The following is a 57671-nucleotide window of genomic DNA, read 5'->3' as shown; positions in this document are numbered from 1 at the left end:
TTACGATCCCTTTGCAAAGCAGGAGGGGCTGCCGGAGTACATCCAACTGGTAGAGGACCGGGATGAAATTTTCCGTCGCGGCGATTATATCTCCCTTCATGTCCCCGCTACCCAGGAGACGATTCACAGTGTCAGCAACCGGGAATTTGACTTGATGAAAGAGACGGCCTATCTCATCAACACAGCTCGTGGATCGATTGTGGACGAACCTGCCTTGGTCCGTGCGCTTCAGGAGAAAAAGATTGCCGGTGCTGGGTTAGATGTACTGGAAAAGGAGCCGCTGGATCCGTCCAACCCCCTTATCGCCATGGACAATGTGCTCACGGCTCCCCACATCGGCGGAGCCACTAAGGAGGCGTCCAGCCGCTCATCTCTGGCCTGCGCCCAGGCAATTGATGACTTTTTCTGCGGCCGCACACCTAAATTTGTGGTGCCGGAGCTGCGGGATCTGGTAGGAAAACAGCATTTGTGATAGAAAGGAGATAACATATGAGTGTGTGAAAGAGAATTTACTTAAAACGTGAAATGCCGGATCCTGAGATCATGGCCCAGTTCAAGAACATCCCCGCTTCCAACACTGCCGACGTGATGGGGCGCAGCTGTGCCATGAATCCCCGGATCCATCTGGTGAGCAAGCCAAAAGATCAGATGATGGTGGGACCTGCCTACACGGTGAAATGCCGGGCCGGCGACAACCTGACCCTCCATGCCGCTCTGAACTTCTGCCAGGAGGGAGATGTGCTGGTGGTGTCCAATGAGGAGGATGACACCCGCGCCCTGATGGGTGAGATCATGATGGCCTATCTGCGCTACACCAAGAAGGTAGCAGGTATTGTGTTGGACGGTCCCATCCGCGATATTGACGAGATCGGCAACTGGGATTTCCCTGTCTACTGCACCGGTACCACTCCCGGCGGCCCTTACAAGGAAGGCCCCGGCGAGGTAAATGTGCCCATTGCCTGCGGCGGTATCAGTGTCAATCCCGGAGACATTATTCTGGCCGATCCTGATGGTGTGATCTGCATTCCCCGCAAGGACGCTGCAGTGATTCTGGAGGACGCTAAGAAGTTTCAGGCCGCCGATGAGAAGAAGTTGGCTGCCGCCAAGGATGGTACTGCCAACCGGGCCTGGGTGGAGAAGACCCTGGCGGAAAAGGGATATGAGATCATTGATGATGTGTATCAGCCCTGACAGTTTGCTCTTTCGATAAAATATTGTGAAGGAGAATCTACTATGAGCCAAATGACAATTGCTCTTATCATTCTCGTTGCCACAGTGGTGCTTTTTATTTGGGAACCCTGGCCTATTATTGTTACCGCGATTGGGGCCTCTATTGTATTTGCCTACACCGGAATTATTACTGTAAATGATATTTTTACCGGTTATAACAGTACAACAATCGTGTTGTTAGCTGGCATGATGGTGATTGGATCTTCGTTGTTCCATGCCGGTATCACCGATTTGATTGGTGAAAAAATGGTAAAAATTACAGGCAAGAGCGAACGCAACATTATCCTGGCTACGCTGGTCGTATCTTGCGCACTTAGCTCTGTATGCAGTAACATTGGCGTAATGACCGCGATGGCACCTCTGGTAACTGCCATGTGTATCGCGGCGGGGATTGGGCCTTCCAAAGCGTTGCTCTCTCTGTTGTTTGGTGCACAATTTGGCGGGTTTGTCACCTTGGTAGGTGTAGGCTCCAATGCCACTGCCAACAGTGTAATGGAGGAGCTAGGGATCACGCCCTTTGGCTTTTTCAGCATCACCCCCTTTGGTGTAGGTGTGTGTATTTTGGGAACTTTGTATTTTACTTTGATTGGACGCAAACTGATTCCGGATACCAAGTATATCCCCGAGTTTGCCAAGACGGAAAAAAAGCCTCTGGACCGGAAAAAGGCGGCCATCTCTGTGGTCACTTTGCTGTGTGTCCTTGTGGTCATTGCAGTCAGCCCGGATAATGTTCCTATGCACATTGCTGCCACAGTGGGCGCACTGGTGATTGTAGGGACTAAGTGCATGTCTGTTCAGGAGGCAATCCGAGCCATTGACTGGAACTGTATGCTCCTGGTAGGTTCTCTGACAGCAATTTCTACCGGCGTGACAAACAGCGGCCTAGGCGATGCAGTGGCACAGCAGATTTTGAATATTCTGGATGATAATCCCAGCCCCTTCATGATTACTACGATTATTTTCTTTGCGGCTGCGTTGCTCACTCAGGTCATGTCCAATATTCCCACGATTATGCTTTTCCTGCCCATTGGTATTTCGATTGCTCAGACCATTGGGGTCAGCCCCTATCCGGTTGCCATGACCATTACTCTGGCAGGTGCGGCCTCTTATGCAACCCCCTTTGCTGCGCCTCAGAATATGATGACTGTGGGTTGGACTCAGTATAAATTTGTGGACTTTATGAAGATTGGTTTGCCCATGCTTCTGGTCACTTATGTAGTGGTAGTTGCGCTCCAGCCCATTTTCCTGCCTTACTAATTAAATCGGGAGGCTAAGCAATGAAAGAACTGCTGCGAGGGGTGTATGATCTGCATGTTCATACCGCTCCGGATGTGAGTCCGCGTAAATGTGACGACTTGGAACTGGCTCGCCGTCTGGAGAAAACAGGTATGGCAGGATGTGCAATCAAAAGCCACTTTGCCGATACTGCCGGCCGAGCGGCTGTATTGAGATCCTTATTTCCCAAACTGGATATTGTGGGAGGCATTACGCTGAATCGTTCGGTGGGAGGAATCAATCCTCAGGCGGCGGAGCGCACCGCGCAGATGGGAGGAAAAATGCTCTGGTTTCCCACTTTGGAGGCCAGATCATACCAGCAGTACCGCCATAGCAATGATGGCATGGACGTGTCTCAATTTTTAAGTGTCTTTTCAGATGACGGGAATCTATTACCCGAGGTATATCAGGTATTAGAAATTGCTGCAGAGTATAACATGGTAGTGGGAACCGGTCACCTTAGTTCCCGGGAGGGACTGGCTGTAGTTCGTGCTGCTCGGGAGTGCGGTGTGGAGCATGTGGTGTTGACCCATGCGGATAATCCGGCGAATGAATACTCTTTGGAGGAGCAGTATCAGGCGGTACAGGAAGGGGCTATGGTGGAACACTGTTATTTCACCAGCTATTATCAGAGAACGCCTATAGAAGTAATTGCCCAGCAGATCCAACATGTGGGCTGTAAGTCTGTGGTGCTGAGTACTGATTTTGGGCAGGTTAATTCCCCGTATAGTGATGAAGGAATGCTGGAGTATATGCAGTGTTTGTTGCAGTGCGGCATCTCCGAAGAAGACCTGTTTCAAATGGTCTGCGCGAACCCACGTAGTCTGCTTCAATCGTAAAATTTAGCCTAATGAAAAGTCAGGACCCCCGGCTAAGCCGGGGGTCCTAACTGTGTCTTGGAGCATTTTACCTGTACGCTGCATAGTCATGCAGGTTAAGAATCTTTAAGATTCCCTACCGCAAATCGTTAAGCAGCGCCTGCTATGATAATTTCAACAGCAGAAAAAGCTGCTTAATCCAAAACGGCAGGTGATTCCCATTCGAAACGTGCTTCAATACCTGGAGCGGGCCGCGTCTTTGTCGCCGGAGCGGACTGCCTGTGTGGATGAGATACACAGCCTCAGCTACCAGGAACTGTGCCATATCAGCCGGGCGGTGGGCGCCGCCCTGTCCCAGCGCATCCGGCCCCGGCAGCCGGTAGCCATCTACATGGAAAAAGGCTGCGCCGCCCTGAGCGCCTTTTTTGGCGTGGTATACGCCGGCGGCTTCTACTCCTATTTTAACCCGGAACTGCCCGCGGCGCGGCTGCAGCAGATCCAATCCGTGCTGGGTGCATCCTGCGTGATCACCGATCAGGCCCACCGCAGTGTGATGGAAGAGATCTTCCCTGCCTCCTCCATTCTGCTGGTGGAGGAACTGATGATCAGCCAGGAGGATCAGTCCCAGCTGGCCGCCATCCGGGCATCCATGATCGACACCGATCCCCTCTATGTCAACTTTACCTCCGGCTCTACGGGGCTGCCCAAGGGAGTGCTGGTGAGCCACCGCTCGGTGCTGGATTTCATTGATGTCTTTGTTGATACCTTCTCTTTTACCTCAAACGACCGCATCGGAAATCAGGCGCCCTTTGATTTTGATGTCTCGGTCAAGGATATCTACGGAGCTTTGAAGGCTCAGGCCACCCTGGTTATGATTCCCCGGCGGCTCTTTTCCCGGCCTAAGGAGCTGCTGGACTTTTTGTGTGAGCACAAGGTCACCACCCTCGTCTGGGCGGTATCCGCCCTGTGCCTCATCAGCACCTTCCACGGTCTGGACTACCGCACCCCGGATACGGTGAGCAAGGTGCTCTTCAGCGGCGAGGTGATGCCGCTCAAGCACCTGAAAACCTGGATGGAGCACCTTCCCCAGGCTCAGTTTGTCAATCTCTATGGCCCCACTGAGATCACCTGCAACTGTACTTACTACATCCTGGACCGGGACCGGGACTACCAGGGCGGTATCCCCATCGGCCGCCCCTTCCCCAACGAGGAGGTCTTCCTTCTGGACGGAGAGGACCGGGAGATCCATGCGCCCGGTCAGGTGGGAGAGCTGTGCGTACGGGGTACAGCGCTGGCCCTTGGCTACTACCGCTCGCCCCAGCAGACGGCGGCCGCCTTTGTGCCAGACCCACGCAACCCCGCCTACCCCGAGCTCATCTACCGCACCGGCGACCTGGGCCGATATACCGAGGACGGGGAATTTATGTACAGCGGCCGCAAGGACTTTCAGATCAAGCACCTGGGCCACCGGGTGGAGCTGGAGGAGATTGAACGGGCCGTGTCCGCCCTGCCGGAGGTGGACCGCTGCTGCTGTGTCTACGAGGAGGAGCGGCAGAAGATCCACGCCTTCTACGTGGGCGAGGTAGAGGCGGCCCAGCTGCGCCGCCAGATCAAGGAACAGCTCCCCTACTTCATGGTGCCCAGCACCCTGACGGCGGTGGAGAAGTTCCCGCTGACCAAAAATGGAAAGATCAACCGCAAAGAACTGCTGAAAGGAGGCGGAAAGCGTGGATAAAACAGAACTTTTGGAGCTGACCCGGCGCTTTCCCACTCCCTTCTATCTCTTTGATGGGGAGGCGCTGGAGCGCCGGGTGGCCCACCTGCGGGAGGTCCTGCCCCGGGATACCGCCCTGTGCTATGCGGTGAAGGCCAACCCCTTCCTGGCCCGGGAGGTGAGCGCTCTGGTAGAGCGGCTGGAGATCTGCTCCCCCGGGGAGTACGCCATCTGCCGCCAGCTTGGCCTGGAGCCCAGCCAGTATGTGATCTCCGGCGTATATAAGGATCCCCAGTGGATGGAGGAGCTGGCCAGCCGGGAAGATGTGGAGAAGATGATCTGCACCGTGGAGTCCATGGCCCAGTACCACCTGCTGTGCCAGGTGGCCCGGAAGCACGGCCGGCAGCTGAAGCTGCTGCTGCGTCTGACCAGCGGCAGCCAGTTTGGACTGGAGCGGCAGGAGATCTACCAGATCCTGGCCCAGCCTGACCCCCAGATTGAGGTGCGGGGCATCCAGTATTTTTCCGGTACCCAAAAGACCTCGGTCAAGCGCCTGGGGCGGGAGCTGCGCATGCTGGAGGAGTTTCTCTCCTCTCTCCAGGACCAGTACGGTCCCATTCCGGAACTGGAGCTGGGGCCGGGCTTCCCGGTATCCTACTTTGCCGACGACGCGGAGCAGGATGAGGAGGTCCTCTTTCAGGCGGCCCAGCAGCTGGCCCAGCTGTCTTTTCCCGGAAAACTCACCCTGGAGCTGGGACGGAGCATCGCCGCTAGCTGCGGTACCTATGTGACACGGGTGGTGGATCGAAAGACCAACCAGAGCCAGAATTACGCCATTGTGGACGGCGGCATCCACCAGCTGGTCTACTTCGGCCAGAGCATGGCCATGCGCCGTCCCCAGGTGGAGCTTCTGCCATACCGGGATGGAGACGGGGTGGAAAACTGGAACATCTGCGGTTCCCTGTGCACCGTCAATGACATCCTGGTCAAACAGCTTCCCCTCTCCCGGCTGGAGGTGGGGGATGTGTTGGCCTTTGGCAATGCGGGAGCCTACTGCATGACAGAGGGGATCAGCCTCTTTCTCAGCCGGGACTTGCCCGGCGTACTGCTGCGCCGGCCGGACGGGCAGGTGCTCTGCCTGCGCAGCCCCGTTCAGACCTGCACCTGGAATACCCCAAATTATGAAGATAGAAAGTGAGACGATACCATGGAACAGCTGCTTGAAATTTTGAACGAGATCCAGCCCGATGTGGACTATCTCCACTGTGAGGAGCTCATCGACGGACACTATCTGGATTCCCTGGACATCCTCTCCCTGGTAGCGGAGATGGAGGATGCCTTTGACATCACCGTACCCACCGTGGAGATCATCCCGGAAAACTTCAACTCTGCCCAGCGCCTTTGGGAGATGATCCAGCGTCTGCGCGAGGAAGGATAAGATGCTCTCTTTCTCCTCCTACTTTTCCCCCGGATATCTGGCCCTCTACCTGCCGGCCGCCGTTTTGCTCTACGCCTTGGCGGGGCAGCGGGGCCGGCGGGCGGTTTTGCTGCTGTTTAGTTATGTGTGCTTCTGGGCGGTCAGCGGAAAACTGATCGCCTATTTGCTCCTGTCCACCCTCTCTATGTACCATACCGGGCTGTGGCTGGCCCACGACCAGGCCCGGACCAAAGAGCTTCTGGAGGAGACACCGAAGGAGGAACGCCGGGCCCTTCGTGCCAGAGCGCAGACCAAGCAGCGCAGGATCCTGGCCCTGGGACTTCTCTTCCAGTTGGGCATGCTGGTGGTGCTGAAGTATACCCCCTTCTTCCTCTCCAACTATAACGCCCTGCTGCAGGCCCTGTCCCTGCCTGTTACCCTGCGTATCCCTCACTTTCTGCTGCCTATCGGTATCTCCTTTTACACCATGCAGGCGGCCTCCTACCTCTTTGATGTCTACCGTCAAAAAGTGCCCGCCGACCGCAATCTCTTCCGTCTGGCCCTCTACCTCAGCTTTTTCCCCCTGCTGATGGAGGGACCTATCTGCCGCTATCAGCAGACTGCCCAGCAGCTGTGGGAGGCCCCTCCCCTGCGCTACCAGAATTTTATGCTGGGATTGCAGCGGATGAGCTATGGCCTTCTGAAGAAGATCCTGGTGGCCGACCGGCTCAACCTGTTTATCAAAACGGTCTTTGATCACTATGAGGATTATGACGGCCTGGTCATTGCCGTGGCCGCCGTGTGCTATACCATCCAGCTCTACATGGATTTCTCCGGAACCATGGACCTGGCAGTGGGAGCGGGACGGATCTTCGGCTTTCAGATCCCGGAAAACTTCCAGCGCCCCTTCTTCTCCCGGTCCATTCCGGAGTTCTGGCAGCGCTGGCATATCTCCCTGGGTACCTGGTTCAAGGACTACATCTTCTACCCCATGTCCATGTCCAAGCCTTTGAAAAAGCTCACCACAAAGGCCCGCAAGCGTCTGGGCAGCCACTATGGCCCCCTGGTTGCCGGATCCATTGCCCTGTTTTGCGTATGGCTGTGCAACGGCCTGTGGCACGGAGCGGCGTGGAACTATGTCTTCTTTGGAATGTACCACTTTGCCCTGATTCTGCTGGGCAATCTGACCGAGCCCCTGACCGTCCGGTGGACGGGGGCTCTGGGAATCTCCCGCACCAGCGTCCCCTATCGCGGCTTCCAGATGGTGCGCACCGGGATCCTGGTGTGCATCGGCGAGCTGTTTTTCCGGGCCAATGGACTGTACAACGGGCTGGCTATGTTCCATAAGATGGTCACCCAGTTTTCTCTGGCGTGTATCCGCAGCGGGAGCCTGTTCCAGATAGGCATGAGGAAGAAGGATTTCCTGCTCGTGGCGGTTTTCCTGGTTGTGCTTGTGCTGGTGGGGATCGCCCAGGAGCGGGGCGTCCACCTCGGAACGCGTCTGCGGCAGTCGCCGGTTGCGCTGCGTGTGGCGGTTTACTACGCCGTCCTTCTGGCTTTGATCATCTTCGGCGCCTACGGTGCGGGCTATGTGCCGGTGGACCCCATCTATGCGGGATTTTAATTTCCTAGGAGGCGTTGCATGGGTTATTTCAAACGAGTGATCGCCTGGCTGCTCTTTTTTGCTGGGCTGATTGCCTTACTTTATATTGCATCTGGTATTTTTATGCCGAAAGATAACACTGCGGAGGCGGGAATGGAGTATGCCCGGGTCAATGGTATCCTGGGGGAACCCCCGGACTCCATCGATATTCTGGTGATGGGGGACAGCGAGTCCTATAACGGCTACTCCCCGCTGCTGATGTGGAAGGAGACGGGGTACACCAGCTATACCTGCGGTACCGACGCCCAGAAGCTCACCTATACCAGGACCATGCTGGAGCGGGCACTGGAGAAGCAACACCCCAAGGTGGTCATCCTGGAGACGCTGGCCATCTACCGGCCCATCAAGCTGGATAATGTGGTGCTGGAGGAGCTGTCCAGAGCCCTGCCGGTCTTTCGCTATCACGACCGCTGGAAGGATCTGAGCATGGATGACGTCACAGAGAAAGTCACCGCCACCCAGACCCATCCTTACAAAGGCCATGCCCACATCACCAAGGTAGTGCCCTGTGACAACAAGGAATACATGCATCCCACCGACAAGGTAGCTTCCATTGCTCTGGTGAATCAGTATTACGTCAGAGCCATCAAGGAGCTGTGCGACCGCCACGGCGCGCAGCTGCTGCTGGTGAGTACTCCGAGCCCTGTCAACTGGAGCTATGAGCGTCACAACGGCATCCAGAAGTTTGCCGATGAGCTGGGCTGTACCTATGTGGATATGAATCTGGAGTCTGTGGGCATCGACTGGACAAAGGATACCTTTGACAAGGGAGATCACCTGAACCACTTCGGCGCGGTGAAGGCAACCAAGTTCTTGGCCGACTACCTGCAAAAGCAGGGCGGGCTCACGGATCACCGCGCAGACCCCGCATACAGCGACTGGAATCAGAAGTGGAAGGAACATGAGGAGCAGATTTCCAGGGGATGAGGACTGCGTGCCAATATTGCTAATTCATAAAGCACCCCAATTTTTCCTTGCGTGTGGAAAAAATGGGGTGTTTTTGCCTCTCGCTCTGGAGAAAAGACTGAAGTATGTTTTAAACTGTTCCATGTTAAAACGGCGCTGGTCCCTGGACAATACACCGCCTTTGGTGGTATCATACGGTTGAGAATGTTCCAAGTGGAGCGCAGACCCGTTTTGCCAATAACGAGAATCAGCTTATCTCAATTTACAGGAGGATATATTATGCTGTTAGGTGTTGACTATTACCCGGAACAGTGGGACAGCGCCATTATGGAGGCGGATATGGACCGCATCCTGGAGCTGGGGTGCAACGTGATCCGGATCGGCGAATTTGCCTGGCACCAAATGGAGCCAGAGGAGGGAAAGTTTGACTTCTCCTACTTTGACGGGGTCATTGACATGGCCAAAAAGAAGGGGCTCCAGATCATCTTCGGTACTCCCACCGCCACACCACCCGCTTGGCTGATCCACAAGCACCCGGATATCCTCTCCCAGTTCCCTGACGGATCCTCCCGGGCCTTCGGCGGCCGCCACACCTCGTGTTACAGCAGCCTGCCCTACTGGGAGCACTGCACCAGGATCGTCACAGAGCTGGCCCGGCACTACAAGGATGAAAAGGCAATCGTGGCATGGCAGATCGACAACGAGCTGGGCCACGAGGGCAGCGACCAGTGCTGGTGTCCCCGGTGCCGCGCTAAGTTCCAGAACTTTCTGAGGGAGAAATTTGGGGGCGATATTCACGCCCTCAATGAGACCTATGGCACCACCTTCTGGAGCCAGGAGTACAACTCTTTTGCTGAAATTCCCCTGCCCACCCCCACGATTGCCACCCATAACCCTGCCCTGCGTCTGGACTGGGAGCGCTTTTGCAGCTGGAACATCCGCTCCTTTGCCGCTTTCCAGGCCAAGCTGCTCCATGAGATCATTCCCGGAGCTGTGGTAATGCACGACTTCCCCGGCGGCGGGCTGGGCAAGCGCGTGGACTACTCCGGTGTGGCTCAGGAGCTGGATCGGGTGGCCTATAACAACTACCCGGTCTGGGGCGGTCAGAAGGAGCCTCTGTCTCCCAGCGAGATCGCCTTCGGTTTGGACTACATCCGAGGGCTGAGAGGGGAGAACTTCTGGATTACCGAGGCTATCATGGGAGCCCAGGGCCATGATATCACCGGATTTCTGCCCCGGCCCAATCAGGCCAAGCTGTGGAGTTGGCAGGGAATGGCCCACGGCTGTGAGGGGCTGATGTATTTCCGCTACCGGGGCGCCACCAAGGGGGCTGAGCAGTTCTGCTACGGAATTCTGGATGCGGACAATATCCCCCGCCGCCGCTTCTTTGAGGTGCAGAGCTTCTTCCGGGAAGTTCGTCCCTATGAGCAGGTCCTCACCACCCCTGTACACAGCGATGTGGCCATTCTCTACGACTTTGACGCCTTGGCCTCCTTCCGAATCCAGCAGCAGAGCTGCCTGCTGGACTGCGAGCGGGAGATGAAGCGGCTGCATAACTGCCTGTTCCGGGCGGGTCAGAGTGTGGACGTTATCCCCGCCAGCCGGGACTTCTCCCATTACAAACTGGTGCTGGTGCCCAATCTGATCGTCACTGATCCTGACTTTGCCGCCCGGCTGAAGGCCTATGTAGCCGGAGGCGGCGTGGCGGTGGTGACCTACCGCACGGCGGTGAAGGACCGGGACAACAACTTGGTCTTTGGAAAAACTATCCCTGTGGACTGCGGTGACCTGCTGGGGCTGTATGTGGAGGAGACCGAGAGTGTCCAGGCGTATGACTGCATTCCCATTGCCGGGGAGAAGGGCTGCGGTACTGCCGGTATCTTCCGGGACATGGTGGTGCCTCAGGGTGCCCAGGTCCTGTGGCGCTATGACGATCCCTTCTACCGTTCCTACGCAGCCATCACCCGCAATGCCTACGGGCAGGGTGCGGCTTACTATCTGGGAACTACCCCTGAACAGGCCATCCTGGACCAGGTGCTTGGCCAGGCCATGGAGGAAGTCGGTTTGGAGTGGCTGGACCTGCCCGAGGGCGTGGAGTCGGTACTCCGGGGTGAGGGGGACAGCCAGGTTCGTATCCTTCTCAATCATAACGAAACCCCTGTCTATGCCCTGGGACAGGAGCTGGCCCCCTTCCAGGTCAAGGTTCTTCCTGTGACATAACTGACCGGAAAATGCGGGCGTATGTTGTTTTGGTATCCTTGATTGGAAGGCGTTGCAAGGGAAAACAGCTTGTGATACACTGAATCAAAGAGGAAAAACAGCCCAAAAAGGAGCGATACCATACCATGAAACGCAGTGAGATTAACGCCGCTTTGAAAGAGATGGAGCAGATGGTGAAGGAGTACCGCTTCGCTCTGCCTCCCTTCTGTGACTTTACTCCGGAGCAGTGGCAGGAGAAGGACCACGACTACGATGAGATTCGGGACAACATGCTGGGCTGGGACATCACCGACTACGGCATGGGTAACTTTGACAAGATGGGTTTCTCCCTGATCACCATCCGCAACGGCAACCTGAAGATGGACAAGTACACCAAGACCTACGCCGAGAAGCTGCTGTACATCAAGGAGGGCCAGTACTCCCCCATGCACTTCCACTGGTCCAAGATGGAGGATATCATCAACCGGGGCGGCGGCAACGTGCTCATCCGGGTGTATAACTCCACCCCTGATGAGGAGCTGGACAAGGAGTCTGAGGTCCATGTCCACGTGGACGGCCGGGAGATGGTGGTTCCCGCGGGCAGCCAGGTCCGGCTGACCCCCGGCGAGAGCATTACCATCTACCCGTACCTTTACCACGACTTTGAGGTGGAGCCCGGCTCCGGGCCGGTGCTGCTGGGCGAGGTGAGCCAGTGTAACAACGACAACACCGACAACCGCTTCTACGAGAAGCTGGGCCGCTTCCCCGCCATCGAGGAGGACGAAGCCCCCTACCGCCTGTTGTGTAATGAGTACCCCGCAGCCAAGAACTGAAAAAGAAACCGTGGAGACCGCAAAAAGCGATCTCCACGGTTTTTTCATGTTTACCAAGCAGTAAGGATTTCCAGCAGAGCGCCGTACAGGTCGTGGTCCAGCTCCAGGGCGTTGAGCTGACCCAGCAGCACAGGAATGCGGGATTCCTTGACAATGCAGCGGTAGATTTCGTCCTTTAAGTCAAAGGAGATCTCTGCCTGATCCAGGAAGCGGAAGCACCGCTCTGTGGTATCGTTGTCCATCTTCCGGTGCTCCAGACCCAGAGAGATCTCCAGCCCGGTTTCCACGGGGACATCTTCCACCGTAACGGTGAGGATACGGCGGAAGGAATCGTAGGAGGTCTGGGCAGATGCCGCAGTTTCGCCTACCTTAACCTCCACCGCTCCGGCGGCGTCAGCAAAGCCAGTCAGCTCTACGGTGAAGCTGCGCTTGCCGGGAATGAGGCTCCGTTCTCCCTGGGCGGGATGGACGGTGAACACGGCCCGGTCGTCCGCCTCACGGTAGGTCATGGGGGTGGTGACACATACCCCATTGAGATAGGCCTGGGTGGTGTTGTCGTCCTCATAGAGGGTAAAGTCTCCGTCCGCTCCGGCGAACACCTTGATGCGGAGGGAGGTGGGATTGGAGGCCGCCTGGGTGCCCGAGATCTCGTCCGTGAGGGGTAGAATGGCTCCGGCGGGAGCCAACACGGGGATGCTGTCCAGGCTGCGGTACAGGTTCAGCGTCCGTCCGCCGGCGTACACCATGCCGGTGTACAGGTCGTACCAGGTCCCCTCCGGCAGCCAGGTGGACGCCTTGGCCACGTTCAGTCCCTGGATGCGGGGCGTGGTAACAGGGGCGGCCATCAGCTGGGTGCCGAAGCAGTACTGGGTCTTGTACTGATAGGCCTCCTCCGCCTCGCTCCAGCGGTAATAGAGAGGCTCCACCAGGGGGAGGCCTTCCTTCCAGGCGCGGTAGTTCATGGTGTACAGATAGGGCACCAGACGGTGGCGCTCCTGGAGCGCCTGCGTCATCGCCTGCCGTGCTTCTTCCTTATAGCGCCAGGGCTCTTTGCCCTGGAAGGGGCTGTTGGAGGCGTGGAGCCGGTTGATGGGGGAGAACACGCCCAGTTGTACCCAGCGGGTGACCAGCTCGTCATTGCGGTAGCCGTGCATGTGGCCGCCGATATCGTGGCTCCACCAGCCGTAGCCGATGTTGGAGGCGTTGGCGGTAAAGTAGGGCTGGAAGTTCAGAGACTCCCAGGTGACAATGGTGTCTCCGGAAAAGCCCACGGGGTAGCGGTGGCTGCCCGGACCGGCGTAACGGGAGAAGGTCATGGGCCGCTTGCCGTCCCGGCCGCTGTCCAGAAAGTGGTAGTGGTTCAAAATCCAAAGGGGATCCAGCCCTTCCACCTTGCACAGGCTTCCCTGCTGCCAGTCGATCCACCAGAAGTCCACACCCTGCTCCTCCAAGGGGTGGTGGAGATACTTGAAATAAGCCTCCAAAAACTTGGGGTCGGCGGGGTCGCAGGCCACCGGGTCCTCCGCCTGCCAGTCCACCCCCATCTCCTTGGCCATGGGCAGATACTGCTCCTCGTGGGACTGCACGCCCTCGGCGGGGTGTACATTCAGGGTCACCTTCATGCCGCGGCGGTGCAGTTCCTCCAGCAGTGCGGGCGGGTCGGGGAAAAGCTCCCGGTTCCAGGTATAGCCCGTCCAGCCGCTGCCGTACTTGGGGTCGATGTCCACCAGGTGCCAGTCCATGTCGATGACCCCCACGGTAAAGGGAATGTTTTCCTTCTGGAAGCGGTCCATCAGCTCCAGATAGCTGTCCTGAGTATAGCGGTAGTAGCGGCTCCACCAGTTGCCCAGAGCAAAGCGGGGCAGCATGGGGGCAGAGCCGCACAGATGGTAAAAGTCCTGAAGAGCCTGGGTATAGTCGTGTCCATAGCCCCAGAAGTACAGGTCCTGGATGCCCTTTTTCCGGGGCTCCAGCCAGCCGTCTTCCAGCAAAATCTGGGAGGCGCTGTCGTCCAGCACGGCAAAGCCGTTGCGGGAGAGAATACCGCTCTCCAGAGGAATGGCGCCGTTGGCCTCGTCCAGAGTGCGGGCGGTGCCGCCCAGGTCGCTGGCCTTCTGGCCGTAGCGCCAGATGCTGTGGTATTGGGTGAGGCTGCCCTTCACCTGAATGCTCAGACCCTGGGGAGAGAACGGCTTTTCGTTATACACCAGGTGCACGCGGTCGGTGTGGATCTCCAACTGTCCATCCTGGTGCAGCACCCGGAAATTGGTTTTGGGGAAATCCCGGTGGAGGACGGTCTGGGTGGGCCGGTCCTCAAAGACTCCGTCGGGGCTGTACTCCAGGCGCAGCAGGCCCTGGGTGAGCACCGTGATGCGGTAGTGCTGCCCGGCGACGATGTTTTCCGGGCAGGCGGCGGGCGTGGTTTGGATATGGTATATGGGATTCAAGACAGATACCCCCTTATCGTTTGTCTGCATTGGTATAAACGGTATACCGATAGAAGCAAGGGAAATGCTGATGGGTACGGTTAATCTCCAAAGACGGCCCGGCGCATGGCCTGGCCGGTGGGTGTGGCGGCCAGACCGCCCTGGGCGGTCTCCCGCAGGGAGCATGGCATAGACTCGCCCACCGCGCCCATGGCCTGGATGCACTCGTCCACCGGAATCTTGCTCTCCACCCCGGCCAGGGCCATCTCCGCGGAGGAAAAGGCGATGACCACGCCTCCCACATTGCGCTTGATGCAGGGGATCTCCACCAGTCCGGCCACCGGGTCGCACACCAGTCCCAGCTGGTTTTTCAGGGCAATGGCACAGGCGTGGGCCGCCTGGGCGGGACTGCCGCCCTGCAACTCCACCAGGGCAGCGGCCGCCATGGCCGCCGCCGAGCCGCACTCGGCCTGACAGCCGCCCTGGGCTCCGGCTATGCAGGCCTTCTGGGCAATGACCATGCCCACCGCGCCGGCGGTAAACAAGGCCATCACGCCGGCATCCCGGCTGCAGCGGTCCTCCTCCACCATGGATACCACGGTTCCAGGCAGAATCCCGCAGGAACCGGCGGTGGGAGCGGCTACGATCTTGCCCATGGCGGCGTTGTACTCTGCCACTGCCACAGCCCGGGCGATGGCCCGGTTGAGAAACGCTCCGGTAATGCCGCCGCTCTGGGCATAGCGCCACAGGCGGGCGCCGTCACCCCCGGTCAGCCCTGAGGTGGAGCGCAGCTCCGGGTCCAGCCCGGCCTGCACCGCCTCCTGCATCACCGTAAAGCGGTGCTGCATGTTGTCCAGCAGCTGCTGGGGGGAGAGCTCCATCTGCTGGGCCTGGTCGGCCAGAACCAGCTGGGACAGGCTCACGCCCTGCTCCTGTGCCGCCTGGCACAGCTCAGAAATCGAAGTATACTCCAGCATGGCGATTCCCCCCTTAAATGGCCCGGATGAGCACCACGTTGAGCACGTGGGGCTGACCGCGCAAAGATTCCATGAGGCTGTCGGGTACGTCTCCGTCCACCTCGATGGTCATGACCGCCTCCCCGCCCTTTCGGGGGCGGGAGAGACGGAAGTTGCCGATGTTCAGATCGGAAGAAGCAATGAAGTTGGTAACGGCAGCAATGACGCCCGGCTGGTCATGATGGAGCACAAGCAGGGTGTTATACTGCCCGGTAAAGGAGACCGCCATGCCGTTGATCTGGGTGATCAGGATGTTGCCTCCCCCCACCGAGGCCCCCTGGACCACAGCCCGGGCCCCGTGTTCTCCCACCAGTGAGATCCGTGCGGTGTTGGGGTGGGCGCCGGGGATATCCTCCTCCCGGAAGGAGAAGGCGAGGCCCCGTTCCCGGGCCAGTTCCAGGGAGCGGCGGATGCGCTCGTCATCCGAGTGCATCCCCATGATCCCCGCGATCAGCGCCTTGTCGGTACCGTGGCCCCGGTAGGTCTGGGCAAAGGAGCCGGCCAGCTGGATGTCGGCCTGCACCACATCTTCCCCTAAGATCTTCCAGGCTACCCGGCCCAGCCGCACGGCTCCCGCGGTGTGGGAGCTGGAAGGTCCGATCATCACCGGACCAATGATATCAAATACGTTCATAGCGTCCTCCTTGACGGGCGTGCTGTCCCCTCTTTGGTAAAATTCCAATTTCTACTTTGTTCCTATTTGGACCGGGACCTTCCGGCGTTTTGCTTGCTCTGATGTAAGAGCTTATAAGCGAGGAAAACAGATCGATATTACGCAAGCTAAGATCGTGTTGCTGTCTTAGGTTGCTGCATTCGTTGTTAGAATATTATGATAACACAGACTGCTGGTATCGGAAACAATTTTAGTGGTATCTGTATTTTTAAATAAAATGGGATCGAAGTTATGGCCGGGAAGAATAGCGCTGCTTAACACGGGCACTGCCGCCCGGTGTGGTCGATGGAATAGTTTCCGGTGAGGATCAGCTGGGAGATGGGCACAAAGGTATAGCCCTCCTGAGTGAGCTGTTCCAGAATGGAGGGCAGGGCCTCGGGGGTGTGGAGGGCTGCGTTATGAAAGAGAACGATGGACCCCGGGCCTACCTTGCTGGTCACCCGCTGGGTGATCTCGTCGGCGGGGATCTCCTTCCAGTCCAGGCTGTCCACATCCCACTGGATGGGCTCCATCCCGATGGACCGGGCGGCCTGCACCGACTTGTCGTCGTAGTCTCCGTAGGGCATCCGAACCAGCGTGGGCCGCACCCCGGTGACTGCCTCAATTTTGTCGTTGCAGGCGTTGAGGTCGGCGATCACCTCGTCGGCGGTGAGCTGAGGATAGTGGGCGTGGGTGTTGGAGTGATTCATGACCTCGTGTCCCGCGTCGGAAAGTGCTTTTACCGATTCGGGATATTTATCTACCCAGGAACCCACCACAAAAAAGGTGGCCTTTACTCCGTAGCGATCCAGAATGTCGATGAGCTGCTGGGTATCCTCGTTGCCCCAGGCCGCGTCAAAGCTAATGGAGATCAGCTTCTGATCCCGCTGGACACAGTAGATGGGCAGCTGGCGCACAGAGGCGGAAGCGCCTACCGCGGCGGGATAGTAATTGACCACGCAGAACATGACCGCGGCCAAACACAGACATGCCGCGGCAGTCCACCACCTCTTCCTCATGAGAACGATGTGAAAAGCACGGATTGGTTTTCTCATTCCGATCATCTCCCCAAAGCAGATTATAATCATCTATATTGTATCGAAAGAGGAAACATGCGGCAGGGAGCGCCGGGGATGAAAACAGCCCCGCCGGCGAAGTGTGCCGGTGGGGCTGAGAGAGGGAACATAAGATTAAAATACCACTTTGCCCAGGGCGGACTGGACCAGCTCCGAGGCCAGAATGCCGGTCTTGTTGCGCTCGTCCAGGATGGGATTGACCTCTACCATGTCCAGGGAGACCAGCTTTTGAGAGCGGGCGATGGTCTCCACCGCCAGGAAGGCCTCGCGGGTGGTGAGACCGCTGTGCACCACAGTGCCCGTGCCCGGCGCGGCCTCGGGGGTGATGGCGTCCACGTCAAAGCTCAGGTGAATACCCTTGGTGCCCTCGCCGGCCACCGCCATAGCCCGGCGCATGACCTCCGCCATGCCCAGCTCGTCGATCATATCGATGGGGAAGATGGTCACCCCGGCCTCCTTCATGCGGATGCGCTCCTGGGTGTCGATATCCCGTCCACCGATCTGGACACAATGGGCCACATCCACATAGACGGGACCCTGGCCGAAATCCACCATACAGTCGGGACCGTAGCCGCACACAGCAGAGAAGGGCATGCCGTGCATGTTGCCGGTCTGGCTGCTCTCCTCGTTGTTCCAGTCGCCGTGGGCGTCCACCCAGATAATGCCGATGGAACCATAAAACTTGGAGACTGCGGAGATGCTGCCCGCTGCAATGCTGTGGTCACCGCCCAGCACCACGGGGAAATGTCCGTTTTCCAAAGACTGATATACCGTGTGGTAGAGCCGGCGGTTCACGTCCACCACCTGCTCATAATTTCTCAGGGTAGGCTTTGTAGCACCCTTGGGGGCGGGAACAATATCACCCAGGTTTTCCACCTGGAAGCCCATGTGTTCCAGACCCTCGCACAATCCGGCATAGCGGATGGCGGTAGGTCCCATATTGACGCCCCGCTTGGACGCGCCGAAATCCATCTGCACGCCCACAAGATCGATCATACGCTCCATAGCTGTTTCACCTCAAGTTCAGAATCCGACGGCCGATGGGCCGGCCGCTGCCTTTGCTCGGAGATGTTCTCCGATATACACCAGTACATACAAAATAATTGATGAATAAGCTTGTGTCAAATACATTATTTTTAATATAATATTAGATAAAAACTAATTATATCCGGAAAGGGCGTATACTATGAATTTGCGGGAACAGGAATATGTGCTGGCTATAGCCAATTATCAGAGTCTGAAAGGAGCAGCAGAGTTCCTTAACGTGTCGCCTCCCACTCTGAGCGTATTTCTCAGCACGCTGGAGCACTCCCTTGGGGTGCCGCTGTTCAATCGGTTTGGAAAGAAATTTGTGCCTACCGAAGTAGGGGAGATCTATATCCGGTATGCACGGGAGATGTGCTTTCTCAACCGCCAGTGGGAGGCGCGCTTGGATAGCATAAAGCATGGGGAGCGGGGGGCGCTGCGTCTTGGACTTCACCCCCGGCGTACCATCGATCTGCTTCCCGCCGCTCTGCGGGAGGTGACCCTTCTCCACCCGGGGATTGATGTGAAATTATACGAAGGCAGTTCGGAAGAATTGTTCCATTTGCTGCTGGAGGGGGAGGTAGATCTGATTATCAACAATCAGTCCCATCCGTCTCCCGTGCTGGATTTTATCCCCTTCTACCGGGACCGGCTGGTGGCGGTGCTCTCACCCTCCCATCCGCTGGCGGACAGAGTCATCTCCCTTCCCAACAGCACCCTTCCATGGCTTGACCTGGCTCTGCTTGCCGGAGAGACCTTTATCCTGCAGCTTCCGGAACAGTCCATCCGGGTATACGCCGATCAGGCACTGGACTATGCGGGGGTGCATCCGCTGCACCATTATACGGTGGAAAATCTGGAGTCCGCGGCCCAAATGGCGGCAGAGGAGCTGGGTGTGGCGTTCAATTTCTTGGGGTATATCCAGCACTTTTCGTATCATAAACCCATCCGGTATTTCCTGACCGGCGACCCAAATGCCTTTATTGACTACTATATTGTGCGCCGGAAAGACGCCTATCTGGCACCTTATGTGGCCGATTTTATTGAGATCCTGCAAGAACAGATTGCCCAGCAGTCCCTGTTGATCCTTCCGCCGGACAAGAAGCAAGCAAAGCCGTAACACGCTTTGAAAGAGGTGCGTCTATACTGGAAATACCGAGTGTGATTTCCAGGCGATCCAGCAAGATAACAGATAAAAGACATAACATACAAACTGGTATAAAAAAGCAAAGCCCAATTGCGCTCCTGGTTTGAGTGCAAAAAATCAAAAGAGGGAAGAAAAAGATTTTCAAAAAATAAATTGCAAATAAATGTAACAAAATGTAAACATTTGTGTAATTATTATTACATAAATGAAATAATTTTTTGCAGCGCGGAAGCTGGGCAGAAGGAAAGAAAAGTTTTTCATCGTCTAAATACCCATAAAAGCGATGGGTATTTACGTTCATTTTAACCACTGCAACAAAAATAAAATTGTTTCCAATTTTTCATTGAAACTGGTGTGCGCTTCCAGTATAATGCGGCGTAGTGAAGGCCGTCGGCCCCAGCCCATCCGGGTTTGGGACGGGCGGCTTAACCGCGCAATGAACAAACGATTGGAAAGGATGAACGATTTGAACCAGCTTCGACGACTGACCTCGGGCCTGCTGAGTCTGGCTCTGGTAGGTTCCAGCTGTACCGCTTGGCTGCCCACCGTTGCCTCGGCCAGCCGCCAGGAGTACTCTGTTCAGACAGAGCAGGCCACCGGCTCCATTGCACTGACCCTGAGCTTTGATCTGCCCCAGCGGGTGGACGAGGTAAAGAGCCGGGATATCCAGCTCACTCTGACAGGGAGCAATAAAAATATTACTGTCTCTCTAAACAACGGTTCTGCCACCGGCGCTGACGGCCTGTCTGTTTCGGTCAAGGCTCTCAACACCCAGGGGGTGGAGCTGACCACCGAGAACCAGATCGGCGCCTATGAGGCTGTGATTTCCGGCCTGCCGCTGGGCACTTATAATATGGAAGTCACCGGCAACGGCTATGCCGACTGCTCCACCGAAGTCATCCTGCAGGATTACTCCCAGCACGTGCTCATGAGCACCGCTGACGGTACCTTCTCTCTGGGCGACGTGACCGGCGACGGGGTTGTGAATGCAGATGACCGCGCCGCCCTGTCGGATGCGCTGGGCCAGACCGATGCACTGGACACCTACGACCTCAACGGCGACGGGGTGGTGGACGTGACTGATCTGTCCTATGTCAACAAGATGATGGATCTGGCGGCTGAGCCCCGCATCCTCTCCACCACCGCCATCGTGGCTCCCAAGGTGGAGAGTGACTCCCTGGAGATTGATGGTGATGTGGCCGATCTGTTTACCGACAGTGAGTCTGTTGTGACCCTCAAGCCCACCGAGGATGCGGAGGAGCTCTCCATCCCCATCACCCTGGACAAGCCCACCGAGATGAGTGAGATCTCCATCTCCTCTCCCAGTGCGCAGGGCGCCATCCAGGCGGGCACCGCCCTGGTGGAGTATGAGGAAGATGACCAGGTCAAGACCATGGAGATCCTCTTTGATGCCGCCGCCCCTGAGGGAGTGTACGCCATCAGCCGCAACGCCGGCCAGAGCGTGGTTACCATCAACTTGGGTTCCAAGGTGGCCGTGAAAAAGGTCACCATCACCGTGACCAAGGTAGAGGGCCAGGACGGTGACAAACCTGAGTTTGCCACCGTCACCCAGATCGAGTTTCTCAAGGACATCGTGTCCGAGTAGACCAAGGCGGACACCCAGGTGAAGGGCCTGGCCGCCACCGCGGGCGACGGCGAGGTCACCCTGGTGTGGGAGAGCGTGAAGAATGTCACCGGCTACACCGTGAAGTACGGCACCAATAAGAGCGCCCTGAACCAGAGCGCCGCCTCCAATACCAACCGCACCGTCATTTCCGGCCTGGAGAACAACACCACCTACTACTTCCAGGTCATCGCCACCAACGGCGACTGGACCGGCACTCCCTCCGCCGTCCTGTCCGCCATGCCTCTGGCCGCCAGCATTCCCGGCGCTCCCTCCAACATCCTGGTGGAGGCTGCCGACAGCGCCCTGCGCGTCAGCTGGGGCAAGACCAAGGACGCCACCTACTACCAGGTCTTTTACCGGGAGCAGGGTACGGACAGCTGGAACCAGTGGGGCGGCAACATCTCCGGTACCAGCACTGCCATCACCGGCCTGACCAACGGCACCACCTACGAGGTGGCTGTGAAGGCGGGCAACCATAAGGGTGTGGGTCCTTTCTCTTCCATTGCTACTGGCATTCCCAACAAGGAAGGGTTTGAACTGCCGGCGCTGCCTACCGACGGACGCATTGATAATGGGGAGATCACTTCCATTGTCATGCAGGACCCCTCCAACGTAAACCGGAACCTGTGCCCCAAGTTCAACGTCAAGACCGACCTGACGGACAACGACCCTAACACCTACTGGGTTGCCAACAACTACTGGTACAACAGCAGAATCACCTATACCTTCGCTTCCACCCACAGTGTGAACTACCTGCTGGTGGTTCCCTACCTGGATGCTGCCTACAAAAACCGCATTGATAACTACACCGTGACCCTCAAGGGGGAGAGCGGCGAGACTCTGGCGACCTATTATCGCAGCGGTGTGAACGTCACCGGCAGCAACTACTATATTATCTCCTTCCCCGAGACCGAGGGTGTCAAGAGCATCACTCTGGCTCTGGGCGAGAAGGCTGGTGGTCCCCGCGTCAGCATCTCCGAGATCGCCTTCTATAACAGCGATACTCTGCCTGAGGAGATTGCCAACCTCTTTACCGACGGTACCTTCACTGCCCTGAAGGGCTCTGTGGATCAGGAGACCGTCACCGCCCTGACCACCCGCCTCAACGCGCTGAGCAGCTACTATCTGGATCCCACTCAGCTCCGGGATGAGCTGAAGCTGGCCCAGGCCCTGCTGAACAAGGACAGCGATGCGCTGGGTCTGGTGAAGAACGACTTCCAGAGCCGCAGCACCTCCGCTGCCGCCGATCAGGCCGCCGGCCAGAGCGCCAGTGACCTGCAGCCTCTGGGCGTGACCGCCCAGGCCGGCGCCACCGTAGCCATCTACGCCGAGCTGCCCAGTGACGCCACCGTCTATGTGGTGCCCACCCAGTTCTACGGCGAGTCCGGCGTGTGGAAGGGCACTCCTGTGGCCCTGGAGAACGGCCGCAACTACATTACCGTGCAGCAGATCGGAAGCCTCGGCGGCCGGGGCGGCCCTCTCTACATCACCTATTCCGGCAGCCACCCCGAGCAGATCAAGCTCCAGGTGCGTGTGGTGAACAACGCCTGGGAGATGCCGGTGCTGGAGCTGTCCGACTGGTACAGCATGGGTGAGTCCGCCCGCAAGGACGCCATCCGGACCTATGTCCAGGAGCTGTCCTCCTATGTGGCTGCTCTGCCCACCTCCGGCCTGAATACCAACGTGCGCAACGCCACCGAGATCTCCACCCCCAGCGTGCTCCTGTCCCTCCCCGCCGACCAGGTGCTTTCCGGCCTGAAGAGCGCGGGCAGCGATGAGGACGCCATGGTCAATGCCATGTATCAGAACGTGCTGGCCTGGGAGGAGGAGCTCTTCATCGCCAACAAGATCCAGGGCATCATTGACTCCAATGCCACCCTGACCAGCTATCAGTATCCCATGACCACCCGCCAAAACATCCGCTACATGCGCATGTTCGCCGGTGCCTTCATGTATGCTGCCGGCAACCACATCGGCGTGGAGTACGGCTCTACTTCCGCTCTGGTCCAGGGCAAGCCCACCTCCGTCACCGGCGCGGGCAAGGCCAACGGCCTGTTCGGCTGGGGCATCGCCCACGAGATCGGCCACAACATGGACAAGCTGGGCAAGGCCGAGATCACCAACAACATCTACTCCCTGGCTCTCCAGGCCTGGGACGGCAGCTCCATGGCCCTGAATACCCGCCTCACCGAGGACGGACGCTGGGAGACCATCTTTAATAAGGTGGCTCAGGGCCGCCCCGGCTCCGCCAACAATGTGTTCGTGCAGCTGGGTATGTACTGGCAGCTCCACCTGGCCTATGACAATGCTGCCCAGCCCCTGGCCTATGACAATGCTGCCCAGCCCCTGGCCTTCTACAATCAGTTCTTCAAGCTGTGGAAGTCCGGCGCACACAGCGGCTACACCTATGACGAGCGGGTGGCTCTCATCGCCTCCCAGGTGGCTGACCGCAACCTCACCGAGTGCTTCACCCGCTGGGGCATGACCCTCAGCGATGAGGTGAAGGGCATGCTGGACGACTACCAGACTGAGTCCCGTGCCATCTGGTATCTCAATAATGCCTCCCGCACCTACCGCCTGAATAGCGGCAGCGCCGCCAGCGGTTCCGCCACGGTCTCCGCCTCTGCCAATGAGTCTAAGGTTACCCTGACCATCAGCCACACCGACAGCGACAAGATCCTGGACTACGAGATCCGCCGCAATAACGTGGTCATCGGCTTTACCACCGAGAGCACCTATGTGGACGATCTGGGCGCCGCCAACAACCTGACCTACACCTACTCTGTGGTGCCCGTGGATATGCCAAGGAGCCCATGAGCTGGGCCGTGGCCCAGGGCCTGTTCAGCGGCGTGTCTGCCGATACCCTGGCTCCCGGTGGTTCCACCACCCGCGCCCAGGCGGCGGTCATTTTGACGGCCTTCTCCAAGGCACAGGGCTAAAAGACTCCTGTATATGGAAAAAAAGAAGGAAATCCTCCATAAATGCAGCAAAAAAGCGGCCGATCCCGGCCGCTTTTTTGCTGTCTCCCGTTTACAATGGAATGGGACCTGTGATATAATGAAACCACTTTTATAAAAGTAAGGGGGAGCGACGATGTGCGCCCACAGACCACTGTCCACCGTTGAGGTGCGCAAACAGAATCGAAATCGCGTCTATCGCCACCTGATCACCCTTTGGGAGCCTGTCACCAAGCAGGAGCTGGCGTTTCGCCTGTCCATGAGTCTGCCCACCCTGTCTCAAAACCTGAATGAATTGGCGGAGATGGGACTGATTGACCGCTCAGCCACCACCGACTCCACCGGCGGACGGCGGCCCAGGCTGATCGCGCCCCTGCCCAACGCCCGGTTTGCCCTGGGCGCGGAGCTGACCGGAGGGGATCTGCGCCTGGTGGCGGTAAATCTGCGCCAGGAGACGGTGGCCTATCAGAAAATCATTCTGCCCTTTTCCAATACGGCGGAGTATGGAGCCCGCCTGGCCGAACTGATCGAGGTATTTTTGGATGAAAATCATCTGGACCGGGACAAGCTGCTGGGCGTGGGGCTGACGCTGCCGGGCATCATCGGCCCGGACCAGAGTACCATTGAATATGCTCCCACCATCGGCGTGCATACCTCCACGCCCTGTCGCTTTACCAGCGCCATTCCCTATCCCACCCTGTTGGACAACGACGCCAACTGCGGCGGATTTGGGGAGTGGTGGAACCGCACCGATCAGCAGAGCATGGCCTATCTCTCCCTGAGCCGAGGCGTTGGCGGTGCCATTCTGGTAGGTGGGCAGCTGTACGATGGCATCAGCCATCGGGCCGCTGAGTTTGGCCACATGTGCCTGCATCCGGGAGGCCGCCGCTGTGAGTGCGGCCGCCAGGGCTGTCTGGAGGCCTACTGCTCCGCGGCCCGCATCTCCGACGATTTGGACGTTACTCTGGAGGTGTTCTTCCAGCGCCTGGAACAGAGCAACTCTCCCTATCAGGAGCTGTGGAAGAACTATCTGGAGGACCTGGCCACCGCGGTTACCACCATCCACACGATTTTGGATTGCCCGGTGATGATCGGGGGAGCGGTCTCTCAGTATCTGCCGCCTTACCGCAGCCAGCTGGCCAAGCTCATCCGGGAGCTGGACCCCCTGTCCGACCAGACCGACTTTTTCACCTTCTGCCCCAGTTACAGCCGCTCCATCTGTATTGGTGCAGCCACCCGTTTTCTCTACGATTTTGTCAATCAACTCTGAGCATTCCACCGCCCTTCGGGGCGGTGGAATTTTTTGTTGTCAATTTGTTCAAAATTGAATGATTCAATTTGTACAAGGCGCTAAATGTACAAATTTGCGAAAAATCCTGTTGACATTCGAATTTGTTTTGTTGTATTCTATGGACAGAAAGAGAAAGGATTTTTACAAAAGTTCTTTCTCTAACTTCGGAAGCCGTCGAATGTCGGCGGCATCATTTTAAATGAAGGAGCGATTGAAATGAAAAAGCGTATCCTGGCTCTTGCTCTGTCCGCGGCCATGGCCCTGTCTCTGGCTGCCTGCTCTGGCGGCGGCGATGCTTCCGGTTCTGGTTCCGGCTCCGGTTCCGGTTCCAACTCCGGCGAGACCAAGAAGGTCGGTCTGTCCATGCCCACCCAGTCCCTGGAGCGGTGGAACCGTGACGGCTCTTACCTGGATGAGCAGTTCAAGAGCGCCGGCTATGAGACCATCATTACTTACTCCGACAACGATACCAACCGTCAGGTCAGCGACATCCAGAACATGATCGCTGAGGGCGTGGATCTGCTGGTGGTGGCCGCCATCGACGGCGAGGCCCTGAACACCGTGATGAACGAGGCCGGCGAGGCTGGCGTTCCCGTTATCGCTTATGACCGCCTGATCATGAATGACAACGTGTCCTACTACGTGTCCTTTGATAACTACACCGTCGGTACCCTGCAGGGCCAGTATATCGTGGATGCCCTGAATCTGAACAACGCCGAGGGTTCCTTCAACATCGAGCTCACCGCCGGTGACCCCGCCGACAACAACGCCGGCTACTTCTTCCAGGGCGCCATGGACGTGCTGAATCCCTTCATCGAGTCCGGCAAGCTGAAGGTGGTCTCCGGTCAGACTGACTTTGACGCCGTGGCCACCGATAAGTGGGATACCTCCACCGCTCTGGACCGTGCTCAGACCGTGCTGGCTTCCTACTACGCTGACGGCACCCAGGTCGACGCCTGGCTGTGCTCCAATGACTCCACCGCTCTGGGTGTTGCTCAGGCCATCGAGTCTGACTACACTGGCTCCAATCAGCCCATCATCACCGGCCAGGACGGCGACGAGGCCAACCTGAAGAACATCGTGGACGGCAAGCAGTCCATGACCGTGTACAAGGCCGTGGCCAACGAGGCCGTGGTTACCCTGGATCTGGGCAAAGCCATCCTCAACGGCGAGACCGTGGACGGCAGCCTGATCGAGAACGCCGGCTGGGATTTTGACTGCTCTTACGACACCGAGTCCTATCCTGTGGAATGATGGGCGCACCGCCCAGGAGGTGGACTACCTCAACGAGGTGGTGGGACGGGAAAAGCTGTCCGCCCTCACCGCCAACATCGCCTTCGCTGGGTTCACTGCCCCCAAGATTTTGTGGATGAAGAAGCATGAGCCGGAGAATTTCCAGCGCATCCGCAAGATCATGCTTCCCAAGGACTACATCAACTACATCCTTACCGGCGTCCACTGCACCGACTACTCTGACGCCAGCGGCATGCTGCTGCTGGACGTGGAGCACAAGTGCTGGAGCCGGGAGATGCTGGACATCTGCGGCATCACCGAGAGCCAGATGCCCAAGCTCTTTGAGAGCTATGAGGCGGTAGGAACCCTGCTGCCCGAGATGGCCCAGAAGCTGGGCCTGCCCGAGAACGTAGTGGTGTGCGCCGGCGCGGGCGACAACGCCGCCGCCGCCGTGGGCACCGGGACCGTGGGCGCGGGGGGATGCAACATCTCTCTGGGCACCTCGGGTACCCTGTTTATCTCCAGCGACCACTTCGGGGTGGACCCCCACAACGCTCTGCACGCCTTCGCCCACGCCGACGGCTGCTACCACCTGATGGGCTGCATGCTCTCCGCCGCCAGCTGCAACAAGTGGTGGATGGATGACATCCTGGGTTCCCAGGACTACGCCGGGGCCCAGAAGGACATTACCGATGACAAGCTGGGCTGCAACCACGTGTACTTTTTGCCCTACCTCATGGGGGAGCGCTCTCCCATCAACGATACCAACGCCCGCAGCGTCTTTATCGGCATGACCATGGATACCAGCCGCACCGACCTGACTCAGGCGGTGCTGGAGGGCGTGGCCTTTGCCATCCGGGACAGCTTTGAGGTGGCACGGTCCCTGGGGCTGGACATCAAGCGCAGCATGATCTGCGGCGGCGGCGCCAAGAGCCCCCTGTGGAAGAAGATCATGGCCAATGTGCTCAACGTGGAGCTGGATACCCCCGCCTCCGAGCAGGGACCCGGTATGGGCGGCGCTATGCTGGCCATGGTGGCCTGCGGAGCCTATCCCAGCGTGCAGGCGGTGTGCGACAAACTGGTGAAGGTGGCGGACACCGTCCGTCCCGATCCGGAGATCGCTGCGCGCTATGAGCAGCGCTATGAGCAGTTTGCAAAAATCTATCCCGCGCTGAAGGGACTCTACCCTCAGCTGCTGTAAGCGAAACAAGGAGGGGCGTACATGAATGAAGAGGGACGTTTGATTCTGCGCCTGGCCGTGGGGCTGTACCTGGTCTATTTGGCCTACATGCTGATCTCCGCCCAGATGGCGGGAAATACCGGTATGAGCGATGTGATCGCCTATGCCGGAGGCGGCATCTTGGGTCTGGGCGGTCTGGGCTTCTGCGACTACGCCCTGGTACGCTACTTCAAGGAGCGGAAGGCCCGGCAGGAGAAGAAAGACGTGCCGTCGGAGGAGGAGCCGTGAAACGCCGCTCCTTTCGGGAAATGGCGGTGCGGGTGGTGCTGCTGCTCATCGGGCTGTGGATCGCCCATCTGGGCGTGACCCTGTTTCTTCAGACCAACCTGGGCTCCGATCCCTTCAACGTCTTTGTCCAGGGCCTGTTCCGGGCCATTCCCTGGCCCGCCTGGGCCGGAATGACCCACGGCCGGGTCCATCTGCTGGTATCGCTGCTCATTATGGTGGTGCTGCTGGTGGTGGACCGCAGCTATGTAGGCATCGGCACCGTGCTGTGTATGGCCCTGGGCGGCCCTATCATCGATGTGTACACCCTGTGGCTGTCCCCCTTCCTCAACGAGACCCTGCCCCTGGCGGTCCGGGTGCCCATGCTGGCAGTGGGCTGCGTTATCCTGGCCTTCGGCATGACCATCGTCATCCGCTCCCAGGCGGGCACCGGTCCCAACGACCTGGTGGCGGTGGTGCTCAGCGACAAGAGCGGGAAACCCTTCGGCCCGGTGCGCATCGGGGTGGACCTCACCTTCGCTCTGGTGGGCTTTGCCCTGGGAGGCGTGGTTGGGATAGGCACTATCATCTGTGCCTTCCTGGTAGGCCCTGCCGCTCAGCTGTTTTTCCCTGTGAGTGAAAAAATTTGTGTGTGTGTTTTGAATCAATTTGCGGGAGTAAACTCCCGGTCTTGAGGTGATAAGCTATGATCATCCATTCAGTCTTTGACGCCGCCTTTGCCCCCTACGGCAAGGTGCTGGGAGGCTATGACACCGCCGCCCTGACCGACACCCTGAAGTCGGTGACTCCCGTGCCCGATGGGGTGGACTACGTCCCCTCCCAGCCGGAGCTGGAGCAGCTGCCCATCGCCGGACAGTTTGCCTCCAACGCCTACGGCGGCATGCCCATCCAGCTGGGATGGTGCAACGGACACAACACCCGTCTCAACTGCCTGGAGTACCACCGGGACAGCGAGCTGAACATCGGCGCCCAGGACTTTATCCTCCTGGTAGCCAAGGAAGATGATATCGTAGACGGCCGTCTGGACACCGCCAAGGTGAAGGCCTTCCGGGCTCCTGCCGGCGCAGTGGTGGAGGTATATGCCACCACCCTGCACTACGCCCCCTGTTCTGCCGCTCCCGGAGCCGGCTTCCAGGTGGTCATCGTGCTGCCCCGGGGCACCAACGGCCCCAAGCCCGCCATCACTTCCCTCAACGGAGAGGATGAGACCCTGTGGGCCTGCAACAAGTGGCTGCTGGCCCACGCCGACAGCAGCGAGGCCGCTCAGGGCGCTCCCGTGCGGCTGGATGGTATCAATGTGGATATTGCCGCGGATCTGTAAGCGGTAGATTTGAAAAGAGAGGTCTGATTATCATGTTTGCCAATATTCCTGAGGTCAAGCTGGGCATCATTGCTGTGTCCCGCGACTGCTTCCCCATCGCCCTGTCCACCCAGCGCCGCCAGAATATCGTCGCCGCCTACGGCGAGGGCCTGTATGAGTGCCCCATCACCGTGGAGAACGAGGCCGACGCTCTGAAGGCCCTGGACGACGTGAAGGCCCACGGTGTCAACGCCCTGGTGGTCTTCCTGGGCAACTTCGGTCCCGAGACCCCCGAGACCATCCTGTGCCAGAAGTTTGACGGCCCCACCATGTATGTGGCCGCTGCCGAGGGCGACGGCGATCTGATCAACGGCCGCGGCGACGCCTACTGCGGCGTGCTCAACTGCTCCTATAACCTGGGTATGCGCCACCTGAAGGCCTACCTGCCTGAGTACCCCGTGGGCACCGCCCAGGAGTGCGCCGACATGATCCGGGAGTTTGTCCCCATTGCCCGGGCTATCATCGGCGTGAAGAACCTGAAGATCATCACCTTTGGCCCCCGTCCCCAGGACTTCTTTGCCTGCAACGCCCCCATTAAGGGCCTGTACGAGCTGGGTGTGGAAGTGGAGGAGAACTCCGAGCTGGACCTGCTGGTGGCCTACAAGGCTCACGCTGGGGACAAGCGCATCCCCGAGGTGGTGGACGACATGCAGAAGGAGATGGGCGAGCGCACCTACCCCGACCTGCTGGAGCGGATGGCTCAGTTTGAGCTGACTCTGCTGGATTGGGCCGAGCAGCACAAGGGCGCCCGGAAGTATGTGGCCTTTGCCGACAAGTGCTGGCCCGCCTTCCCCGAGCAGTTCGGCTTTGAGCCCTGCTATGTGAACTCCCGCCTGGCCTCCCGCGGTATTCCTGTGGCCTGCGAGGTGGATATCTACGGCGCTTTGAGCGAGTACATTGGCGCCTGCATCACCGGTGACGCCATCACCCTGCTGGACATCAACAACTCCGTGCCCAAGTACATCTACGACGAGGACATCGCCGGCAAGTTCGACTACGACATCAAGGACACCTTCATGGGCTTCCACTGCGGCAACACCCCCAGCTGCAAGATGTGCAACGGCTGCGCGGTGAAGTATCAGCTCATCCAGAACCGCCTGCTGGAGAACGGCGGCACCCCCGACTTTACCCGCGGCACCCTGGAGGGCGACATCGCCCCCGGCGAGATCACCTTCTACCGCCTGCAGTGTGACAGCGAGGGCAACCTGCGCTCCTACATCGCTCAGGGCGAGGTGCTGCCTGTGGCCACCCGTTCCTTCGGCGGCATCGGCATCTTTGCCATTCCCGAGATGGGCCGCTTCTACCGCCACGTGCTCATCCAGAAGCGCTATCCTCACCACGGTGCGGTGGCCTTCGCCCACTGCGGCAAGGCTCTGTTTGAGGTGCTCAAGTACTTCGGTGTCTCCGACATCGCCTACAACCAGCCCAAGAGCCTGCCCTATCCCACTGAGAATCCCTTCCAGTAATTCCCGATTCAAAACGGGGCGCTGTCAAACAGCGCCCCGTTTTTTTGTTGGCTAAAAATTATTTTGCAAGTCGGCGGCAATTTTCTTCCATTTTCCACCGTTGTATATTATAATGGCATTAAGTTCTCCGCTAAGGGGTGGAGAGACGAAGGAAGCAAGCAGTTCCCCAATCATACCATGGAATTATTGAGGAGGAGAGGCACATGAAACCCTATGCGTTCGGCGTTGACTTGGGCGGAAACGCCATTAAGATCGGTCTGTTCCAGACCACAGGCAATTTGGTAGAAAAGTGGACCATTCCTACCCGTCTGGAGGACCATGGCAGCCATCTGCTCAGTGATGTGGTGGACGCCATCCGCGCCAAGATGGAAGAGCGCTCCCTGACCTGGGATGTGGTCGAGGGCGTGGGCATGGGCGTGCCCGGACCGGTGGACCAGGACGGCACGGTGATGCGCTGCGTCAACCTGGGCTGGGACATTCTGAATGTGCCCAAGGCGGTGCAGGAGCTGGAGCCCGCCATTGAAAAGCTCAAGGTAGCCAACGATGTAAACGCCGCCACTCTGGGCGAGATGTGGCAAGGCGGTGCCCAGTGGAACAACAGCGCCGTGATGGTGACCCTGGGCGTGGGCGTCGGCAGCGGCATTGTAGTGGATAACAAGGTGTTTGTGGGCAGCACCGGCGCCGCCGGTGAGATCGGCCACATGTGCGTCAACCCCAAGGAGACCGAGCGCTGCACCTGCGGCAACTACGGCTGCCTGGAGCAGTACTGCTCCGATACCGGTCTGGTACATATCGCCAAGATGGTGCTGGAGGAGCTGCCCGAGGCGCCCAGCATGCTGCGGGAGGGAGAGATCACTCCGGAGTCCATCTGCCAGGCCGCCAAGAAGGGCGACATTGCCGCCTCTGAGGTGATGGAGCGCTTTGGACAGCTCATGGGTCAGGCCCTCACCGCTGTGGCCTGCACCGTCAATCCTCAGGTCTTTGTTATCGGCGGCCAGATGGCCCAGGCCGGTATGGTGATCCTCAAGCCCATTGAGACCTATTTCCGCCGCTATGCCTTCCACGCATTCCGCAACACGCCCTTTGTGCTGGCCGAGCTGGGCGAGGACGCTGGCATCTACGGCAGCGTGCGTATGCTCTTTGACGAGGTCAAGCTGGAGGAAGAGCCCGAATTGGAGGAGGAAGAGGAGCTGGATCTCTGACCCACCGTGTCCCCGGCTGGGGACACTTCGGTACCATATGGACGATTTGCCAGGGAGGATGGCAATGAAAAAGATCTCGTTCACGGCCCTGGTCAGCATGGTGCTCAGCTGCGTGATCTGCAGTATCGCGGTCAACTGGGTGGCCCTGCCCAACGGCTTTGTCGTTACCGGCATCACCGGCCTGGCCATGACGGCGCAGGCTTTTACCGGCATCAACTATGCGCTGATCTACTACGGTCTCATGCTCCTGATCCTGGTGCTCACCTTTGTGATGCTGGGCTATCGGGAGGTGTCCAACATCCTGTTTCTCTCCTTCCTGTACCCCCTGGTACTGTGGGTGCTCAACCACTGGACGGTGGAGATCATTTTGAAGGAGAAGCTGATCGCCGTGATGCTCTTCGGCGTCATCTACGGGGTGGGTGCAGGAATCACCTACCGCCTGGGCTACTCCTATGGCGGTACCGATACCCTGGCCAAGATCCTCAAAACCAAGGTGCTGAAGGCGGTGGAGCTCAAGCACATCCTGCTGGCACTGGACGGGATCATCATGGCTGTGATGCTGCTGCGATTTAGTCTGGATGTGGTGGCCTACGCTCTGGTAGGACAGATCATCTACGTCAACAGCATGAACTACGTCATCTTCAACATGGGGCCCAAGCTCTATGAGATCCAGATCGTGTGTGAAAACTCCAAAGCCATCGAGTCCTTTGTCATCCATGAGATCCACAAAAGCGCCACCCTCAGTCAGGTCACCGGCAGCTACTCCGGCCAGACCAAGACCCAGGTGGACTGTGTGTGCAACTCCCGGGAGTATGTACAGCTGCGGGAGTTTATCCGGGATCAAGGGGTAGACTGCTTCATCAAGGTATTTCCTCTTACCCATGTGTTTGGACAGAACAAGGATTTCCATCGGCTCAGCGATGAGAATCTGTAAAGACAAAAAAGACGGACCGCAGTGCGGTCCGTCTTTCTTTTTGTCTTAGCTCTTCCCCAGAGCCTTCTGGCTGCCGGTGTGGTAGATGGGCTTCCACTCCACCTTCCGGACCAGAGCGGCCAGGGAGATGGGAACGTAGGTAAACATAAAGATGGGGAAGGTAAATACGTACAGGATCTTCTTGTAGGTAGGAATCTGGATCTGCTTCCACTCGCTGAGCACAGTCAGAGCGCCGAAGAGCAGCAGGCCCAGGTAGAAGTTGACCACGGTAGAGCAGGCAAAGCTGCCGGACACGGCCAGAATCTTGTTGGTGATGTACACCGGCTGGCCCCAGCAGGCCAGGCAGACCACCAGGTTGAAGGCCAGGGTCACCAGGGTGAGCAGCATACCGGGAGCGACAGTCATAAACATGTCGTAGCAGGACCAGCTCTGACGGGTAGGCTTACGCAGGAAGCCGCGGGTCAGGGCGGCGCTGTAATTGGCGTTGACCTGATAGAAGCCCTTGGACCAGCGCAGACGCTGATCCCAGCTCTGACGGAAGGTGGTGGGCTGCTCGTCATAGATGACCGCCTTGTCGCAGTAGCCGATGCGGCGGCCCTTCAGAGCGCAGCTGACGGAGAACTCGATGTCCTCGGTGAGCAGGTGGAAGGGCCAGCCACCGTTCTCACGGATAACGTCGGCATTGATCAAAAAGCCGGTGCCGGAGACGTGGCAGTTGGTGCCCAGAAGCATACGGGGGAAGTTGAGGAAGCGGGCCTCACGCAAGAACCAGATGGCGTAACCGGAGGAGATCCAGTTGTCGCCAAAGTTGCGGGAGTTGCGGTAGCAGGTGATGGCGCCGTAGTTGCCGCTGTCAAAGACCTTGTTCATCTCAGCGGTGAAGTTGGGGTCCACCAGATTGTCCGCGTCAAAGATCATGTAGCCGTCATACTTGTCACGGCCCTCATGGTGCAGGGTGCGGAAGAGGAAGTCCAGGGCGTAGCCCTTGCCCTTCTTGTTCTGGTTGAAACGCTCATAGACAATGGCGCCGGCCTGGCGGGACACCTCAGCGGTGTTGTCGGTGCAGTTGTCGGCCACCACATAGATGTCCAGGCAATCCTGAGGATAGCGCTGCTCTTTTAATGAGTGGATCAATTCTGCAATAACGCCTGCCTCGTTCCGGGCGGAAATCACCGCGGCATAGCGATGGATCTTGGCATCCTGGGACTGAGTCCAATGGTTGCGGCGGATCACGCCGATCACCAGGTAGACCAGCTGGTAAAAATAGGCCACCGTGAACAGGACCGCCAGGAAGAGGTTGAAGGCCTCCACCAGTTGAATCATATTCATGTTAATCACCTTTTAAATATCATTGTTTATCGTCTTCGGACCAGACTCAATGTACTGGGTCTGATACATCATAGCACGCTTTTAAAATATTACAAGATTGTTTCATGAGTCTTAATGAAAAGTTAAGAGTTCGTTCATAAATTCACAAGGTTGCGGGAACATTTTGGCCTGAGTTTCCTTGAATTTCCTGTGCTAACTTGTACATTCCTAACAAAACTTAAGAAAAAGATTTTTGCAGAGACTTTTAACCTATGAAATACTTTCTTAACAATTTACGAATTTCGCTTTCCTTTTTCGCAAAAAAACGGACCGTGGATAGGCTCCGTCGGTCCGTTCATATGTAAGATTTTCCATGCCTTCCAGCATCAGCCGCGCCCCCGCAGCAGCTCCTCGGCCAGCCCCTCCCGGACGACCAGGGCGGTAAACAGGCCGGTGTTGAGGGTGCCCTCCAGGGCGGAGGCGGCCGTATTGGCCGAGCACAGCCCGATTACCCGGGGACAGCGGGACAGAACCTCCCGGGGGATCTGGATGGCAAAGTCCCGGTCGGAGGTGATGATCTCGCCCTCCTGGTTAAAGTAGTAGTTGAGCAGCCGCCCGCAGGCCCGGTTGCGGTGGAGCAGGTCTCCATACCGGGCCACCGAGGCGAAATCCGGGGTGGAGGGGTAGTTGCCGATGTTCACCAGGGCGGTGTCCATCTGCTCCCACTGCAGGTGGGTCTGGCGGTAGAGCTGGGTAGAGCAGAGCAGCTCCCGTTCCTCCCAGCTCTGGGCCAGAGCGGGCAGATTGAGAAAGTAGGGCTCTGCCCCCAGGCGCTCGGCCAGCAGGCGCACATTTTCGTTGGAGTGGTAGTTGCGGATGGGGATGCCTGCGCTGCCCAGCAGGGGACAGATGGTCTGTACCGGGCCGTGCCGCCGGGGTTCCTGCTCCAGTACGGTTACCATCTGGCCGATAAAGTGGCCCCAGCCGATGCCCACCCGGCGTGCGCGCAGCCGCTCCAGCAGATCAATGGCTGCCAGGGCCAATGTCTGGTTGGTCTGGCCGTCGCCCCCTGCGTCGGGACAGAGGACCACATCCCGCAGAGACCAGCGGACACACAGCTGCTCGGTCAGATCTTGCCGCTGCTGGCCGGGGGTGTGGACGGTGATCTCCACCACACCCAATTCCCGGGCCTCGCTGAGCATCCGGCTGACCAGGGGGCGGGAGACCCCCAGCTCCTTGGCGATGTCACTCTGCTTCCAGTCCTCCAGGTAGTACCGCGTGGCCACATGGGCCAGCCGCCGCAGCCGCTCCTGACTGTCCTGCATCCCGCTCCCTCCTTCCTGCTTGGTTACGTATGTTACAGGGTATCACAGTTTTTTGTCCCGCGCAACCGGGTTGGGACAGAAACAGGCCGCCAGGGGTGCTGGCGGCCTGCTGGGGGACGTAACAGGGGGAGCGGTCAGTTGGCTTCGTACAGCTCCAGGATGGCGCCGTCCTTCCAGACAAAGGCCAGGCGGTCCTTGTCATTGGCGGGCATGGGGCCGCAGATGACGCTGTCGGCGTCGGCAATGTACTTCTCCAGATTATCCACTTTGTAGGCCACGTGAGGGTTGCGGTGGATCTCCTCGGGGAAGGGGGTGCCCTCCTCAAACTTCAGATACTCGATCTTATAGTCGTAGTCGTCCACGTTGCTTACCCAGAACTTGGCTCCCTCGTTGTAGGTCATGCCGGGCTTGCGGTTGGTGACAGGAATGCCGATGTGCATATACTCAGCGGACATAATGGGTCCTCCTATCCATATTGTATTTAATTAGCCGTGTTTCACGGTCTCGTACACCTCAAAGGCCTGCTTGGGGGTGTAACCCTCGTGGACCACCTTGCCGATGGCCTGGGCCATACCGGCGGGGCAGTCGGACTGGAAGATGTTCCGGCCCATGTCCACGCCGTGGGCACCCTCCTGGATGGCCTTGTAGGCCATCTCCAGCGCGTCCAGCTCGGGCAGCTTCTTGCCTCCGGCGATGACGATGGGCACCGGGCAGGCGGCGGCCACCCGTTCAAAGCCGTCGCAGTAGTAGCTCTTGACCACGTTGGCTCCGTTTTCCGCCAGAACCCGGGTGGCCAGCAAGAAGAACTTTTCGGTGCGTTCCATCTGCTTGCCCACCGCTACCACACCCAGAGTGGGCATGCCGTAACGGGTGCCGGCGTCGGCGGTGCGGCACAGAAGCTCCAGGGAGCGGCTCTCACCGGGGGCGCCGATGAAGGTCTGGACAGCCACACAGGCTGCGTCCATGCGCAGGGCATTTTCCATATCGCAGGCAATGCCGCCGCCGTTGGACATGTCGTCATAGAGCACGGTGGAGTCGTAGGTCACCCGCACGCACTTGGCCACCGGAGCGGCAGGGGAGATGCAGGAGCGGATGACGCCCTTGGTGCCCATGAGCACGTTGACATAGGGAGCCAGGGGCGGGATCACCAGATCGATGCGCTCCAGCCCGGCAGTGGGACCCATGATGTAGCCGTGGTCAAAGGCCAGCATCACGGTGTTGCCCGACTTGGGGTCAAACATCCGGGCCAGACGGCTTTTCATGCCGAAATCGCAGTGGGCCGCGCCCTTGACATAGAAGCCCTCCTGGGCTACGGGGACGTCCAGGTGGTAGTCGTGGGCAGCCTTGTTGCCGATGTTGTCAGCCATAGCGGGTCCCCCTTACTTCTTGGTGAGGTAGGGGGTGTGGCAGGGGGCATTCCACAGCCGCAGCAGCTCGTCGTCCATGCGGGCCATGAACATCTGGAAGCCGGCCTGCTCCTGAACGGTGAGCAGCTCGCCCACGTAGTTGGCCACAATCTCAATGTTCTTCTCCTTCAGGATCTGCTCACACTTGCGGTAGATAATGAGCTGCTCCATGAGGGTGGTAGCGCCCGAACCGTTGATGATGAGTATGACCTTCTCGCCGGACTGGATGCCGATGTCCTTGAGCAGGGCATTGACCATGATCTCGGCGGTCTCATCGGCGGATTTCATGGGCTGACGGCCACCGCCGCCCTCGCCGTGCTGGCCCATACCGATCTCCATGTCGTCCTCGCCCAGGTCGGCCAGAGCGGCGCCGGTGGAGGGATGGGTAGCGCCCCGGACGGCCACGGCCAGGGTGGCCATGTTGTCGGCGAAGCGCTGAGCAATGGCGGCCACTTCCTCCAGGCTCTTGCCCTCGGCGGCGGCGGCGCCGGCAATCTTATAGGTGGGGATGCAGCCTACCAGGCCGCGGCGGTCGTCGGCGTTCTCACGGGGAGCGTTGGACACGTCCTCCTGGGTGACCACCTTCACCACGTTCAGGCCCAGCTTCTTGCACTGCTTCATGGTCAGGTTGCCGGTGAGCATGTCGCCGGCGTGGTTGAGTACGATGTACAGCACGCCCTTGCCCTTGTCGGCCAGCTTGATGGCGTCCACACAGGCCTGGGGACCGGGAGCGGCAAAGATATCGCCCACCACGGAGATATCCACCATGCCCTCGCCCACGAAACCGGAGATGGCGGGCTCATGACCGGAGCCGCCCTGGGTGACGATGGTGACACGGTCAGCGCCCTCCAGGGCGTTGTTGATGATCATGTTTTCCTCGCCCCGGTGGATGATGTCCCGGTTGGCGGCGGCCAGACCGTCCAGCAGCTCATCGGTGAGGTTCTCGGGATTGTTGATGAATTTCTTCATTTTCATGGGGAAGTCCTCCTTGTATGATCTGAAAAATATTGAGTGTCAGATTCCCTGTGCCAGTCCCCGGAAGAACAGGGCGGTGGATACCGCGCCGGCGTCGGGGGTGCCGATGGTTTGTTCCTTATAGCTGCGGGCCCGGCCGAACTTGGAGACAAACTGTTCGCTGGCCTTGGCGCCCTCCTGAGCGGCCTGGGCAGCGGACTCCAAAATCGCCTTGCAGTCCTCCTGGGTCTGCTGGGCAGCCTGCACCGCGGGGATCAGCGCGTCCATCATGGTCTTGTCGCCCACCTTGGCGGTGGTGATGTCTTCCATCTCGCTCAGGCAGCCGGCAAACATGGCCTTCAGGCCTGCCTCGTCCACCTGGCCGGCGTCATCGTCCAGATTGACGCCCAGTCCGCCGATCATAGTGCCGTACAGCGGTCCGGCGGAGCCGCCCTTGACCTCCATCACGGCCATCCCCAGACTGTCCAGGAAGTCCTTGATGGAGTCCTCACCCCACTGGGGCACCCGCTCCTGGATGAGCTTGGCGATCTTTCCCATGGTGATGCCGTGGTCGCCGTCGCCAAAGCGGGAGTCGATGTCACTGAGATACTGGGTGTTCTCCTCCAGCAGCTTGGCCGCCTGGAGCAGCATGGCGCCCAGAGCCTCTCGATCCAAAATCATGCGTCCTTCCTCCTTGTCTGATCCGGTGCTTTTTAGCCCGTGTCCCTGTTACGTTTGCAACAAAATCATAACAACGAGTGTAACAAAAGTCAATCAATTTTGTGCAATTCTACCTATTATAGGAAATTTGACATGGGTTTTTGTGAATATCTAGTTCAAAAACAAAACTTGATGTTACATATGTAACACACGGCGCAAAACGGTGTTCCGGCGCTACAAAGGTTTAAGCTGCATTTTACACAAACCGCGTGGAACGGACACGGCCCCTCTGTTACAATAGACCCAGACTCCCTTCCGAGGAAGGAGGATGGAAGATGAGCGGTCAGTGCCAGAGCATCGGAAATACGAGTTCAAGGCCTTCCTGCGCCTGCTCTCTCCTCCCCCCTCGTCTTGCGGCAGATCTCGGGCTGGACGCCCATGTCGGTGTCCAGCCCAGGGTCTGCCGCTGCTTTTTTAGGGAGCCTGTGTCCCGGCGGAATACCAGTTGAGAGGAGTCATGTTTATGCTGCCCTGTCAGAATACCTGCCCCAACTACCAGCACGGCTGCCACAAGAGCTGTGCGGCCTGGAAAGAGCTTCAGGAGCGTCAGCGCCTCCAGCGTCAGCAGAAAAAGGCCTATCTGGACTACTACAATGACCTGTGCATCACAATGGCCCGGCAGTTCCGGGCGATGAGTCCCTGCCGCCTGGTCCGATAACGGCCCATACATAGAAAAAACCCCAGCCCACCAGAGAGATCTGGCAGGCTGGGGCATTTTGTTGTAGGTCAAATGGGCAGCAGGGCACAGGCAATGCGGAAGTAGACCACCAGGGAAATGGCGTCCACAATGGTGGTGATCAGGGGAGCGGCCATGATAGCCGGGTCTGCGTGGCACAGCTTGGCGACCATGGGCAGCACACCGCCCACCGTCTTGGCCAGCAGCACGGTGACAAACAGAGCCAGAGCCACCGTCAGGGCCACCATCTGGTTGCCGGGGTAGGTGATGATCAGGCGCACAAAGTTCACCGCGCTGAGTACCACACCCACCAGCATGCTCACCCGCAGCTCCTTCCAGAAGACCTTGGCAAAGTCCTTGGGCTGGATCTCGCCCACGGCCATGCCGCGGATGACCAGGGTGCTGCTCTGGCTGCCGGCATTTCCGCCGGTGTCGGTGAGCATGGGGATAAAGGTGACCAGCAGGGGCATGGCGGCAAAGGCGGCCTCATACTGGCCCAGGATACCGCCGGTGATCATGCCGGAGATCATCAGCACCAGCAGCCACAGGATGCGGTGCTTGGCCAGGGACAGTACGCTGGTTTTGAGGTAGGGCTTCTCCGAGGGGGCCATGGCGGCCATCTTCTCAAAGTCCTCGGTGGCCTCCTCTTCCATGACGTCCATCACGTCGTCTACCGTGACGATGCCTACCAGACGGCCCTCCTTGTCCACCACGGGCAGGGAGATAAAGTCGTACTTCATCATCCGGGCCACCGCTTCCTCCTGGTCCTCGGTGGTCTCGGCGGTGATCACATCGGTCTCCATCAGGTCGGCAATAAGCTGCTCGTCCTGAGCCAGGAGCAGCTCCTTGATGGTGAGCACGCCCTCCAGCCGGCGGCCGGCGTCGGTGACATAGCAGGTGTACACGCTCTCCGAGTTCTCCCCGGTGCGGCGAATGTGAGCGATGGCCTGGGCCACCGTCATGGACTGTTTCAGGTCGGTAAACTCGGCGGTCATGATGCTGCCCACCGAGTTGTCGGGGTAGTTCAAAAACTGGTTGATGAGTTTGCGGGTGTCGGGGCGGGCGGCCTTCAGCACCCGCTTGACCACGTTGGCGGGCAGCTCCTCCAGCATGTCCACCGCGTCGTCCACATACAGCTCCTCTACAATCGCGGAGACCTCCTGGTCGGTGGCCGACTGGATAATAACCTGCTGGGTGTCCGGCTCCAGATTGGAGAACACCTCTGCCGCCATCTCCTTGGGCAGGGCGCGGAACACCACCACGATCTTGTCCTGGGGCAGCTCCTCCAGGAACTCGGCGATATCGACTTCGTTCTCCTCCAGCAGGGCGGCACGCAGCGCGTGCAGATCACGGCGCTCCAGCAGCTCCAGCAGCGCCTGAATATCCATCATCTTCTTCTCCATTGGAAATTCCTCCTGTTCTTGGTTTGATACAGCGAGGAAGCTACCAATTGGACATACAAAACCGCGGCAAACCTGCCGAAGAAGACTCTTCGGCTGTTTTCCGCGGTGATATCCGAGTATGGAGCCGCTAAGGCGGCGCAAAGCAGAGCACCCCGAAGGGCGTGGTCAAATCACTGGGAAAGCCAGGCAGCCTGGACAGTCCCGGTCCATATCGGAATATCACGGTCCATATTGGTACTTCGTCCGCATAAGTCCACCTGGATTTCCTCCTTTTATCGGTATTTTGGCAGAGTTTCCTCCACCGGATTCCAGAATAGCATATTTTTTTGCCCGGAACAAGTTAAAAATTGTAAAGAATTTTTGGATTTTGGCGACGGCGAAAAAAAGAAACCGCCGCCCGGGGACCGGTCCGGAAGAGACCGGTCCGCCGAGACGGCGGGATATCTATGGGAAGTTACCGGGTGGAGTCGTAGGTGTACACCGGGGGAGCGGGAGGGACAAAGGAGATCCGGGCGTCGTAGAATCCAGCCCGGGCCAGTCCGGTGTAGGGCAGCAGCCAGAGCTCCACCGGCAGGCACAGCAGAAGCCCAACCAGCGAGCCGGCGGTGGTTCCGGCAACCAGAGTCATCAGCGTTTCCGGAGTCGCGCCGCTCTGGAAGATTCCAATCAGGGTGGGGATGAGGAAGATAACCTGGGCAAGAATGGCCAGACCCCACTCCAGCAGGTACCAGCCCAGGAAGGACAGGTCCAGCTTGAACAGCTCTAGTTTCCAGCCGCGCATCAGGCCTACGCTCTCCCGCACCGCAGCAGCCGCGCCCCGATCGGGGCGGTCCATCAGCAGGTAGGGGGCCAGCGCATAGCGCAGGCGGATAAAATAGAGGTAGGGGATCAGGGCGAAGGTGAACAGCTGGGTCAGAAGGATCATCATTTCCAGACTGTTGGCGGCGGAAATGATCACCGTAGCAGGGATCACAGGCAGCAGGCACCAGCCAAACAGCCGCAGGAAGATCTGGATCTCCATCAGCAGCACCTGACCGGCCATGCCGAAGCCGTCAATCAAGGTGGCAAAGTCGGCCTCATCTCTCCGCCAGGCCCTCAGGCACCATATCTCATAGCCGAAGTTCATTACCACGCTGTACAAGGTGAGCAGCAGGGTGAAGAACAGGGGGAAAAACTGTACTCCGGAAGAGGAAGCGGCCAGACTGGTGGTAAAACCGGCCAGATCGGAAATGGTGCTCACGCCGGTGGTCAGCCCCCAGAACAGCAGGGCCACCAGCCAGGCGGGAGGAACATTTTGCCGCATGGTCTGTCTGGCCCGGTCCTTCAGGGCCTTGCGATGGATCTCCATGGGTATCATCTTGTGTCTCCGTTCTATGTATGAATTTGTGCTCAGCTCTCCCAGTTCTCCATGACCTGGCGCAGCTGGTCAGCCAGCTTTGCCAAGTCCTTGTTGGGACGGCCGCGGCTGCGGCTGATGAGAGCCTCCAGCTGCTTGGACACGTCCAGCAGCCGGACAAAGGCGGGAGAGCCCTGAGCAGCGCCGCCGGACACCCGCTTGGGTTCCAGCACCACGCCCTTGGCCAGCATCACATTCTCCGCCAGGTCGTAGACCTCCTGATAGAGAGGCGCGTGGGCGGGAATGCCCCGGTCGTTGAGGGTCTGGGCAAACAGGTCGGTGACCGGGCTGTCGCCGTGGACCACAAAGACCTGCTTGGGAGCGGGGCTGAAGCGGCCGATCCAGTCCAGCAGGTGGGTGCGGTCGGCGTGGGAGCTGAGTCCCTTAAAGTTGATAATGCGTGCGTTGACGGCGATCTCCTCGCCGAAGAGTTTGACGGACTTGGCGCCTTCCAGCAGCCGCCGGCCCAGAGAGCCCTCCGCCTGGTAGCCCACGAACACCACGGCGCACTCGCTGCGCCACAGGTTGTGCTTCAGGTGGTGACGGATACGGCCGGCATCACACATGCCGGAGGCGGAGATAATGACCTTGGACCGGGGGTCCAGGTTCAGGGCCTTGGACTCGTCGGTGGACTGAACCAGAGTGAGCCCCGGGAAGGTAAACAGGTTTTCTCCGCCATGGAGGACGGCGATGGCCTCTTCATCCAGGTAGCCCCGCAGGTCCCCGGCGTAGATCTTGGTGGCCTCGGCAGCCAGCGGGCTGTCCACGCACACCTGGAAGTCGGGGTGGGTCTTGACCAGCCCCTCATTTTTGATTTCCCGCAGGAAGTAGAGAAGCTCCTGGGTGCGGCCCACGGCAAAGGAGGGGATCACCACGTTGCCGCCCTGGGCGAAGGTGTCGTCGATGAGCTGGGCCAGCGCTTCGGTGTAGCTCTCAGGCGCCTCGTGGTCCCGATCACCGTAGGTGGACTCCATGACCACATAGTCTGCCTCTTCCAAAAATTCCGGGTCCCGGATAATGGGCTGGTCCACGTTGCCCAGGTCGCCGGAGAAGACCAGCTTGCGCTCCACGTCCCCCTCCTTGGCCCAAATCTCCACAATGGAGGAGCCCAGCAGGTGGCCCGCGTCCCGGAAGCGGATCTTCACGCCCTCGCACAGGTCCAGCGTCTGGCCGTACTCCACAGTAAAGATCTGTTCCAGCGCCGCCTCCGCGTCAGCCACGGTGTACAGCGGCTCCACCTCAGGCCGTCCGGCACGCTTGCCCTTCTGGTTCTGCCACTGGGCGTCGCTCTCCTGAATGAAGGCGGAGTCCCGCAGCATAATGGACAGCAGCTCACCGGTGAGCCGGGTGGTGAAGATCTGGCCCTGGAATCCCTCTTTCACCAGCAGGGGGATCCGGCCGGAGTGGTCGATGTGGGCGTGGGTAACGATAACATAGTCGATGTAGCTGGGGGAGAAGTCCAGAGCGTTGTCGTCATGCTCATCCCGGCCCTGTTGCAGGCCGCAGTCGATGAGGATCTTTTTGCCCCCCACCTCCAGGCAGTGACAGCTTCCAGTGACCGCGTGAGCCGCGCCGAAGAATGACAGCTTCATAACCGTGCCTCCTGTGTTCCTATGTAGTGACTATATTGTACATCGAACCCAGGGAGAATTCTATACTAATTTGTGAATCTTGTCTGGATTGCAGCACCTGGAAGTGCTGGAGGGCTTTGACGATGCCGTCCTCGTCCACCGAGGCGGTGTCCCAGTCGGACTGCCGCTTCACCTCGTCACTGGCGGTGCCCATAGCTACGCCGATGCCGGCGTGGACCAGCATGGAGAGGTCGTTTTCTCCGTCGCCGAAGGCCATGCTCTCCTCCACGGGGATGCCGAAGTGCTCCAGAATGGCGTCCATGCCCTTGTCTTTCCCGCCGGTGGGAGGGATGACGTCCAGGAAGTGAGGATGCCAGCGGGTGGTTTTCAGATGGGGCGCCCGGTCCAGCAGCAGGTGCTCGTTGTCCCGGTCCAGGAAGGTGATGGCCTGGTAGATCTCCCGTCCCAGGGCGTGGGAGGCGGGACGCACCGGAGGCAGGGGCAGGTTCAGGTCTTTCATAAAGGCCCGGGTCAGGTCGTTGATGCAGTTGAGGTAGATTTCCTCGCCCTCCAGGAAGATGCAGGAAAAGGCGTCGTCTCCCGCCGCGGCCACCAGTTCCTCCACGGCCTGAGGAGGCATGGGATTTTTCCGCAGGACCCGGTCTCCGGCAAAGCAGTACTGACCGCTGAGGGTGACATAGCCGTCAAAGGGGAAGAGGTCCCGCACCTGGCCCAGCATTTTCTGGTGCCGCCCGGTGGAGAGAAACAGCTTGATGCCCCGTGAGCGCAGAGTGTGCAGAGCCTGCATGGCTGAGTCGGGTATGGTGTGGGTCTTGAAGCTGACTAGAGTGCCGTCAACATCAAAGAAAATGGCTTTTATCATAGTGGTCTCCTTAAAAAAGGCTTCCCCGAAGGGGGAAGCCAGTGCGTTTTTGTTTCTATGGGGACGGATGTTACTTTAGAACTGCCGGGGCCGCCCCGCAGGGCGGCAGCCCCAGAGGCGAAACGAAGTTTCGCACAAAGTTCTTTGCCAAGCTTTCTTTTTAAGAAAGCGGGGCAGGTTCTAGCTTTTCCACCAGTGCCCATTCCACGCGGCGCTCGCACAGCTCCTCCACCCGGATGCGCAGGCCCATGGCCTCCACCACCGGGCGGCTGCCGTCCTCGGGGATGACCGGCAGCAGAGCAAAGACCAGACCGCCCACGGTGTCGCAGTCCAGCCGCTCCAACTCCTCCTCGTCCAGCTCCACGCCCATGGTCTGGGCCAGGTCCTCCAGATCGGCGGAGCCGGACACCTTCCACTGGGTGTCGCTGAGCTGGATGATCTCCTGCTCCTCCTGGGGGTCGAATTCATCGTAGATCTTGCCCACCAGTTCTTCCAGCAGGTCCTCCAGGGTGAGCAGGCCGCCGGTGCCGCCGTACTCATCCACCACCAGAGCCATGTGGATCTTTCGGTTCTGCATATCCCGGAACAGTACGTCGGCCCGTACCGACTCCGGTACAAAATAGGCCGGACGGAGCAGCTGCTCCAGAGGCAGGGGATCGGGCTTGCTCTTGTTGATCAGGTAGTCCCGGGTGGACAGAATGCCCACGATATCGTCAATATCGTCCTTATAGACCGGAAAACGGGACAGACCAGAGGACTGGATGGTGTCCAGAATGGTCTGGTCGTCATCATCCAGCGCCAGGGTTACCATATCGGTGCGGTGACGCATCACGTCGTCGGCGGTCATGCTGTTGAATTCAAAGATGTTGGCGATAAGCTCCTTTTCATTCTGCTCGATGGCTCCGGACTCCTCGCCCTCCTCCACCATTGCCATGATCTCATCGGCCAGTTCCTCACCCTTATCCCGGCGCAGCCAGGCCAGAATCGGGCGGTAGAGCAGTAAAATTACATTGACAGCCAGACTAATCCCAAACAATATGGGCCATAAATGGTCCCCAGACACGGAAATTCCCCCTTAAATTTAAAAAATATACGAATACAATTTGCATGATAGCACAAAATCTTCCTCCGCGCAAGAGAAACCCCGGCGGCTCTCTGCCCGCTGCCGCTCAAAAACAGAGACTTAACAGAAGCAGGTGCTTTCCTTTTACAAAGTGTGGGAATAGGGTGCAAATGGCCGGCGGATATGCTATAATTTTTCCAAACACCGAACGGAGGAGAGAGCGATGAAGCTGGGTTCAGAGCGTTGGCTGGGCCATATCCGGGAGCTGGGGATTTTTTTAAAATGGCTGCTGTATGCCTGCGGGATCGGGCTGTTGGCGGGAGCGGTGGCGGCCGCGTTCCACTTCGGCATCGATTGGGCCACCGAACTGCGGGGGGAACACCCCTGGGTAGTCTGGCTGGCTCCGGTAGGAGGCGTGGCCATTGTGTTGCTGTACCGGGTGTGCCATATGGAAAAAGACCAGGGCACTAATCTGGTGCTGGTGGCTGTGCGGGAGGCAGAGCCGCTGAAGCTGCGTACGGCGCCGCTCATCTTCCTATCCACCATCCTCACCCATTTGGTGGGCGGCTCGGCGGGGCGTGAGGGAGCCGCGCTGCAGCTGGGCGGCTCCTTAGCCGCCTGGGTGGGCCGTGGGATCGGTCTGGACGATAAAGACCGGCGGGTCATGGTCATGTGCGGCATGGCCGCCGCCTTCTCCGCCCTGTTCGGCACTCCCCTTACCGCTGCTGTCTTTGCTATGGAAGTGGTAAGCGTGGGCGTCATGTATTACGCCGCGCTGGTGCCCTGTGCGGTGGCCTCATCGGTGGCCTTCCTGCTGGCGCGCTTTTTGGGGCTGCACCAGACCTCGGGCTATCCGGTGGGAGAGGCTATGGCTCTCACCCCTTTGACCATGCTCCAGGCGGCGGGGCTGGGCCTGCTGTGCGCCCTGGTGTCTATTTTGTTTTGTAAAGCCATGCACTACGCTCCCAAGCTCTACGCCCGGGTGCTGCCCAATACCCTGGCCCGGGCGGCGGTGGGCGGCGTGCTGGTGCTGCTGCTCACGCTGCTGGTGGGAGAGCAGACCTACAACGGAGCAGGAGACGCCGTCATCCGCGCCATGCTGGCCGGAGAGACCATCCCCGAGGCCTTCCTGCTGAAAATCCTCTTTACCGCTGTCACCCTGGGAGCGGGGTTCCGGGGCGGCGAGATCGTCCCCGTCCTCTTTACCGGTGCGGCCTTTGGTACTACGGTGGGACCGCTGTTGGGGATCCCCCATGGATTTGGCGGAGCGATGGCCATGGCGGCGGTGTTCTGCGGAGCCACCAACTGCCCCATGACCGCCCTGCTCCTCTCCCTGGAGCTGTTTGGAGGCGAGGGATTACCCCTGTATGCGCTGTGCTGCGGCGTGTCCTATATGCTCTCGGGATACTATGGTCTGTACAGCGAGCAGAAGATCGTCTACTCCAAATTCAAAACCGAGTGGATCGACAAAAAAGCACAATGACGCAATCCCCTGGGGCAGTAAGGATCGCGCCTTTGCAACAAGATATTGTGCTACATTTTTTGTCGAATTCAATATATTGACTCCCCCCTTTCAACGTGATATAGTGAAGGCGCGCGAACTACGGCCCGGCGACCTGCCGGGCCGTTACACAGTCTGAAAGAAGAGGGAGAGAATGAGTCATGTACCAAGTGACAAAGCGTGACGGCACCGCCGCCACCTTCGAGATCGGCAAGATCAGCGCCGCCATTACCAAGGCGTTCCAGGCTCTGGACAAGCAGTTCCATCCCAGTGTTATCGACCTTCTGGCCCTGCGGGTCACCGCTGACTTTGAGCCCAAGGTCCGGGACGGCCGCATCGCCGTGGAGGACATTCAGGACAGCGTGGAGGCCGTCCTCTCTGAGGCGGGATACTCCGACGTGGCCAAGGCCTACATTTTGTACCGTAAGCAGCGGGAGAAGATCCGCAACGTCAATTCCGCCCTGCTCAACTATAAGGATCTGGTGGACGACTACCTGCAGATCAATGACTGGCGGGTAAAGGAGAACTCCACTGTCACCTACTCCGTGGGCGGCCTGATCCTCTCCAACTCCGGCGCCATCACCGCCAACTACTGGCTGAGCGAAATTTACGACCAGGAGATCGCCAACGCCCACCGCAACGCCGAGATCCACCTCCACGACCTCTCCATGCTCACCGGCTACTGCGCCGGCTGGAGCCTGAAGCAGCTCATCCAGGAGGGACTGGGCGGTATCCCCGGAAAAATCACCTCTGCCCCTGCCAAGCATCTGTCCACCCTCTGCAACCAGATGGTCAACTTCCTGGGCATCATGCAGAACGAATGGGCGGGCGCTCAGGCCTTCTCCTCCTTCGATACCTATCTGGCTCCCTTTGTTAAGGTGGACAACCTGACCCAGAAGGAAGTCAAGCAGTGCATCCAGTGCTTCGTCTACGGCGTCAACACCCCCAGCCGCTGGGGCACCCAGGCTCCCTTCTCCAACATCACCCTGGACTGGACCGTGCCCAAGGACCTGGAGAACCTGCCCGCTATCGTAGGCGGCAAGGAGCAGGACTTCACCTACGGGGACTGCAAGAAGGAAATGGACATGGTGAACAAGGCCTTCATCGAGATCATGATCGAAGGCGACGCCAACGGCCGCGGCTTCCAGTATCCCATCCCCACCTACTCCATCACCCGGGACTTTGACTGGAGCGAGACAGAAAACAACAAGCTCCTCTTTGAGATGACCGCCAAGTACGGCACTCCCTATTTCTCCAACTACATCAACTCCGACATGGAGCCCTCCGACGTGCGCTCCATGTGCTGCCGCCTCCGTCTGGACCTGCGGGAGCTGCGGAAAAAGTCCGGCGGCTTCTTTGGCTCCGGCGAGTCCACCGGCTCTGTGGGCGTGGTCACCATCAACCTGCCCCGCATCGCCTATCTGGCCAGCGACGAGGCCGACTTCTACAAGCGCCTGGACCACCTGATGGACATTGCCGCCCGCAGCCTGAAGACCAAGCGTACCGTCATCACTAAGCTGCTGGATGCAGGCCTCTATCCCTATACAAAGCGTTATCTTGAAAGCTTTGATAACCATTTCTCCACCATCGGCCTCATTGGTATGAACGAGGTGGGCCTGAATGCCAAGTGGCTGCGGGCAGACCTGACCCATGAGGAGACCCAGAAGTTTGCCCAGAATGTACTCAACCACATGCGGGAGCGCCTGAGCGACTATCAGGAGAAGTACGGCGACCTCTACAACCTGGAGGCCACCCCCGCCGAGTCTACCACCTACCGCTTTGCCAAGCACGACAAGCAGGAGTTCCCTGACATCATCACCGCCAACGAGAACGGCACCCCCTACTACACCAACTCCTCCCATCTGCCTGTGGGCTATACCGAGGACATCTTCTCCGCCCTGGACATCCAGGACGAACTCCAGACCCTCTACACCTCCGGCACCGTGTTCCACGCCTTCCTGGGCGAGAAGCTGCCCGACTGGAAGGCGGCGGCCAACCTGGTGCGGAAGATCGCCGAGAACTACAAGTTGCCCTACTACACCATGTCCCCCACTTACTCCGTCTGTGCCGACCACGGCTACCTCACCGGCGAGCAGTACGTCTGTCCCATCTGCGGCAAGGAGGCCGAGGTGTACAGCCGTATCACCGGTTACTATCGCCCGGTGAAGAACTGGAACGACGGCAAGACCCAGGAGTTCAAGGATCGGAAGGTGTACGACATTAACCATTCCCACCTGCGTCGTGCCGGCCGCGCCGGCTCTCAGGTCACAGTGGACAGCACTCCGGCTCAGAAGGCGGACAGCGACGAGCTGCTGCTCTTTACCACCCGCACCTGCCCCAACTGCCGCCAGGCCATCAGCCTGCTGGACAAGGCGGGGATTTCCTACCGGAAGGTAGTGGCGGAGGAGAGCCCCGATCTCACCACCCGTTACGGCGTGCGGCAGGCTCCCACCCTGGTCTATGAGGATCAGGGACAGGCAGTGAAGCTCACAGGCGTGGGCGCCATCAAAAAGTTCGCCGATCAGAACCGCGCCGCCGTCTGACCGCTTTCTTGAAAGAAAGCTTGGCAAAGAACTTTGTGGGAAACTTCGTTTCCCCTCTGCGCCCGTAAGAAACATATTTGTAGGAGCGACATTTCCGTCGCTCCTACTTTTTTATGGGTAAGGAGGTTCAGCCCGCTCGATACCTGCCGCACCAAACAGGTAGGCAGGCACCAGGCGGGTGTACGATAGAATACAGTAGCCTACAAATTTGGACGGCAAAAGGCCCCAGTGGGCCGAGAGTAGAAGAGAGCATGGTCATAGCTTAGAACCGCCGGAACTTAAGCACCGGCCAAAGGGACACGCCCCCGTAAAACGGGGTCCGGGGCAAGCCGCCTGTGAGCACCCGCTCACCGAAGGCGGCCCCGGCGGTTCTTTGGTTACTTTCTGTCCGCACAGAAAGTAACACCCCCGTCCTCCACAAAGAAAGAAAACTTATCCACATTCTGAATTTAAAATGTGGACAAAAAATACTCCGTTCCCACAAGGGGAACGGAGTATTTTGATTGGTCAGATTATTCCTCTGCCATCGCCTTCGCGGCCTCAATGGCCTTGGCCTGAGCCATGGGCGGGCAGTCCTCGTAACGGACAAAGTGGAAGGTGAAGGAACCACGGGACTGAGTCATAGCCCGCAGATCGATGGCGTAAGAGGTCATCTCCGCCATGGGCACCTCAGCCTCGATCACCTGCTCACCGTTGTCGGTGGGAGTCATGCCCATCACGCGGCCGCGGCGCTTGTTCAGATCACCGATCACGTCGCCCATGTAGCTGTCGGGCACGGTGACCTTCAGCTCGCCCACAGGCTCCAGCAGCACGGGGTTGGCCTCGGGCATAGCGGCCTTGTAGGCCAGCTGAGCGGCGGTCTTAAAGGCGATTTCGGAGGAGTCCACGGGGTGGTAGCTTCCATCGTACAGAACGGCCTTCAGGTTGACCACGGGGTAACCGGCCAGAGGACCATGGACGCAGGCCTCGCGCAGACCCTTTTCCACAGCGGGGAAGAAGTTCTTGGGCACGGAGCCGCCGAACACTTCCTCGGCAAAGACCATCTCTTCCTGGTCGAAGTTGGGCTCGAAGCGGATCCACACGTCACCGAACTGGCCGCTGCCGCCGGTCTGCTTCTTATGACGGCCCTGCTTGGAGACGGTCTTGCGGATCTTCTCACGGTAGGGCACGCGGGGAGTCTTCAGCTCGGTCTCCACGTTGAAGCGGCTCTTCAGTTTGGACACCAGCACATCCACCTGGATGTCGCCGGCAGCGTAGAGCACCATCTGGTGGGTCTCGGCGTTGTTGACCACGGTGAAGGAGGGATCCTCCTCGTTGAGGCGGTTCAGGCCCTGAGCAACCTTATCCTCCTGGCCGCGGGTCTTGGGGGAGATGGCCACGGAGTAGTTGGGCTCGGCGAAGGGGATGGCGGCCAGGGAGATGACCTTACGGGCATCGCACAGGGTGTCGCCGGTCTTGACCTTCTCCATCTTGCCGATGGCGCCGATGTCGCCGCAGGAGAGCTCCTTGACCTCTTCGGCCTTCTTGCCCCGCATGATGTACAGGCGGCCCAGCTTCTCGTTGTTGCCGGTGCGGGAGTCCACCAGGGTCAGGTCGGAGGTGATATTGCCGGAGAGAACCTTGATGAAGGAGTACTTGCCGTACTGGTCGGAGACGGTCTTGAACACGAAGGCACAGGGCACGCCACCGGGAGCGACTGCGAACTCCTCCTTGGTGCCGTCGGGAGCAACGCCCTTACGCATGTTGCCCTCGGCGGGGTTGGGCATCAGTTCCACGATGTTGTCCATCAGCATCAGGGAGCCCATGGTGTTCACAGCAGAGCCGCACAGCACGGGGAACAGGGACAGCTCGCGCACGCCCTGGCGCAGGCCCTGGATCATCTCGACATAGGTGAAGTCCTCGCCGGAGAAGAACTTATCCATGAACTCCTCGCTGGTCTCGGCCACGGACTCCTTCAGAGCGTCGTTAAACTCGGTGATGACGTCTTCCTTGCCTTCGGGGATGTCGATCTCAACGCGCTTGCCGTTCTGCATCTCATAGGCGCGCTTGTTGAGCACGTCGATGATGCCGGTGACCTTCTTATTCTCGTCCCAGATGGGCACGACCACGGGAGCGATCTTGTTGCCGAAGCGCTCACGCAGGGCGTCGAAGGTGGCGTTGTAGTCGGAGTTTTCCTCGTCGGTCTTAGAGATATAGATAAAACGGGGCATATCCCGCTCTTCGCAGTATTTCCAGGCCTTCTCCAGGCCCACGGAGATGCCGTCCTTGGCGGAGCAGACGATGATGGCGGCGTCGGCCACGGTGAGGGCCTGCATCACTTCGCCGGAGAAGTCAAATCCGCCCGGAGTATCCAGCACATTGATCTTACATCCCTTGTACTCCAGAGGAGCCACAGAGGTGGTGATGGAGATCTGACGCTTGATCTCCTCCTGATCGTAATCGCATACGGTATTTCCGTCGGCACACTTGCCCATGCGGTCGATGGCGCCGGTCATATACAGCAGGCTCTCGATCAGAGCGGTCTTACCGCTTCCACTGTGACCCAACAGGCAGACGTTACGGATGTTTTGTACAGAATAGCTCATGGTTGATCCAACTCCTTGTTTCGAACATCTGTGACACATATGCGCAGAGTTTGCACTCCGGCATGTGGTACAATCCTGTTGGTTATTATAACGTAATACCCCGGTTCTGGCAACTGTTTTTTTGGCGCGATTGCCCGTTGTACCCCGGGTGAGCCGGGAGATTCCATACCTTTTTTTATGAAAAGTGCCTAAAAAGCGAGGAATTGTATAAATTAACAAAGAATATAAAAAAGGGACCCGCAAAATTCCGGGTCCCTTTGGGATTATTTTCCGCTTTCGCCCAGACGGACGATACAGGTTTCGCTCCAGGGGGTGGAGGTGACGGTGTATTCCGCCTTCTCCTCATCTAAAATCCGGCACAGCTGCTCCAGCACCTGGCTGCTTACGGTGCAGCTGACATTTCCCTTGTTGTCCACAGACCACTCATCCAGGGAGGGCAGCAGGCGGGAGACGCCCTCCGGCATGGTGTAGAGTACCAGGACCGTCTGAGTAGATGTGGTAGAGGGCTGGGCCTTGTTCTGTGCGTCGGGCTCTCCGCTCTGGCCCTCAAAACCGCTGACCGACGAGTCGGGGGTCGTCTGGCCGGAGGACTGAGAGCCCTGCGTGCCGCTTGATTCTACCTCCGGCTGGGGATCCGCAGTGCGGGGCTGGGGGACGGAAGCGGGATCGCTGCCCCCATCGTCGGGAGCCTGGGCGGGGTCCAAACCGTATTGGGTGGCAGAATCGCTCTGGGAGCCGTCAGCAGTACCGGACGACTGGGAGGATACTTCGCCCTGACCGGAGGTGACCATGCCGCCGCTCAAATTCCCATCCTGGGGCAGGGAGCGGTAAATGCCAATGCAAAGGAGGGCGCAGGCTGCCAATCCCGCCAAAGCCCGGACCTGAGGCCGACGCCACAGGGGGATCACCTTGGGCTTGCTCTGGGTCTGCTGCACCTGAGCCATCACACGCTGGGTAAAGTCTGCCGGAGCCTGGATCTCTCCCAGGTTCCGCAGAGCCTGGTCCAGCTGTTCCAGCTCCTCCTTATCCTTGCGGCAGGAGGGACAGGCGGCCAGATGTTCCTCCAGCTCCTGCTTCTCCTGAGGGGAGAGGGGTTCGTCTAACTGCTGGCTGAGCAGTTCCCAGGCACGTTCACACGAGATCACAGCCATCACCTCCGTTTCGTTCCTTCTTTTTGGGTAGACGTGTCGGAGGCAAAAAAGTTCCCTTCCGCAGTCAAAATTTTTTTCAAAGCCAGCCGGGCGCGGGCGATGCGGGATTTCACCGTGCCCAGGTCCAGGTCCAGCGCCGCTCCGATCTCCTGATAGGACAGGCCGGACAGCTCCCGCATGACCAAAATCTCCCGCTGGTGGTCGGGGAGAGCCTGCAGGCCAGCCTCCACCGCTTCCTTTGCCATGCGGCGCTCGGTCTGAAGGGCGGGATCGGCCTGGTGGTCGGCGGGCTCCCAGTCGCTCTCGCCGTCCTCTCCGGTGAGGGAGGCGACCTCCAGGTCCCGGCGGCGCTTGCGGCGGCGGAGATGGTCGATGCAGGCATTGCTGGTGAGACGGTACACCCAGGTGGAGAAGCTGCTCTCCCCCTTAAAGGTGGGCAGAGCCCGCCAGGTATTGAGAAAGGCCTCCTGGGCTGCGTCCTGGGCGTCCTCCGGGTCGCCCAGCATCCGCAACGCCAGGGAATAAACACGGTTTTGATTGTCCAGCACCAGCTGTTCAAAGGCTCCTTGATCGCCTGCTTTGGCCCGGGCGATCAACTCCGCTTCTGTCATCTTCTCCACCTCCTTCCCCCGCTTTCTTGAAAGAAAGCTTGGCAAAGAACTTTGTGCGAAACTGCGTTTCGCCTCTGGCCCGTCCTGTGTACTTCTCATGGTATAACATGTCCCCTCGCCTGCGGCCAGACTTTGTTATCATTTGCAGGGACAGATATCATCCGCCCCCGCCGACAGAACTGCCCCCCTGGCTATGCCAAGCCAGGCGGTGTGCGTACAGCGCACTATCCACCAAATTTTACACGGTCAGGGCCCAGTGGCCCGGCGGCAAGGAGGACCAACCATTCAGATTTTGCCCGCCGGATGCAAGTGCCCAGGCAACAAGAAAGCGTCCCCCGTAAACTGGGGGACCGGGGGAAAGGTGACTATGAGCGCCCGCTGTGCGTAGGCGCTCATCGGAGCCGTCCCCCGGCGGTGTTTTGGTTACTTTGCCGCCGCGGGCAAAGTAACATCGTTTCTCCTGGCGGCCAAAGGCCACCCGTATCCCAGCAGATTAAGTAAGATCCCTCAAAATCCCCTTGGTCACCTTATATACGTCCTCCAGGGTGGTGATCTTCACGATCTGCTCCTTATAATAGCCCGCGTGGGGCACGCCCTTGAGATACCAGGCATAGTGCCGCCGGGCCTCCAGACAGGCGATTTTTTCGCCCTTGTTGGCCGCCGACAGCTCAAACTGCCGCACTGCGGTGCGGCACCGTTCCTCCAGCGGGGGCATGGGTGGGATCTCCCGGCCCTCCAGGGCGGCCTTGCACTGGGCAAACAGCCAGGGATTTCCGAATACGCCCCGGCCGATCATCGCCATGTCCGCTCTGGTGTATTTTAAGATCCGGGGCGCGTCCTCACCCTTAAAGACATCGCCGTTGGCGATGACCGGGATCTTCACTGCCTTTTTGACCTCTCGAATCCAATCCCAGTTGGCGGTACCGGAATACATCTGGTTGCGGGTGCGGCCGTGGACAGCCACGGCGGCGGCGCCCGCCTGCTCCATGGCCTTGGCAAATTCCACGCAGTTGATGGAGCCCTTGTCCCAGCCCAGACGGAACTTTACCGTCACGGGGCAGCCTGCGCCGCGGATCACCGCCTCCAGCACCTTGACTGCCTTGTCCGGGTCCCGCATCAGGCCCGAGCCGTCTCCGGAGTTTGCCACCTTGGGCACCGGACAGCCCATATTGATGTCGATAAAGTCAGCCCCGGATACCTCGTGGGCAATGGCCGCGCCCTCCTGCATGCACACCGGGTCGCTGCCGAAGATCTGAGCGGCGGCGGGGTGCTCTCCCTCTCCCAACTGGAGCAAGGGAACCGTCTTTTTATCCTGATAGCACAGGGCCTTGGCGCTGACCATCTCGGTGCAGGTCAGGCCTGCGCCCTGCTCCCGGCAGATGGTGCGGAAGGCCACGTCGGTGACTCCGGCCATGGGGGCCAGAGCCAGGGGTGTTTCAATGTTGATTCCAGCGATGGATACCATGTGTCCTCCTATGGTCAAGGGCCGGAAAACCTTCCCGGCCCGAACTGTTCACGCCATTGTATCACACCCTGTATTGGTTGACAAGGGCGGCGGAAATCATTAAAATTGGGAAAAACCCTGTATATATAAGGAGAGAGAAACCATGGAGCTTGCCCTGCGTGCCGCCGCTCTGGGCGGCGTGAGCATTTACCGTCCCATCCTCAAAACCCCTCTGATGACCGCGCTGAGCCAGCTTTTGCAGGCCTGCCGGGGCGGAGCGGGACAGGAGGCTCTGGACCGATACACCGAAGTGTTCTATCAGCTGCGTCAGGAGGGATTTTCCGGCCTGGGTGACTGGCTGTGGGATCAGCTGCGCTACACCGACAACCCCTACGGGACTCTGGTAGACTTGGGCGGAGAAGACCCGGTGCTGGAGAGGGCTGCCCGCCGGGATGTGCAGGCCCTGATGGACCTGGCCAGCACCCCCTGTACGGCCTATCTGGAGGCCATGACTGCCGCCCTGCCCCAGGAGTATGCCTCTGTGGTAGAGGAACTGCCCCAGTGGGAGGCCAAGGTCCCCTTTGATTTTGAGTCCCTTACCGCCTTCTACCGGGAGAATGGCTGCGGCCTGTACGCCCGGTATCGGGCCTTCCTGTGGGAGGAGGGACATCTGGTTCCGGTGCCCGATCCTGACTGTCCCCACCCCATCGAGCTGTTGGGCTATGAGCAGCAGCGGCAGCAGGTGCTGGACAACACCCGTCTGCTCCTCTCCGGCCGTCCGGCCAACAATGTGCTGCTCTTCGGCGACGGTGGAACCGGCAAGTCGGCTACCGTAAAGTCCATGCTCTACCGGGAGGGGATGGAGGACCTGCGCCTCATTGAGATCCAGAAGGAGAACCTGGTGGGCATGTCCCAGCTGATGCGCTCTCTGGGAGGCCGCCGGCACAAGTTCATCCTGTTTATTGACGACCTGGCCTTTGACCAGGACGATAAGACCTACTCCTCCATGAAGACCATCCTGGAGGGCGGCCTGGAGAAGCGCCCGGCCAACGTGGCCATCTACGCTACCTCCAACCGCCGTCATCTGGTGCGCCAGAACTTCTCCGACCGGGGCACCGACGAGGTGGATGCCTTCGAGACCATTGCGGAGAAGACCGCCCTGGCCGAGCGCTTTGGCCTGCGCATCCCCTACCTCACCATGAACAAAAAGGAGTATCTCAGTCTGGTGGATCATCTGGCCGGACTGGAGGGGCTGGAGATGGACCGGGAGGTGCTTCATGCCAAGGCCATGGAATGGGAGATCCGCCACGCCGGACGCACACCCCGGGTGGCCCGGCAGTTTATTGCATCCCTGCGTACACCCTGAGGGGGACCTCTTGTCCCCGGTCAGCATATGTGGTATGATATGGAATAAGAATGTATCCGCTTGCACAAGCATTCTGCCTTGGGAGGTGGGTTTATGATCACCGCGTACCATAAGGAATACAGCGACTGCCTGGGCCGGGATATGGAATTCAAGGTCTACGGTTCCGGCGGTAAGCCTGTGCTGGTCATCCCCGGCGAGAAGGGTCGTTTCTTCCAGTGGGAGGAGACCGGGATGGTGGAGGCGCTGAAGTCGGAGCTGGAGCGGCACCGCCTGCAGCTGTTTGTGGCCGACACCATCGACGCGGAGACGGTGTGCAACCAGTGGGGCGACCCCTACCACCGGGTGCGCATGCACGAGGGTTGGTACCACTATGTGGTGGATGAACTGGTCCCCCGCATCGGGGAGCTGAACGCCACCGGGCAGGATCTGCTGGTGGTGGGCTGTTCCATGGGCGCCTACCACGCGGCCAACTTCTTCCTGCGCCGCCCCGACCTGTTTGACGGGCTGATCGCCCTGTCAGGCGTGTACGACACCTATGGGATGTACCAGGGCTACATGGATGAGGTGGCCTATGCCAACGACCCCTGTGTCAGCCTGTCCGGCATGGCTCTGGACCACCCCTATATTGATATGTTCAACCGTCGGCGTATGGTGTTCTGCTGCGGACAGGGAGCGGGGGAGGAAGCCTCCCTGGCAGCTACCCGCCGTCTGGAGCAGGTATTCCTGCGCAAAGGTATTCGGGCCAGAATGGACTACTGGGGCTTTGATGTGGACCACAGCTGGTTCTGGTGGAACAAGCAGATGCCCTACTTTTTGCCCTATGCCCTGGGAG

49 protein-coding genes (2 of these 49 cut by a window edge) are annotated in these 57671 nt (G+C 59.0%); 29 read left to right on the top strand and 20 right to left on the bottom strand.

Translation table 11 applies throughout. The features are described from left to right. From ACEVJL_RS06340 to ACEVJL_RS06290, 11 genes are all read left to right on the top strand, one after another. Positions 1-472 carry the final stretch of a hydroxyacid dehydrogenase gene (locus tag ACEVJL_RS06340; protein ID WP_374737228.1) on the top strand. It extends 509 nt beyond the left edge of the window, so only the last 472 of its 981 coding nucleotides appear in the window; its start codon lies off the left edge, out of view; the stop codon is at positions 470-472. A gap of 35 nt (positions 473-507) precedes the next feature. Then, positions 508-1191: an RraA family protein gene (locus tag ACEVJL_RS06335; RefSeq protein WP_374737236.1), complete on the top strand. Its 684-nt coding sequence runs from the start codon at positions 508-510 to the stop codon at positions 1189-1191. Between the two features lie 42 nt (positions 1192-1233). Beyond that, positions 1234-2487 (top strand): SLC13 family permease, encoded by a 1254-nt coding sequence (locus ACEVJL_RS06330; protein WP_374737227.1) that lies wholly within the window; start codon positions 1234-1236, stop codon positions 2485-2487. Between the two features lie 20 nt (positions 2488-2507). Continuing rightward, positions 2508-3344 carry a DUF6282 family protein gene (locus ACEVJL_RS06325; RefSeq protein ID WP_302667869.1) on the top strand — a complete coding sequence of 279 codons (837 nt, stop codon included), beginning with the start codon at positions 2508-2510 and terminating at the stop codon, positions 3342-3344. Between the two features lie 208 nt (positions 3345-3552). Further along, positions 3553-5058 (top strand): amino acid adenylation domain-containing protein, encoded by a 1506-nt coding sequence (locus tag ACEVJL_RS06320; RefSeq protein WP_374737226.1) that lies wholly within the window; start codon positions 3553-3555, stop codon positions 5056-5058. Next, a complete protein-coding gene (locus ACEVJL_RS06315; RefSeq protein WP_374737225.1) occupies positions 5051-6235 on the top strand; it encodes a diaminopimelate decarboxylase family protein in 1185 nt (394 codons plus the stop codon). The genes ACEVJL_RS06320 and ACEVJL_RS06315 overlap by 8 nt, the downstream gene beginning before the upstream one ends. Before the next feature lie 9 nt (positions 6236-6244). Then, complete coding sequence (locus ACEVJL_RS06310; protein ID WP_110442267.1) at positions 6245-6475, top strand: acyl carrier protein; 231 nt, start codon at positions 6245-6247, stop codon at positions 6473-6475. Between the two features lies 1 nt (position 6476). Further along, entirely contained in the window at positions 6477-8078 is a 1602-nt protein-coding gene (locus tag ACEVJL_RS06305; protein ID WP_374737224.1) for an MBOAT family O-acyltransferase, read from the top strand. A gap of 18 nt (positions 8079-8096) precedes the next feature. Further along, a complete protein-coding gene (locus ACEVJL_RS06300) occupies positions 8097-9044 on the top strand; it encodes a hypothetical protein (protein ID WP_374737223.1) in 948 nt (315 codons plus the stop codon). A 258-nt stretch (positions 9045-9302) separates the two neighbouring features. Beyond that, positions 9303-11243 carry a beta-galactosidase gene (locus ACEVJL_RS06295; RefSeq protein ID WP_374737222.1) on the top strand — a complete coding sequence of 647 codons (1941 nt, stop codon included), beginning with the start codon at positions 9303-9305 and terminating at the stop codon, positions 11241-11243. Between the two features lie 125 nt (positions 11244-11368). Beyond that, complete coding sequence (locus tag ACEVJL_RS06290; protein ID WP_374737221.1) at positions 11369-12055, top strand: D-lyxose/D-mannose family sugar isomerase; 687 nt, start codon at positions 11369-11371, stop codon at positions 12053-12055. Between the two features lie 50 nt (positions 12056-12105). On the opposite strand, the gene ACEVJL_RS06285 is transcribed toward ACEVJL_RS06290, so the two are convergent. The 5 genes from ACEVJL_RS06285 to rocF form a co-directional block, all read right to left on the bottom strand. After that, positions 12106-14502 carry a glycoside hydrolase family 31 protein gene (locus tag ACEVJL_RS06285; protein WP_374737220.1) on the bottom strand — a complete coding sequence of 799 codons (2397 nt, stop codon included), beginning with the start codon at positions 14500-14502 and terminating at the stop codon, positions 12106-12108. Between the two features lie 80 nt (positions 14503-14582). After that, complete coding sequence (gene sdaAA, locus ACEVJL_RS06280) at positions 14583-15458, bottom strand: L-serine ammonia-lyase, iron-sulfur-dependent, subunit alpha (RefSeq protein WP_374737219.1); 876 nt, start codon at positions 15456-15458, stop codon at positions 14583-14585. A gap of 13 nt (positions 15459-15471) precedes the next feature. Beyond that, positions 15472-16131, bottom strand: a complete 660-nt coding sequence (gene sdaAB, locus ACEVJL_RS06275) for an L-serine ammonia-lyase, iron-sulfur-dependent subunit beta (RefSeq protein WP_110442238.1) — start codon at positions 16129-16131, stop codon at positions 15472-15474. Positions 16132-16424: 293 nt separating this feature from the next. Further along, complete coding sequence (locus tag ACEVJL_RS06270; RefSeq protein WP_151075240.1) at positions 16425-17204, bottom strand: polysaccharide deacetylase family protein; 780 nt, start codon at positions 17202-17204, stop codon at positions 16425-16427. A 135-nt stretch (positions 17205-17339) separates the two neighbouring features. Beyond that, the gene (gene rocF / locus ACEVJL_RS06265) at positions 17340-18230 is read right to left on the bottom strand and encodes an arginase (RefSeq protein WP_151075241.1); all 891 of its coding nucleotides are present in this window, start codon (positions 18228-18230) and stop codon (positions 17340-17342) included. Between the two features lie 181 nt (positions 18231-18411). Between rocF and ACEVJL_RS06260 the strand changes: the two genes are divergently transcribed. From ACEVJL_RS06260 to ACEVJL_RS06200, 13 genes are all read left to right on the top strand, one after another. Further along, positions 18412-19371 carry a LysR family transcriptional regulator gene (locus ACEVJL_RS06260; protein WP_374737218.1) on the top strand — a complete coding sequence of 320 codons (960 nt, stop codon included), beginning with the start codon at positions 18412-18414 and terminating at the stop codon, positions 19369-19371. A gap of 493 nt (positions 19372-19864) precedes the next feature. Then, positions 19865-21004 (top strand): dockerin type I repeat-containing protein, encoded by a 1140-nt coding sequence (locus ACEVJL_RS06255; RefSeq protein ID WP_374737217.1) that lies wholly within the window; start codon positions 19865-19867, stop codon positions 21002-21004. A gap of 18 nt (positions 21005-21022) precedes the next feature. Next, positions 21023-23842 (top strand): fibronectin type III domain-containing protein, encoded by a 2820-nt coding sequence (locus ACEVJL_RS06250; protein WP_374737216.1) that lies wholly within the window; start codon positions 21023-21025, stop codon positions 23840-23842. After that, complete coding sequence (locus tag ACEVJL_RS06245; protein ID WP_325208075.1) at positions 23839-23964, top strand: S-layer homology domain-containing protein; 126 nt, start codon at positions 23839-23841, stop codon at positions 23962-23964. The genes ACEVJL_RS06250 and ACEVJL_RS06245 overlap by 4 nt, the downstream gene beginning before the upstream one ends. A 154-nt stretch (positions 23965-24118) precedes the next feature. Beyond that, positions 24119-25252: an ROK family transcriptional regulator gene (locus ACEVJL_RS06240; protein ID WP_151075244.1), complete on the top strand. Its 1134-nt coding sequence runs from the start codon at positions 24119-24121 to the stop codon at positions 25250-25252. 237 nt (positions 25253-25489) lie between these two features. After that, positions 25490-26527, top strand: a complete 1038-nt coding sequence (locus ACEVJL_RS06235) for a substrate-binding domain-containing protein (protein ID WP_374737215.1) — start codon at positions 25490-25492, stop codon at positions 26525-26527. After that, positions 26487-27707: a xylulokinase gene (gene xylB / locus ACEVJL_RS06230; RefSeq protein WP_374737214.1), complete on the top strand. Its 1221-nt coding sequence runs from the start codon at positions 26487-26489 to the stop codon at positions 27705-27707. The genes ACEVJL_RS06235 and xylB overlap by 41 nt, the downstream gene beginning before the upstream one ends. A 21-nt stretch (positions 27708-27728) precedes the next feature. Continuing rightward, positions 27729-27974 (top strand): hypothetical protein, encoded by a 246-nt coding sequence (locus ACEVJL_RS06225; RefSeq protein ID WP_110441502.1) that lies wholly within the window; start codon positions 27729-27731, stop codon positions 27972-27974. Further along, entirely contained in the window at positions 27971-28645 is a 675-nt protein-coding gene (locus tag ACEVJL_RS06220; RefSeq protein WP_374737213.1) for a YczE/YyaS/YitT family protein, read from the top strand. Before ACEVJL_RS06225 ends, ACEVJL_RS06220 begins: the two co-directional genes overlap by 4 nt. 11 nt (positions 28646-28656) lie before the next feature. Further along, positions 28657-29292, top strand: a complete 636-nt coding sequence (locus ACEVJL_RS06215; protein ID WP_302667160.1) for a DUF4867 family protein — start codon at positions 28657-28659, stop codon at positions 29290-29292. A 32-nt stretch (positions 29293-29324) separates the two neighbouring features. Next, positions 29325-30797, top strand: coding sequence for an L-fucose/L-arabinose isomerase family protein (locus ACEVJL_RS06210; RefSeq protein WP_235398287.1), 1473 nt, complete (start codon positions 29325-29327; stop codon positions 30795-30797). A gap of 203 nt (positions 30798-31000) precedes the next feature. Beyond that, the gene (locus tag ACEVJL_RS06205; RefSeq protein WP_235398288.1) at positions 31001-31999 is read left to right on the top strand and encodes an ROK family protein; all 999 of its coding nucleotides are present in this window, start codon (positions 31001-31003) and stop codon (positions 31997-31999) included. 64 nt (positions 32000-32063) lie between these two features. Continuing rightward, on the top strand, positions 32064-32933 hold the full coding sequence (locus ACEVJL_RS06200; protein ID WP_008982197.1) for a YitT family protein: 870 nt from the start codon (positions 32064-32066) through the stop codon (positions 32931-32933). Positions 32934-32978: 45 nt separating this feature from the next. Here ACEVJL_RS06200 and ACEVJL_RS06195 read toward each other — a convergent pair whose 3' ends face one another. The 6 genes from ACEVJL_RS06195 to ACEVJL_RS06170 form a co-directional block, all read right to left on the bottom strand. Continuing rightward, positions 32979-34262, bottom strand: coding sequence for a glycosyltransferase family 2 protein (locus tag ACEVJL_RS06195; RefSeq protein ID WP_008982196.1), 1284 nt, complete (start codon positions 34260-34262; stop codon positions 32979-32981). A 365-nt stretch (positions 34263-34627) separates the two neighbouring features. After that, a complete protein-coding gene (locus tag ACEVJL_RS06190; RefSeq protein WP_374737212.1) occupies positions 34628-35566 on the bottom strand; it encodes a sugar-binding transcriptional regulator in 939 nt (312 codons plus the stop codon). Between the two features lie 134 nt (positions 35567-35700). Further along, entirely contained in the window at positions 35701-36021 is a 321-nt protein-coding gene (locus ACEVJL_RS06185; RefSeq protein ID WP_008982194.1) for a VOC family protein, read from the bottom strand. A gap of 30 nt (positions 36022-36051) precedes the next feature. Continuing rightward, positions 36052-36933 (bottom strand): 3-hydroxy-5-phosphonooxypentane-2,4-dione thiolase, encoded by an 882-nt coding sequence (gene lsrF / locus ACEVJL_RS06180; protein WP_110441498.1) that lies wholly within the window; start codon positions 36931-36933, stop codon positions 36052-36054. Between the two features lie 12 nt (positions 36934-36945). Further along, positions 36946-37947 (bottom strand): dihydroxyacetone kinase subunit DhaK, encoded by a 1002-nt coding sequence (locus ACEVJL_RS06175; RefSeq protein WP_374737211.1) that lies wholly within the window; start codon positions 37945-37947, stop codon positions 36946-36948. A 39-nt stretch (positions 37948-37986) separates the two neighbouring features. Further along, on the bottom strand, positions 37987-38607 hold the full coding sequence (locus ACEVJL_RS06170) for a DAK2 domain-containing protein (RefSeq protein WP_302667157.1): 621 nt from the start codon (positions 38605-38607) through the stop codon (positions 37987-37989). Positions 38608-39109: 502 nt separating this feature from the next. On the opposite strand from ACEVJL_RS06170, the gene ACEVJL_RS06165 reads away from it, so the two are divergent. Next, complete coding sequence (locus tag ACEVJL_RS06165; protein WP_008982190.1) at positions 39110-39304, top strand: hypothetical protein; 195 nt, start codon at positions 39110-39112, stop codon at positions 39302-39304. Positions 39305-39372: 68 nt separating this feature from the next. Here ACEVJL_RS06165 and mgtE read toward each other — a convergent pair whose 3' ends face one another. The 5 genes from mgtE to ACEVJL_RS06140 form a co-directional block, all read right to left on the bottom strand. After that, the gene (mgtE, locus tag ACEVJL_RS06160; protein WP_374737210.1) at positions 39373-40725 is read right to left on the bottom strand and encodes a magnesium transporter; all 1353 of its coding nucleotides are present in this window, start codon (positions 40723-40725) and stop codon (positions 39373-39375) included. Positions 40726-41179: 454 nt separating this feature from the next. Beyond that, positions 41180-42082: a DUF975 family protein gene (locus ACEVJL_RS06155; protein ID WP_374737209.1), complete on the bottom strand. Its 903-nt coding sequence runs from the start codon at positions 42080-42082 to the stop codon at positions 41180-41182. 32 nt (positions 42083-42114) lie between these two features. Beyond that, a complete protein-coding gene (locus tag ACEVJL_RS06150) occupies positions 42115-43713 on the bottom strand; it encodes an MBL fold metallo-hydrolase RNA specificity domain-containing protein (RefSeq protein ID WP_374737208.1) in 1599 nt (532 codons plus the stop codon). A 19-nt stretch (positions 43714-43732) separates the two neighbouring features. Further along, complete coding sequence (locus tag ACEVJL_RS06145) at positions 43733-44575, bottom strand: Cof-type HAD-IIB family hydrolase (RefSeq protein ID WP_374737207.1); 843 nt, start codon at positions 44573-44575, stop codon at positions 43733-43735. A 160-nt stretch (positions 44576-44735) separates the two neighbouring features. Beyond that, positions 44736-45638, bottom strand: a complete 903-nt coding sequence (locus tag ACEVJL_RS06140) for a hemolysin family protein (protein ID WP_243142118.1) — start codon at positions 45636-45638, stop codon at positions 44736-44738. A 223-nt stretch (positions 45639-45861) separates the two neighbouring features. On the opposite strand from ACEVJL_RS06140, the gene ACEVJL_RS06135 reads away from it, so the two are divergent. Together ACEVJL_RS06135 and ACEVJL_RS06130 are read left to right on the top strand one after the other, a co-directional pair. After that, on the top strand, positions 45862-47121 hold the full coding sequence (locus tag ACEVJL_RS06135) for a chloride channel protein (RefSeq protein ID WP_302667152.1): 1260 nt from the start codon (positions 45862-45864) through the stop codon (positions 47119-47121). Positions 47122-47300: 179 nt separating this feature from the next. Beyond that, positions 47301-49682, top strand: coding sequence for a ribonucleoside triphosphate reductase (locus ACEVJL_RS06130; RefSeq protein ID WP_374737206.1), 2382 nt, complete (start codon positions 47301-47303; stop codon positions 49680-49682). A gap of 512 nt (positions 49683-50194) precedes the next feature. Here the strand turns inward: ACEVJL_RS06130 and ACEVJL_RS06125 are convergent. From ACEVJL_RS06125 to dusB, 4 genes are all read right to left on the bottom strand, one after another. Then, a complete protein-coding gene (locus tag ACEVJL_RS06125; RefSeq protein ID WP_008982182.1) occupies positions 50195-52267 on the bottom strand; it encodes an elongation factor G in 2073 nt (690 codons plus the stop codon). A 263-nt stretch (positions 52268-52530) separates the two neighbouring features. Further along, on the bottom strand, positions 52531-53412 hold the full coding sequence (locus tag ACEVJL_RS06120) for an anti-sigma factor family protein (RefSeq protein WP_302670742.1): 882 nt from the start codon (positions 53410-53412) through the stop codon (positions 52531-52533). Positions 53413-53417: 5 nt separating this feature from the next. Continuing rightward, the gene (locus ACEVJL_RS06115) at positions 53418-54029 is read right to left on the bottom strand and encodes an RNA polymerase sigma factor (RefSeq protein WP_374737205.1); all 612 of its coding nucleotides are present in this window, start codon (positions 54027-54029) and stop codon (positions 53418-53420) included. A 493-nt stretch (positions 54030-54522) separates the two neighbouring features. Further along, positions 54523-55494: a tRNA dihydrouridine synthase DusB gene (gene dusB / locus ACEVJL_RS06110; protein ID WP_374737204.1), complete on the bottom strand. Its 972-nt coding sequence runs from the start codon at positions 55492-55494 to the stop codon at positions 54523-54525. A gap of 142 nt (positions 55495-55636) precedes the next feature. Here dusB and ACEVJL_RS06105 point away from each other — a divergent pair, with 142 nt between their 5' ends. Both ACEVJL_RS06105 and ACEVJL_RS06100 read left to right on the top strand, forming a co-directional pair. Continuing rightward, complete coding sequence (locus ACEVJL_RS06105) at positions 55637-56839, top strand: ATP-binding protein (protein WP_374737203.1); 1203 nt, start codon at positions 55637-55639, stop codon at positions 56837-56839. Positions 56840-56932: 93 nt separating this feature from the next. Then, positions 56933-57671: the 5' portion of an esterase family protein gene (locus ACEVJL_RS06100; RefSeq protein ID WP_110441486.1), read on the top strand. 128 nt of this gene lie beyond the right edge of the window; the window shows 739 of its 867 coding nt (coding positions 1-739); it begins with the start codon at positions 56933-56935; the stop codon falls past the right edge of the window.

The organism is Flintibacter porci, assembly GCF_041925195.1.
GTDB classification, from domain to species: Bacteria; Bacillota; Clostridia; order Oscillospirales; family Oscillospiraceae; genus Lawsonibacter; species Lawsonibacter porci.
The sequence above is the reverse complement of the archived record's forward strand: the minus strand, read 5'-3'. Positions and strand labels throughout refer to the sequence as shown.

Coding starts and splice junctions, on each gene's coding strand:
- ACEVJL_RS06330 (WP_374737227.1), top strand. CDS start 1,234: ATGAGCCAAATGACAATTGCTCTTATCATTCTCGTTGCCACAGTGGTG.
- ACEVJL_RS06325 (WP_302667869.1), top strand. CDS start 2,508: ATGAAAGAACTGCTGCGAGGGGTGTATGATCTGCATGTTCATACCGCT.
- ACEVJL_RS06310 (WP_110442267.1), top strand. CDS start 6,245: ATGGAACAGCTGCTTGAAATTTTGAACGAGATCCAGCCCGATGTGGAC.
- ACEVJL_RS06305 (WP_374737224.1), top strand. CDS start 6,477: ATGCTCTCTTTCTCCTCCTACTTTTCCCCCGGATATCTGGCCCTCTAC.
- ACEVJL_RS06300 (WP_374737223.1), top strand. CDS start 8,097: ATGGGTTATTTCAAACGAGTGATCGCCTGGCTGCTCTTTTTTGCTGGG.
- ACEVJL_RS06295 (WP_374737222.1), top strand. CDS start 9,303: ATGCTGTTAGGTGTTGACTATTACCCGGAACAGTGGGACAGCGCCATT.
- ACEVJL_RS06290 (WP_374737221.1), top strand. CDS start 11,369: ATGAAACGCAGTGAGATTAACGCCGCTTTGAAAGAGATGGAGCAGATG.
- sdaAA (WP_374737219.1), bottom strand. CDS start 15,458: ATGCTGGAGTATACTTCGATTTCTGAGCTGTGCCAGGCGGCACAGGAG.
- sdaAB (WP_110442238.1), bottom strand. CDS start 16,131: ATGAACGTATTTGATATCATTGGTCCGGTGATGATCGGACCTTCCAGC.
- ACEVJL_RS06270 (WP_151075240.1), bottom strand. CDS start 17,204: ATGAGAAAACCAATCCGTGCTTTTCACATCGTTCTCATGAGGAAGAGG.
- rocF (WP_151075241.1), bottom strand. CDS start 18,230: ATGGAGCGTATGATCGATCTTGTGGGCGTGCAGATGGATTTCGGCGCG.
- ACEVJL_RS06260 (WP_374737218.1), top strand. CDS start 18,412: ATGAATTTGCGGGAACAGGAATATGTGCTGGCTATAGCCAATTATCAG.
- ACEVJL_RS06245 (WP_325208075.1), top strand. CDS start 23,839: ATGAGCTGGGCCGTGGCCCAGGGCCTGTTCAGCGGCGTGTCTGCCGAT.
- ACEVJL_RS06240 (WP_151075244.1), top strand. CDS start 24,119: ATGTGCGCCCACAGACCACTGTCCACCGTTGAGGTGCGCAAACAGAAT.
- ACEVJL_RS06235 (WP_374737215.1), top strand. CDS start 25,490: ATGAAAAAGCGTATCCTGGCTCTTGCTCTGTCCGCGGCCATGGCCCTG.
- ACEVJL_RS06225 (WP_110441502.1), top strand. CDS start 27,729: ATGAATGAAGAGGGACGTTTGATTCTGCGCCTGGCCGTGGGGCTGTAC.
- ACEVJL_RS06215 (WP_302667160.1), top strand. CDS start 28,657: ATGATCATCCATTCAGTCTTTGACGCCGCCTTTGCCCCCTACGGCAAG.
- ACEVJL_RS06210 (WP_235398287.1), top strand. CDS start 29,325: ATGTTTGCCAATATTCCTGAGGTCAAGCTGGGCATCATTGCTGTGTCC.
- ACEVJL_RS06205 (WP_235398288.1), top strand. CDS start 31,001: ATGAAACCCTATGCGTTCGGCGTTGACTTGGGCGGAAACGCCATTAAG.
- ACEVJL_RS06200 (WP_008982197.1), top strand. CDS start 32,064: ATGAAAAAGATCTCGTTCACGGCCCTGGTCAGCATGGTGCTCAGCTGC.
- ACEVJL_RS06195 (WP_008982196.1), bottom strand. CDS start 34,262: ATGAATATGATTCAACTGGTGGAGGCCTTCAACCTCTTCCTGGCGGTC.
- ACEVJL_RS06190 (WP_374737212.1), bottom strand. CDS start 35,566: ATGCAGGACAGTCAGGAGCGGCTGCGGCGGCTGGCCCATGTGGCCACG.
- ACEVJL_RS06185 (WP_008982194.1), bottom strand. CDS start 36,021: ATGTCCGCTGAGTATATGCACATCGGCATTCCTGTCACCAACCGCAAG.
- lsrF (WP_110441498.1), bottom strand. CDS start 36,933: ATGGCTGACAACATCGGCAACAAGGCTGCCCACGACTACCACCTGGAC.
- ACEVJL_RS06175 (WP_374737211.1), bottom strand. CDS start 37,947: ATGAAAATGAAGAAATTCATCAACAATCCCGAGAACCTCACCGATGAG.
- ACEVJL_RS06170 (WP_302667157.1), bottom strand. CDS start 38,607: ATGATTTTGGATCGAGAGGCTCTGGGCGCCATGCTGCTCCAGGCGGCC.
- ACEVJL_RS06165 (WP_008982190.1), top strand. CDS start 39,110: ATGCTGCCCTGTCAGAATACCTGCCCCAACTACCAGCACGGCTGCCAC.
- mgtE (WP_374737210.1), bottom strand. CDS start 40,725: ATGGAGAAGAAGATGATGGATATTCAGGCGCTGCTGGAGCTGCTGGAG.
- ACEVJL_RS06155 (WP_374737209.1), bottom strand. CDS start 42,082: ATGATACCCATGGAGATCCATCGCAAGGCCCTGAAGGACCGGGCCAGA.
- ACEVJL_RS06150 (WP_374737208.1), bottom strand. CDS start 43,713: ATGAAGCTGTCATTCTTCGGCGCGGCTCACGCGGTCACTGGAAGCTGT.
- ACEVJL_RS06145 (WP_374737207.1), bottom strand. CDS start 44,575: ATGATAAAAGCCATTTTCTTTGATGTTGACGGCACTCTAGTCAGCTTC.
- ACEVJL_RS06135 (WP_302667152.1), top strand. CDS start 45,862: ATGAAGCTGGGTTCAGAGCGTTGGCTGGGCCATATCCGGGAGCTGGGG.
- ACEVJL_RS06130 (WP_374737206.1), top strand. CDS start 47,301: ATGTACCAAGTGACAAAGCGTGACGGCACCGCCGCCACCTTCGAGATC.
- ACEVJL_RS06125 (WP_008982182.1), bottom strand. CDS start 52,267: ATGAGCTATTCTGTACAAAACATCCGTAACGTCTGCCTGTTGGGTCAC.
- ACEVJL_RS06115 (WP_374737205.1), bottom strand. CDS start 54,029: ATGACAGAAGCGGAGTTGATCGCCCGGGCCAAAGCAGGCGATCAAGGA.
- dusB (WP_374737204.1), bottom strand. CDS start 55,494: ATGGTATCCATCGCTGGAATCAACATTGAAACACCCCTGGCTCTGGCC.
- ACEVJL_RS06105 (WP_374737203.1), top strand. CDS start 55,637: ATGGAGCTTGCCCTGCGTGCCGCCGCTCTGGGCGGCGTGAGCATTTAC.